The 56522-nt window shown below is 64.2% G+C and carries 44 protein-coding genes and 1 CRISPR repeat array (2 of these 45 cut by a window edge); of the genes, 22 read left to right on the forward strand and 22 right to left on the reverse strand.

What is annotated here, in order from left to right; genetic code table 11:
• Positions 1-459 carry the 5' portion of a DUF433 domain-containing protein gene (locus tag TCCBUS3UF1_RS00300; RefSeq protein ID WP_369791721.1) on the reverse strand. The gene continues 261 nt to the left of window position 1, outside the view, so only the first 459 of its 720 coding nucleotides appear in the window; its start codon is at positions 457-459; the stop codon falls past the left edge of the window.
• 1055 nt (positions 460-1514) lie between these two features.
• On the opposite strand from TCCBUS3UF1_RS00300, the gene TCCBUS3UF1_RS11730 reads away from it, so the two are divergent.
• Both TCCBUS3UF1_RS11730 and TCCBUS3UF1_RS00305 read left to right on the forward strand, forming a co-directional pair.
• Positions 1515-2330 (forward strand): hypothetical protein, encoded by an 816-nt coding sequence (locus tag TCCBUS3UF1_RS11730; RefSeq protein ID WP_155983226.1) that lies wholly within the window; start codon positions 1515-1517, stop codon positions 2328-2330.
• Positions 2327-3823, forward strand: a complete 1497-nt coding sequence (locus TCCBUS3UF1_RS00305; RefSeq protein ID WP_014514480.1) for a hypothetical protein — start codon at positions 2327-2329, stop codon at positions 3821-3823. The genes TCCBUS3UF1_RS11730 and TCCBUS3UF1_RS00305 overlap by 4 nt, the downstream gene beginning before the upstream one ends.
• A gap of 525 nt (positions 3824-4348) precedes the next feature.
• Here the strand turns inward: TCCBUS3UF1_RS00305 and TCCBUS3UF1_RS00310 are convergent.
• The 3 genes from TCCBUS3UF1_RS00310 to TCCBUS3UF1_RS11525 all read right to left on the reverse strand — a co-directional run bounded on the left by TCCBUS3UF1_RS00310 (position 4349) and on the right by TCCBUS3UF1_RS11525 (position 7706).
• Positions 4349-5521, reverse strand: coding sequence for a site-specific integrase (locus TCCBUS3UF1_RS00310; protein WP_014514481.1), 1173 nt, complete (start codon positions 5519-5521; stop codon positions 4349-4351).
• Between the two features lie 29 nt (positions 5522-5550).
• The gene (locus TCCBUS3UF1_RS11735; protein WP_155983227.1) at positions 5551-7092 is read right to left on the reverse strand and encodes a hypothetical protein; all 1542 of its coding nucleotides are present in this window, start codon (positions 7090-7092) and stop codon (positions 5551-5553) included.
• A 431-nt stretch (positions 7093-7523) separates the two neighbouring features.
• Positions 7524-7706 carry a hypothetical protein gene (locus tag TCCBUS3UF1_RS11525; protein ID WP_081477214.1) on the reverse strand — a complete coding sequence of 61 codons (183 nt, stop codon included), beginning with the start codon at positions 7704-7706 and terminating at the stop codon, positions 7524-7526.
• A 169-nt stretch (positions 7707-7875) separates the two neighbouring features.
• Between TCCBUS3UF1_RS11525 and TCCBUS3UF1_RS00320 the strand changes: the two genes are divergently transcribed.
• Both TCCBUS3UF1_RS00320 and TCCBUS3UF1_RS00325 read left to right on the forward strand, forming a co-directional pair.
• Positions 7876-9114 (forward strand): zinc finger MYND domain-containing protein, encoded by a 1239-nt coding sequence (locus tag TCCBUS3UF1_RS00320; protein ID WP_014514483.1) that lies wholly within the window; start codon positions 7876-7878, stop codon positions 9112-9114.
• Between the two features lie 816 nt (positions 9115-9930).
• On the forward strand, positions 9931-11022 hold the full coding sequence (locus TCCBUS3UF1_RS00325) for an IS4 family transposase (protein WP_014514485.1): 1092 nt from the start codon (positions 9931-9933) through the stop codon (positions 11020-11022).
• 16 nt (positions 11023-11038) lie between these two features.
• Here the strand turns inward: TCCBUS3UF1_RS00325 and TCCBUS3UF1_RS00330 are convergent, their stop codons facing one another.
• From TCCBUS3UF1_RS00330 to TCCBUS3UF1_RS12290, 8 genes are read right to left on the reverse strand one after another with little or no spacing between them, the layout of a single operon-like run.
• Complete coding sequence (locus TCCBUS3UF1_RS00330; protein WP_014514486.1) at positions 11039-16585, reverse strand: DEAD/DEAH box helicase; 5547 nt, start codon at positions 16583-16585, stop codon at positions 11039-11041.
• A gap of 52 nt (positions 16586-16637) precedes the next feature.
• Positions 16638-18635, reverse strand: a complete 1998-nt coding sequence (locus tag TCCBUS3UF1_RS00335; protein WP_014514487.1) for a hypothetical protein — start codon at positions 18633-18635, stop codon at positions 16638-16640.
• A 4-nt stretch (positions 18636-18639) separates the two neighbouring features.
• Positions 18640-22638, reverse strand: a complete 3999-nt coding sequence (locus TCCBUS3UF1_RS00340; protein WP_014514488.1) for an N-6 DNA methylase — start codon at positions 22636-22638, stop codon at positions 18640-18642.
• Between the two features lie 11 nt (positions 22639-22649).
• On the reverse strand, positions 22650-25406 hold the full coding sequence (locus TCCBUS3UF1_RS00345) for a helicase-related protein (RefSeq protein ID WP_014514489.1): 2757 nt from the start codon (positions 25404-25406) through the stop codon (positions 22650-22652).
• A 44-nt stretch (positions 25407-25450) separates the two neighbouring features.
• Positions 25451-26245, reverse strand: a complete 795-nt coding sequence (locus TCCBUS3UF1_RS11745; RefSeq protein WP_155983229.1) for a hypothetical protein — start codon at positions 26243-26245, stop codon at positions 25451-25453.
• Between the two features lie 25 nt (positions 26246-26270).
• On the reverse strand, positions 26271-26540 hold the full coding sequence (locus TCCBUS3UF1_RS00355; RefSeq protein ID WP_014514491.1) for a hypothetical protein: 270 nt from the start codon (positions 26538-26540) through the stop codon (positions 26271-26273).
• Positions 26541-26556: 16 nt separating this feature from the next.
• The gene (locus tag TCCBUS3UF1_RS00360) at positions 26557-27015 is read right to left on the reverse strand and encodes a YbjN domain-containing protein (protein WP_014514492.1); all 459 of its coding nucleotides are present in this window, start codon (positions 27013-27015) and stop codon (positions 26557-26559) included.
• A 3-nt stretch (positions 27016-27018) separates the two neighbouring features.
• Positions 27019-28509 carry a TROVE domain-containing protein gene (locus tag TCCBUS3UF1_RS12290; protein ID WP_014514493.1) on the reverse strand — a complete coding sequence of 497 codons (1491 nt, stop codon included), beginning with the start codon at positions 28507-28509 and terminating at the stop codon, positions 27019-27021.
• A gap of 429 nt (positions 28510-28938) precedes the next feature.
• On the opposite strand from TCCBUS3UF1_RS12290, the gene TCCBUS3UF1_RS00370 reads away from it, so the two are divergent.
• Positions 28939-30159 carry an IS256-like element ISTth4 family transposase gene (locus TCCBUS3UF1_RS00370; RefSeq protein ID WP_014514494.1) on the forward strand — a complete coding sequence of 407 codons (1221 nt, stop codon included), beginning with the start codon at positions 28939-28941 and terminating at the stop codon, positions 30157-30159.
• A 147-nt stretch (positions 30160-30306) separates the two neighbouring features.
• Positions 30307-30517: direct repeats of the CRISPR family, unit length 29 nt; unit sequence GTAGTCCCCACGCACGTGGGGATGGACCG.
• 361 nt (positions 30518-30878) lie between these two features.
• Here the strand turns inward: TCCBUS3UF1_RS00370 and TCCBUS3UF1_RS00375 are convergent.
• From TCCBUS3UF1_RS00375 to TCCBUS3UF1_RS00410, 8 genes are all read right to left on the reverse strand, one after another.
• Positions 30879-32744: a hypothetical protein gene (locus TCCBUS3UF1_RS00375; protein ID WP_014514496.1), complete on the reverse strand. Its 1866-nt coding sequence runs from the start codon at positions 32742-32744 to the stop codon at positions 30879-30881.
• 879 nt (positions 32745-33623) lie between these two features.
• Positions 33624-34310 carry an ABC transporter ATP-binding protein gene (locus tag TCCBUS3UF1_RS11920; protein WP_014514498.1) on the reverse strand — a complete coding sequence of 229 codons (687 nt, stop codon included), beginning with the start codon at positions 34308-34310 and terminating at the stop codon, positions 33624-33626.
• The gene (locus tag TCCBUS3UF1_RS11925) at positions 34307-34951 is read right to left on the reverse strand and encodes an ABC transporter ATP-binding protein (protein WP_231291398.1); all 645 of its coding nucleotides are present in this window, start codon (positions 34949-34951) and stop codon (positions 34307-34309) included. The genes TCCBUS3UF1_RS11920 and TCCBUS3UF1_RS11925 overlap by 4 nt, the downstream gene beginning before the upstream one ends.
• Before the next feature lie 82 nt (positions 34952-35033).
• Entirely contained in the window at positions 35034-35966 is a 933-nt protein-coding gene (locus TCCBUS3UF1_RS00390) for a branched-chain amino acid ABC transporter permease (protein WP_014514500.1), read from the reverse strand.
• Positions 35963-36844, reverse strand: a complete 882-nt coding sequence (locus TCCBUS3UF1_RS00395) for a branched-chain amino acid ABC transporter permease (RefSeq protein ID WP_014514501.1) — start codon at positions 36842-36844, stop codon at positions 35963-35965. Before TCCBUS3UF1_RS00395 ends, TCCBUS3UF1_RS00390 begins: the two co-directional genes overlap by 4 nt.
• 3 nt (positions 36845-36847) lie before the next feature.
• The gene (locus tag TCCBUS3UF1_RS00400) at positions 36848-38044 is read right to left on the reverse strand and encodes an ABC transporter substrate-binding protein (protein ID WP_014514502.1); all 1197 of its coding nucleotides are present in this window, start codon (positions 38042-38044) and stop codon (positions 36848-36850) included.
• A gap of 10 nt (positions 38045-38054) precedes the next feature.
• Positions 38055-38786 (reverse strand): SDR family NAD(P)-dependent oxidoreductase, encoded by a 732-nt coding sequence (locus tag TCCBUS3UF1_RS00405; RefSeq protein ID WP_041433606.1) that lies wholly within the window; start codon positions 38784-38786, stop codon positions 38055-38057.
• The gene (locus TCCBUS3UF1_RS00410) at positions 38773-40065 is read right to left on the reverse strand and encodes a phenylacetate--CoA ligase family protein (RefSeq protein WP_014514504.1); all 1293 of its coding nucleotides are present in this window, start codon (positions 40063-40065) and stop codon (positions 38773-38775) included. Before TCCBUS3UF1_RS00410 ends, TCCBUS3UF1_RS00405 begins: the two co-directional genes overlap by 14 nt.
• Positions 40066-40167: 102 nt before the next feature.
• Here TCCBUS3UF1_RS00410 and TCCBUS3UF1_RS00415 point away from each other — a divergent pair, with 102 nt between their 5' ends.
• Genes TCCBUS3UF1_RS00415 through TCCBUS3UF1_RS00435 form a run of 5 tightly spaced genes read left to right on the forward strand, consistent with a single transcriptional unit; the run spans position 40168 to position 43722 of the window.
• Positions 40168-40707 carry a MerR family transcriptional regulator gene (locus tag TCCBUS3UF1_RS00415; protein WP_014514505.1) on the forward strand — a complete coding sequence of 180 codons (540 nt, stop codon included), beginning with the start codon at positions 40168-40170 and terminating at the stop codon, positions 40705-40707.
• Positions 40598-41758, forward strand: a complete 1161-nt coding sequence (locus tag TCCBUS3UF1_RS00420; RefSeq protein ID WP_041433607.1) for an acyl-CoA dehydrogenase family protein — start codon at positions 40598-40600, stop codon at positions 41756-41758. Before TCCBUS3UF1_RS00415 ends, TCCBUS3UF1_RS00420 begins: the two co-directional genes overlap by 110 nt.
• On the forward strand, positions 41755-42735 hold the full coding sequence (locus tag TCCBUS3UF1_RS00425; RefSeq protein WP_014514507.1) for a phosphotransferase family protein: 981 nt from the start codon (positions 41755-41757) through the stop codon (positions 42733-42735). Before TCCBUS3UF1_RS00420 ends, TCCBUS3UF1_RS00425 begins: the two co-directional genes overlap by 4 nt.
• Positions 42728-43078, forward strand: a complete 351-nt coding sequence (locus tag TCCBUS3UF1_RS00430; RefSeq protein ID WP_014514508.1) for a DUF6285 domain-containing protein — start codon at positions 42728-42730, stop codon at positions 43076-43078. Before TCCBUS3UF1_RS00425 ends, TCCBUS3UF1_RS00430 begins: the two co-directional genes overlap by 8 nt.
• Positions 43075-43722 carry a histidine phosphatase family protein gene (locus TCCBUS3UF1_RS00435; RefSeq protein WP_014514509.1) on the forward strand — a complete coding sequence of 216 codons (648 nt, stop codon included), beginning with the start codon at positions 43075-43077 and terminating at the stop codon, positions 43720-43722. The genes TCCBUS3UF1_RS00430 and TCCBUS3UF1_RS00435 overlap by 4 nt, the downstream gene beginning before the upstream one ends.
• Here TCCBUS3UF1_RS00435 and TCCBUS3UF1_RS00440 read toward each other — a convergent pair.
• Positions 43719-44702, reverse strand: coding sequence for a TAXI family TRAP transporter solute-binding subunit (locus TCCBUS3UF1_RS00440; RefSeq protein WP_014514510.1), 984 nt, complete (start codon positions 44700-44702; stop codon positions 43719-43721). The genes TCCBUS3UF1_RS00435 and TCCBUS3UF1_RS00440 overlap by 4 nt on opposite strands.
• Positions 44703-44845: 143 nt before the next feature.
• On the opposite strand from TCCBUS3UF1_RS00440, the gene TCCBUS3UF1_RS00445 reads away from it, so the two are divergent.
• From TCCBUS3UF1_RS00445 to TCCBUS3UF1_RS00495, 12 genes are read left to right on the forward strand one after another with little or no spacing between them, the layout of a single operon-like run.
• A complete protein-coding gene (locus TCCBUS3UF1_RS00445; RefSeq protein ID WP_014514511.1) occupies positions 44846-45997 on the forward strand; it encodes a TAXI family TRAP transporter solute-binding subunit in 1152 nt (383 codons plus the stop codon).
• Between the two features lie 7 nt (positions 45998-46004).
• Positions 46005-47918, forward strand: a complete 1914-nt coding sequence (locus TCCBUS3UF1_RS00450) for a TRAP transporter fused permease subunit (protein ID WP_014514512.1) — start codon at positions 46005-46007, stop codon at positions 47916-47918.
• 4 nt (positions 47919-47922) lie between these two features.
• Complete coding sequence (locus TCCBUS3UF1_RS11930) at positions 47923-48606, forward strand: thiamine pyrophosphate-binding protein (RefSeq protein WP_014514513.1); 684 nt, start codon at positions 47923-47925, stop codon at positions 48604-48606.
• Complete coding sequence (locus TCCBUS3UF1_RS11455; protein WP_050802011.1) at positions 48510-49487, forward strand: thiamine pyrophosphate-dependent enzyme; 978 nt, start codon at positions 48510-48512, stop codon at positions 49485-49487. The genes TCCBUS3UF1_RS11930 and TCCBUS3UF1_RS11455 overlap by 97 nt, the downstream gene beginning before the upstream one ends.
• A gap of 58 nt (positions 49488-49545) precedes the next feature.
• Positions 49546-50127, forward strand: coding sequence for a TetR/AcrR family transcriptional regulator (locus tag TCCBUS3UF1_RS00460; protein ID WP_014514515.1), 582 nt, complete (start codon positions 49546-49548; stop codon positions 50125-50127).
• Positions 50108-51244 (forward strand): acyl-CoA dehydrogenase family protein, encoded by a 1137-nt coding sequence (locus TCCBUS3UF1_RS00465; protein WP_014514516.1) that lies wholly within the window; start codon positions 50108-50110, stop codon positions 51242-51244. The genes TCCBUS3UF1_RS00460 and TCCBUS3UF1_RS00465 overlap by 20 nt, the downstream gene beginning before the upstream one ends.
• A 10-nt stretch (positions 51245-51254) precedes the next feature.
• Positions 51255-52502 (forward strand): serine hydrolase, encoded by a 1248-nt coding sequence (locus TCCBUS3UF1_RS00470; protein WP_014514517.1) that lies wholly within the window; start codon positions 51255-51257, stop codon positions 52500-52502.
• The gene (locus TCCBUS3UF1_RS00475; RefSeq protein ID WP_014514518.1) at positions 52502-53272 is read left to right on the forward strand and encodes an SDR family NAD(P)-dependent oxidoreductase; all 771 of its coding nucleotides are present in this window, start codon (positions 52502-52504) and stop codon (positions 53270-53272) included. Before TCCBUS3UF1_RS00470 ends, TCCBUS3UF1_RS00475 begins: the two co-directional genes overlap by 1 nt.
• Positions 53272-53715, forward strand: coding sequence for a MaoC/PaaZ C-terminal domain-containing protein (locus TCCBUS3UF1_RS00480; protein WP_041433609.1), 444 nt, complete (start codon positions 53272-53274; stop codon positions 53713-53715). The genes TCCBUS3UF1_RS00475 and TCCBUS3UF1_RS00480 overlap by 1 nt, the downstream gene beginning before the upstream one ends.
• Positions 53712-54065, forward strand: a complete 354-nt coding sequence (locus TCCBUS3UF1_RS00485) for a PaaI family thioesterase (protein ID WP_014514520.1) — start codon at positions 53712-53714, stop codon at positions 54063-54065. The genes TCCBUS3UF1_RS00480 and TCCBUS3UF1_RS00485 overlap by 4 nt, the downstream gene beginning before the upstream one ends.
• A 29-nt stretch (positions 54066-54094) precedes the next feature.
• Positions 54095-55699 (forward strand): long-chain fatty acid--CoA ligase, encoded by a 1605-nt coding sequence (locus TCCBUS3UF1_RS00490; RefSeq protein ID WP_014514521.1) that lies wholly within the window; start codon positions 54095-54097, stop codon positions 55697-55699.
• Positions 55699-56460, forward strand: a complete 762-nt coding sequence (locus tag TCCBUS3UF1_RS00495; protein WP_014514522.1) for an SDR family oxidoreductase — start codon at positions 55699-55701, stop codon at positions 56458-56460. The genes TCCBUS3UF1_RS00490 and TCCBUS3UF1_RS00495 overlap by 1 nt, the downstream gene beginning before the upstream one ends.
• Here TCCBUS3UF1_RS00495 and TCCBUS3UF1_RS00500 read toward each other — a convergent pair.
• A protein-coding gene (locus TCCBUS3UF1_RS00500) for a hypothetical protein (RefSeq protein ID WP_155983230.1) crosses the window boundary here: on the reverse strand, positions 56457-56522 show its end. Its footprint extends 465 nt past the window's final position; the window shows 66 of its 531 coding nt (coding positions 466-531); its start codon lies beyond the right edge, outside the window; it ends in the stop codon at positions 56457-56459. The two genes, TCCBUS3UF1_RS00495 and TCCBUS3UF1_RS00500, sit on opposite strands and share 4 nt — an antisense overlap.

Here is a 56522-nt window from a genome sequence, read left to right on the forward strand (position 1 = left end):
ACGGGAAAGGTAGCTTTCCAACACCTCCTGCAAAGCCAACTGCCCAGCCCGGGTCAGGGCCAGAAGCTCTTTCCCTTGCCTCAAAAAAACGTCACCCAACCCTGCTTCCAGGTCCAGGAGGAGAGGCCTAGGTTTCCCCAAGGCTTCCTTAGCGTAGTCAATCATCCTGCGGATACGTTGCATGGGGATCCGGTGGATCTGGCGCAGGGCTGCCAAGACATTGGCCTCCACAAGGTTGAAGAAGGAGAGCTGCGACCCGTTGCCGGGTGTCTCTATTAGGGGCAGGGACCTTTCCTGCCCTCCCGCCTTCGGATAGGTCCGGCCCATGATCCAGGAGCGTAGGGTAGACTCCGATAGACCCAGGTACCGGGCTGCTTCTCGAAGAGAGTAGAGGGGGCGGTCCCTAGGGTCTGGGGCCAGGAGAGGGGAGTGGTTTTGGGCGGCCCTACTCGCCTTCATGAGGCTTAGTTTAACTCAGGAATAGGGTTGCCAAGGTTAGCTTCGCCCAGCACCCTATCATGGAGGATGGGTTTCAAGCCTCTCTGTGGGACTAGGTGCGCGGGACGATCCAAGAGCTTGGATAGCTCACGTGCTATCCGGGCCAGGGTCAGGAAGCCCACGGTGACCTCGGGTTCGAACTCTGCCAGGAATAAACCTACAAGGTCAGCCTTACAAGGTGGACCTTGAGGGCTGGGAAGTCTCAGCTCTTGGTGATCCGAGCCAGGTCTCGTAGCATGCTGGACAAGAACCAGCGCCTCAGCGTAAGGGGCCATATGGAGGTGGATGAACCATCTGCCAAACTCACCTTCACATTCACGACCAAGGTCACTTCCAAGAACCTCTTGTCGAAAGGCCAAGGTGCGCCTTTGGTTGTTAGGGGTCCTGTAACTCTTACCCCCTCACGCCCCAACAAGAGCAACCTGTCCCTAAGGTTGTCTGGGCACGTTTCTTCTAGCATATTTTTTTGACCAAAGTCAGAGAGCCTAATGGGCCTGCCCCCAATACAAATACCTATGCTCCAGAGATACGCTAGATGAAATCGCCTCAAGAGAGGGTCAGAAGGTTTAAGTTCGGTGTCGAGAACCTTGTCGGAGGTAGCCCACTTGATCCGGGGTGAGCCCCCCTGCCTGTACCAATTCCCTATGCGGAACCCCTCAAAGCTAGCCTCCCAGTAGGGTAGAGCATCCGTTTCCTTCACTTCAAGCTTCTCGCGACCTAGGGGTAGATGGACAATCGAAATCTCCCCCCCAGGTGCCCCCTCTATCCGAATGGCGGGCACAGACTCAAGGGGCGCCCAAGGTGCCCAGAGATTAGCCTCCCTGACGCCCTGGCCTTGGGTCCAGATTCTCATAAGGGACCCAGGGGTACTTGCTGGAGGTGGCTTTATACACACCACTTCAGCTATAGTTGTCCACAACTGCTGGGCCAGTTCTGGGACTTCACTTTGGCCTAGCCTCTTCTCCATCTTGCATCCATCCTACTAGAGGGAGTAATCTCTTCCCAAGAGGTGGACCATGCAACCTCCTTTGCAAGCTCCCAACTTGGGCTCTGCTGCGGAAGATGCCGTTTCGCTGGACAGGGGTGAGCTCTATAGGCGGATGGATGTGGAAACCCTATCCTTGGCCCTCAGGATTCCTCTTTTCTTAGCTAATCCCAAGCAAATGGACCTACTGGCGCCAGCTTGGAGGCGGGAATTAGAGCCCCCTCCTGTAGGCCTTTACGTCCGCCAAAAGCCAGAAGGTAATAACTTGGAAAACTTCCTTGCTTTAGGTGAAAACCACTTGGAGAAGAAAGCCCGTGAGTTTTTCTGCAACCTTCATCCTCATACCCCTTTCATCCTGATATGTCCGGAGCGAGCAATAGAATGGGCATGTAAAACCGGAGCTAGCTTTGAGCTGATTTTCGATAAGGTCTTCTACCACGAACTAGGGCATGGTCGAATGGACTCTGCCCCTGAGCCGAATGCTCTTTGGGCCCACACAATAGAGGAAAGTTTAGCGAATGGCTGGTCCCTCAGACTCTTTGAGGGTGCCGAAAAGGCCTGGGTTCTGAGGCTTATTCCAGGGCAACCCGAACCTTACCGGGGAGTCATGTACCTGGTGAAGCCCACTTTTTGGGAGGCGCTGGGGAGGGAAGGAAGGATTGAGGTCATAGAGGAATTCCTCCCCGGAAGTTGGTTCAATGGCTTCGACTATAAGGAACTCTTGCGCCGAATGGCTGAGGCTTGGTATAGAAGCAAGCCACTCTTAGATGCCGACTCGAGAATAACCGAGTTCTGGCAAGCCTTGGGGGAACGTTTGCTGGAGGCGGTCAGGGCAAATCTACCATGACCCCTCTTGCCCAATACGCTGTTACGCTATACGCCTCGTCCCTGTTTGCCCAAAAGGACGACTTTAAGCGGCTCGTAGAGGAGATTTTCACCACAAACTACAAGAACCCCGACGAGGCTTTCGAGCATTTGAAGGACTTCTGGTTTGGGAACAAATCCTTGGTAAATCTCTTCACCCTCTTCGTCTCCCGCTCCGATTACAACCGGATAGAGTACGAAGGTGCTCCGGGGACGGAGGACCCTGAGGAGAAAGCCTTCCTCGATGAGGAGGACAAGTGTAAGTACGAGCTGGTCTACCCCTACTTTGGGGACCTCCAGAAGACCCTGGACCAGTTCTCCATGGCTCGTCCTTCCATCGTCCGTCAAGTGGCCCAGAAGGTTAGGACTTCGTTAAACCAGCAGCGGGGAGGCGCTTCCTTCTACATCAGCCTCATGCAGGAGAGCTTTGACCTCCTGCTTCCTGCCGCGGTCCGCAGGAAGTACCTGGCAAGGCTCCGTCCTGTGTTAAACGTCCTCTCTTCTAACCCTAGAAGGATAACTGCCATCCCTGCCGGGCTTCTTTCCGCCACCCAAGAAATCGATGAGCTTAGCAGGGAGCTGAGCCAAGAGCTTGGTCTCAAGGAGTCTTACGAGGACGAGCATGCGGAAGGGAGCGCGCCTCTCCTTCCCCTCTACGAAGGCAAAGACGACACTGGCCTTTTCTCTGAGCTAGCTACCGCCTTGCGCCGTCAAAACCTGACCATCCTCTCCACCACGGCCAAGATGATTTCCAGCCAAGTCATCAGCTTGGCGAGGCAAGCCCTGGACTTCATGGCTTCTAGCTACAAGGGGGACCCCGAAGCCTTTACCAGGGCCGTCCACAACGTTGTGGACCACGCCTTCTACTCCGCCCTCGGGCTCAATGGTCTTTTCCCCGTGTATGTCTACGACTACAGGGTCACCGCCATTGACGAGCACGAGAGGGTCGTTCCCATCTTCTTCGGCTTCCTTGAGAGAGAGTTATTGGTAGGTGAGTCCACCCTTGCAGGCGCGTACTTGGCCCTCGTCCACAGCGGCATCGCTCGGGCTAAAGATGGGAAGTCCCTGCCCCTTCCTCAGATGATCCAAGGGCTTGCTAAGCAGTTTGCCAAATCCTTCACCGCAAAGAGAGTGGCTGAAAAGGTTTTCAAGGAGTCCGGGATGGGGGACTCCACAAGAGACCTATTTGAGGTTGACGAACCAGAAGCGGTCCCTGTCAACCTCACACCCAGGCAGGTCTTTGCTCAAGGGCTTGCCAACATGCTCTCTGAGAAGCTCGCTCCTCCAGAGGTTCAGAGGAGCGGCTACCGAACCTTCTATTCGATCCAAAACTTTATCCTGTTTAGACCAAAGTTTGCGAATGCCGTGGTCAAGGTCGCTTCCGAAAATCCTGGTTTCATGTTGGACCAGGCTACCCAAGATGTTCAGAGAGGATTTAGGACTGGATTTAATACCTACAGGGGAAGGAGCGTTTAGCCCACAGCAACCACACATGTTAGGTTTCCCCTACCCTCCCAATGGCTCAGCGGAAGGTAAAAGAGTCGAAAAATCCTATCCTGCAGGCTTTGGAGATGTCCTCCAGGTTGCAGGACCTCTACGAGTACGTGGCTCATCGCGATCTGGTCTTTGTAGAGATTCCCTCTTCAAGCTTTTTGGTCCCAAGGATGGAAGAGGAGGAAGTAGAGGACTTTGCCAAGACGCCCATTGTACGCTTCTACCGGGGCGTGCATCCGCTCGTGCTCTATATCGACAATCGGATAGCCGTCCCCGTAAACTCCTCCCTGCTCCAGCCTTACTACTCCTACCTCCGCTATCTGGTTTCCACGCAACCTGCGGTTTGGGCTCATACCGGCAGCGTTTCCTCGTTTCTCACTCCTTGCGGAGCTAGGAGAGCCCACTCACCCGTTGGCAGCGGTGGAAGGGAAGAAGCCCGGTCCAGTCTAGGACAGGGGAAGAGTTTGTTTGCTCCCGGAATGGCTCCCCTCTTGCAAGCCTCAGGACTCAAGCCTGTGGCCTGACGGCGGGCAGGCCAAGGAGGGTCTCCAGGTCCACCACATATCCCCTGCGCTCCTCTTCCAGGAGGTGGCGGTAGATCCCTAAGGTCACATGGGGACTGGCATGCCCCAACCGTTCGCTGACCACCTCCAGGGGGATACCCCGGGAAAGGGCCAGGCTAGCCCAGGTGTGCCTGAGGTCGTGGACCCGGACTTTCCCCAGTCCTGCCCTCTGGGCTAGACGGCGGAGGTAGTGGTTGAAGGCATCGGGGTCAAAGGGCTTGTTGCCCCCAAAGAGAAAGGCTTCCTCCAGGACTTCCTGAGGCAGGCGCTGAGCTAGCTCCTCCTTCCAGGCCCTGAGGCGGAGGAGAAGGCTTTGGGGCAAGGGGACAACCCTTCGGGCTGTTCGGGTTTTAGGCTGGGTGAAGTCTCCCTTGCCGTTCACCTTGGTCCAACTCCGCCAGACCCGGAGTTCCCCCCTTTCCAGGTCCACGTCCCGCCACTGCAGGGCCAGAGCCTCGCCCCGCCTTAGACCCGTCTCCAGGAGAAGGCGAAGGAGAAGAGCCATCTCCCGGCTCCTTGCCCCATCCGCAACTTCCAGGAGACGGAGCACCTCCTGGGGCTCCAAGGCCCGGGCTGCCCTTTCCCCTTGGGGCAACCGGAGCCGTATAGCCCCTGCGGGATTGCGGGGGAGGAGTTCCAGTTCGCAAGCCCTCTGGAAGAGGGCCCGGAGCCGGTTCAGGACCTTGCGCACCGTTCTAGGGGCATACCCCTGACGCAACTGGTCCACGACCCTCTGAACATGTAGGGGCCGCACCTCCTGGAGGCGCATCCTTCCCAAGGGATCATGGGCTGAAGGGTCCTTCAGGGAAGGCAGGGCGTAGACCAACTCCTGACGAGCCAGCCGGAGGGAGTTGGGTCTCAAGCCTTCCCCTTCCAGCCCCTGGAGGTACCTCTGGGCAAATTGGACCACGGTGACCTGGGAAGGCTCGGGAAGGAGACCCTGGGCCCTTTCCGCCACCATCTTGGCCAACAGCTCCTCCGCCTCCCGGCGCGTGCGGGCGTACCGGCAGAGCTTCTTCAGCTTCCCCGTAGCCTCGTCCACCCAACGGAGCTCGGCCACCCACTTTTGGGCTGCCTTGTGGTAGTACGTGGTTCCACCGCCTTTACCCCTGGCCATCCTCCAACCTCCTTCGGTCCCTAGCTTGCTCACAGCTTTGGAACCCCGCGATCGGATTCTAGCCCTGGCCCGTTTACAGACAGGGCTAAAGGCCTCAGCCTGTTTCCTCCGGCCAGACGTTCCCTTGCCACGACTGCCTTGGAGAGGGCACCCAACACCGCTTCAAGCAACCCTTGCTCCTTCCTGACCTGAAGGAGCTCCGGGAGAGGCAGATAAGCAGATCCCTTGGAGACCTTGTTGCCAGAGGCATCGGGGTGGAAAAAGCCTACCTCCACCCTCTGGATGACACCCGCCCGCTTGAGTAACCCTAGGGCCTCGGACACCGTTCGCTTGGATACCCTGTACCTCTTGGCCGTGGCATTGTACCCTATGCGGGCAACCCCAAAGAGGGAGGCTTTCTCCAGAACTTCCGCGCTGATCAAAAGGGCGAGCCGGACGGTGGAGGAGGAAAGGCCTAGGTCCCGAGCCCAAGCCCCTAGGCGGTCGGGGTTTGTCTCTAGAAAGCTCTGCACCTCTTGGAGCAGACCACCCCCTAAAACCCCCTCCAAAAAGTCGTGCCAACACACCTCTCTCCTGGTCCTGGCTCTCTGGTAGGTCCTGCGAATCCCATAGAGCCGCTTGCTCTTTTCCTCGTCCCCTTGCAGCAGGTGCTGGACCTCTTGGATGAACACTTCCTCGGGGATCCCCTGCCGGGCAGCAAAACCAGCTAGACCTAGGATCAGATTCTGCCGACTTCCCTTGACGTAACCCAAGGAAGCAGAAGAGATTAGCCGCCTTAAACCCTCCAGGGTTCCCTGCTCCAGCCAGCCTTCCTCCGGGAATACAGGGTTCACTTTATCTCCCCTGCGCAAGGCATAGTAATCTTCCGAAGAAAGGGGGTAGCTTCGATCCTGGGACCCTGGCGGAAGGGCGTCCGGGCTTTTAGCTCGAGCGGACTTGCTGGACGATTCCCCCAGCGGGGCTTTGTCCCTTTTCGCATGGGGGAGAACGGAGGCCCTTGCCCTGAACGGGGCCTTTGGCTGAGTCTTATTAGGGAATTCTAGCCTCTGGGAAACCTGGTCCCACGAGTTTAGTCTTTCCTCCAAGAACCGAACCATAGGGCCAAGGGGTGAGGGATACCCAAACTCGACATGCTTTAGACCATCCCCCAGACAGCGCAAGGGCAACAATAGGAACCTACCGGGGCCACTTTCCCTCGTAGGATAGGCCACCACTTCCTTAACCGAGTCCCTAGGGAAATGCCGCAGGGCTAACTTCCTGAGAAATTGACCGAGCTGATAGGCCCTTTTCAGGGGGACTGTCTTGCGAAAAAGAAAGTACAGGTGAACCTGTCCGCTGAAGGAAGAGCCGTAAAAACCCCAGAGCCCAAGGGAGTCCCGTACCTCAGCCAGGAACCCCACCACCTGCGCCCTGAAGGCTTCTAGGGGACAGTCCACGTCCAACGCCACCACGCGGGTCCCATATCTCGGCATCCACCAGGATCCGACCCGCTTCCCCCTACGAGAAACCGCATGATCTGTGCCCACCAGGAGGACCCCAAGCTCAAAGTGAAGGTAGAGCGCCAGGAGCACCTCAGTCCGACTGAGCCCCTCCAGGACAGAAAACACCCTCTTGTCCGGGGATGCCAAAAGCAAACAGCGTTGAGGTAGGCTAAACAACGCCCTAAGCCGAGCCAGTAACCGCCTAACCCTCTTCACCCTCAAGAGCTCAGCCCAAGCTTCCAGATGAGGACAGGGTTGGGAGAGTTTCTTGATGTAGTGGTAAAGGTAGCGATATTCACTGGGCAGATCCCCCGTGCACTGACCCCACTCGCCTTGCTGAATGTCCCCGCCCTTCTGCTGGTCATCCTGCAGAGCACCAGGGACACAGGAAGCATCACCCTGCAGACTGGATGCGACACCTGAGTCCGAGGAACGGCTTAGGCAACTGCAATTTATGCAACCTGCATAGTGTACCAATGACACCTCCTGCTCCACCTAAGGACATCGTTTCTTCCACTGGCTCAGAGCTTCTTGATCTGACCCCGCTTGATCTGTTCCAGGACCTCCCGGGGTACCAACCACCGACGTCCGAGCTTGATGCCAAGCTGCCGAGCAATCTTATAGGCCGTGTCACGTCCAATCAGGTCCTCACCTAGCTCTTCTCTTAGGTCCTTTACACTTAGTAGAACCTTCTCCCTACCCATACATGGTTAATTTAAGAGTTTTTGGGCGCTTTGTCAACATCTTATCCGTTCACTATCCGTTGCAAGCCCAACGGCCCCATATCACCCCTTGATGCAATGGGGGACCATTCTTCTGGGGAGGCTCTATAGGATACCCAAAACCTGCTTGCTTGTGTCTTCAGCTAGGGTTATGATTCCCCTTGTGCACTCCGAGTTAAAGATTGCGCTTACCGTTCTGCCCGTACCCGTCCTTCAGGACGTGGTCTGGGCAGAAAGGCCTGAGGACATACCCCCCTGGGACTGGACCCGTGGGTACTCGCCCGTACAGCCCCTTTCCAGGTTTGGGGAGGACTACGACCTGGACACCCCTGAGGAGGAGGTTGACCGGGATCATCCACTGCCCTCTTGGCTCAAGTTGACAAAGTTCTACCCCCGGCTGGTGCGGAAGTGGGCGTCCAGTGATATCTGGGAACCCAGCCCAGAGTCCAACCTGCCGCCCAAGGCTTCTGTATCCCCCCTAGAGGCCTTCCAGAGGGTGTACAGGGCCCTACAACAGGACCAAGACCCCTTGCAGCCCGATAGCCTCACCCGCAAGACGATAGGGGAGATGGCCCGGAAGGCGGGTATCCTGTCCTCGTTCGAACCGGACTGGAGGCTTTCGGGTGAGGGGGTCTGGGGGAGGTTTTCTGGGGCAAACAGCCTTCTCAGGGACGACAGCCTATGGGCTTGGGTTGAGGCCGCCTACTTCTTCCAGACCGTCCGTCTGGCTTTAAAGCTCCGTGAGGAGAGTAACCTGCCCCCGAAACCGATCCTGCAGAGAGTGATTCAAGAATTGGGCTTCCCACTTGAGGTCTTGGAGGAGAATGGCCAGGCAGGGGTGGAGCTTCGCGTCCGTCCAGCCGGTGATCCCTTGGAGGGCGCAAAGCGCAGGGGTCTAGACATCGCCCTAGAGTACTTGGGGAGAGGCAGAAGCCTGAGGGTTTCTGGCCTGGAGAATGTGCTACGTGAGGAAGCTACCCGACACGTGGTCCTAGAGCCCGTGTCCAAGTTCGAGACCCACACGCCTATAAGGGCTCCTCGGATACCTCTGGCTCTCCTCAAGAAGAGGTCCGAGCAGGTGAGGAAGCAGAGTCAGTTGGATGAGTCCTGGAAGGAGTGGGCCCAGGAACTCCGAGAGATTTGGGAGGAGTGGGTGCAGTCGGAGCAGGAGGGGCAGAACCGGCGTGCGCAGTCAGCTGCCCATTACTTTGGTTTTATGAGCCTCATTGACCTCGGCCTGCTCCAGCTGCTGAGACGGGACTATGTGGCCTGCGAGTGGTGCGGGAAGGTCTTCTCGCCCCGGCGGAGGGATACACGCTACTGTAGCGATGTCTGCAGGATGAAGGCTTGGAGGAACCAAAGGGCAAGCAGCAAACACAAAGTGGAGTGAGGAGAGCTGGCTAGGGCTTCCCTTGGAAAGAGAGCCCCTCGGTCCTGTTAATGGGGGTTGCAGTTGGCGGGACTCTCTATCCCTGACGGCAGCTACACCTCTTTGTAAAGCCTGTGGGTTCGCTATACCAAAGTCCCTTGAGACAAGGCTTCTGGGAACGGAGGTACATCAAAAGAGCTGACTCCAAATGCCCTGGATCCCTTGGTTCAGCCCGCCCCTGCTTTCGGGTTCAACCCTCTTCCCACATATCATGAGAGAATGGTGAGCGGATGGGTAGGCAAATGAAGAGGGGGGCCGGCTGAACCTTAGTTATAGGAGTAGTAAAAGGCTGAACCCAAATTCCTTTTCTCTTCAGGATGGGCTAGATAGGGTTTGGGTTCACCCAAGGAGTGATGCAAGCCTAGGTGTCCGCTTCGGGGTTGGCCAGGATGAGGACTTCTGGACTGCCCCTGCCCTTCAGGGTCGTCTTGGTCCTTACCATCCCCTCTTGCCTCAGGCTGGCCAGAACCCGCTTCACGGTGGATTGGGAGGCAATACTCTTCTCCACCACCTCCCTAACCAGTTCCCTGCGGGGAACTCCTTCTGTGCCCGCCTGGGCGGGCTGACGGAGGATGTAGGCTTTGGCTACGGTGGAAGCCCTATCCTCCCTCTAACTCTTAGGCATATGACGATCTTGTCTAACTAGTTTGCCAGATCCAGATTTAGCCGTGAGATAGCATATGCGGGCAGCTCAGTACACGTCAAAACGTGGGACCACCCCTTTAGGATGGACCTGCGCCCACGTGGATGGGCAGGTACCCATAGGAGGTGGTCCCCATGGAACAGCTTACCCCACTCATCAACGCCTTGAAGCGATACTGGAAGGCCGACCTCAGGCGCCTCACCTTCCTGGCCGCCCTGGTGATGGCTCTGGTCACCGCCCGCACCACAAGCGGCCCCAGACTCGCTCTTTCCCTCGGCTCCATAGCCAGCCCTGACCCCCGCTCCGCCTACCGAAGGTTCCAGCGGTTCTTGGCCTGGCCGGGGCTGGACGGGGAGGGCTATGCCCGCTTCATCTTCGCCCTCCTCCGACCCCAAGGGCTCCTCCTGGTCATGGACCGGACCGAGTGGGAGCTGGGGAAGAGCAAGGTCAACCTCCTGATGCTGGCCTTCCTGTACCAAGGCCTGGCCGTCCCCCTGTTCTGGAGCTTCCTTCCCCACGACGGCAACTCCTCCACCCCCGAACGCATCGCCCTGATGGAGAGGGCCTTGGCTTTCCTGAGGGCCCACTTCCCCCACCTCCGGGTGGAGGGGTTCCTGGCGGATCGGGAGTTCATAGGGGAGGCGTGGTTCCGGTACCTGGAGGAGAAGGGCATCCCCCGGTGCATCCGAATCAAGGCCAACACCCGGATGTGGCGGTTGGGCTCGGGCCCTCGGGCCTGGGAGCTCTTTGCCTCCCTGAAGGTGGGAGAGAGCCGGGTGCCCAGGCGGCGGTACTGGGTCTACGGGCGGCGCATGTGGGTGGTGGGGTTGCGCCTTGGGGTCCGGGAGTGGCTGATTGTGGCTACGGACCTGGACCCTCACCGGGTGCTGGAGGTGTACGGGCTCAGGTGGGGGATAGAGCGGCTCTTTGGGGCCCTGAAGGGGCGGGGATTTGACCTGGAGGCCACGCACGTGACGCGGGGGGAGAGGCTTTCGCGGCTTTTGGTCCCCTTGAGCCTGGCCTTCGTGTGGGCGTTTCGGACGGGGCTTGTGCTGCACCGGGTGCGTCCGGTGAGGCCCAAGAAGCACGGGAGGCTGGGACAGAGCCTCTTCCGGGCGGGGCTGGACCTGCTCACCCTTTGGGCGCTTGCCCTCTGGGGTGCAGGGGGAGGAAGGCGCGGAAGTCCCTTGGGGTTATGCCCTATGGAGGTTTTGACGTGTACATAGAGCCAGTGCTTTGAATTCAAGGGTGCTCTTTAGAGCTGGCTAGGCCCTCACCTCGCAAGTACCCCAGCACCTCATCAGGGGTTGTATAGGGGCGCACCACCAGCCCCAGGCCCTCGAGGCCCTCTGGGACCAGATGCTTTTCCCCCCAACGAGCTACGCTTTGCCCCACCACCCGACCTTCCACCACCAAATCCTCCCCCACCTCGTCGGGGGGAGGGAATCCGGCCTTCCGCAAGGCTTCCAGGAGGGGGCGGTACCCAGGAAGGACCAATGCCAAAGCCTCTTCCCAACTAAGGCCTCCGCCCCTTCTCCCCAGGTGGAGCCCTAACTCCTCAAAGCCCTTTTCCCAATCCTCCCCCTCGCGGAAAACCAAAAAGGGTACCCCAAGCAGGGTAAGACGCCTGCGGATCTCCCTATCCTGTTCCTGTCGCCTTGGGTCCAGGTGGGGCGGGCCGTCCACGTAAATCCCCAGTCCCCTCGCATAGAAGAAGTCAAAGCGGGTGTAGGTGTCCCCGAGGGCGTAGGTATACTGCACCTCATCGGGGAGGGGTAAGCCGCGCTCGTGGCAGGCTTGAAGCCAACGCCGCTCCAGTTCGCTTTGGCAGCGGGCCTGAAGCTCCTGCAGGCGGCTTGGGGCTGGTAGGTCCTCAAATACCGTGCTCTGGAGTTCCGTGAAGAAATCCTGGACCAACCGTCGGTCCAGCAGGGCATGATCCACCTGGTTGCTGTAGTCCATTAGGCAGTCGTAGCATGCCCGCTCGCAGGCCTTTTCCTCACCATGGTGCATGAGGCGCAAAGCGGTGCGGGCCAGTTCCTGCAGGGGGTGAGACTCCTCCCTCGAGGGCCACTCCGCCAAAGCGGCGAGGGCCCCAAGCCCCCCTTCCTGCCCCTCCACCAAGACCACCCGGTAAGGCACCTGGGGGTTTGAGATGGGTTGGAGAAAGCCGAAAAGCTCATCTTCCGCCAGCTCCAAGACCACCAAAGCCGCCTTGCGGAAAGCCGCCAGGAGGCTTTTGTAAAAGGAAAGCCTCTCCCCATCCCCTATCCCTAGGGGAGCAGGAACTTCCAGGGCGAGAACGTCGCTTTCGGCACGCGCCTCGAGGACAATCCCCCGCTTTAGGTCTTCCGGTTTGCCCCCCACGGGGCACCGCCCTTCCCTATCCTCCCTCCACGGATGCTCCTCCAGCTCCTTTCCGGTGAGCAGGAAACGGCGGCACCGTTGGCAGTAGACAAACCCTTCTTGCAGGGGGTTTTCCTCTTCCTCGTCCAGGAGCCAGGCCCGAAGGCCCTTGTTCATGGCCACCACTTCGGCGTTGTGCTCGTAAAGCAGGCGGAATGACCCACCCTGCAGCGCCCGGGGAGCCTTGGGGCGCCAGTCCCACTCCACCTCGTAGCCCATGCGGACCCGATCCTCTTCCTCGCTGGTGATGCGCCGCCGGGGAAGCCCGGTAAGGATGGGAGGGGCGAGGAGGCGGACGTTCGGAAGGGTGGCGCTCAGATCCTTACCGCAGGCGCGGCACCGGTCCCCCTGGGCTTCCACGTGCCCACAGGTGCAGCGTTTAGCGGTGCGGAAGGCTTCCTCCTTGGGCAAAACCGCAAGCCGGTCCAGCCGATAGCGGCGGGCACCGAAATAAACGCTGTTCCCCGGAGCGAACTCCGTAAGGGCGATGAAGCTGGGGCGCTCCAGGCGCTCCACTTCCCCACCCGGGGTGATGAGTTCAGCCCAGGTGGTTACCCGGCCAAAAGCATAGTTGGGGAGAAAGCCCCGGGCAGCCAGATAGCCCCGCAGGTCCAGATCCACCAGGTAGCGGCGTTGTTTGTCCGCCCGCGTGGCCTCGGCCTGAATCTCCTCTCGGTTGGGGTGCCTGGGCCCCATGTGCTGGAGGCGGGTCATGAACTCGGTGTAGCGGGCCTGGGCATCGTGGTACTCCTCCCGCCAGGAGTTGAGCTCGGCATCCAGCTCAGCCACAAAGCCTTCCACCGTGGAGCGGACCACCTCCTGGGTGAACCAGGGGAATGAGGCCATCTCCCGCCTGAAAGCCTCTCCCACCGCCTGCAGGATGGCGCCTTGATGGGTGGAGATTCCCTGCTCTAAAGCCGCCCTGAAACCAGCCCTTAGGGGGTAAAGGTGGGTATGGTCCTCATAGTCCACGGCCTCGCCCACCTTGCCAGGCAGGGAGAAGCCCCACTGGGCTAGGATTTCCAGGACCAGGGCCCGTAGATGGGCCTTGACCAGGCGGGGGTTATCCAGCAGGAAACGGGGAGCCTGGACCGAACCCCGAACCATGCGTTCAGGGAAGCGGTAGAAGTACTGATCGTGGCCCATGGCCCCAGCAAAAGCCTGGATGAGGGCGGGTTGGCCTTTCCGCCCTGCCCGGCCCGAGCGCTGGGCGTAGTTGGCAGGGGAAGGGGGGATATTGCGCAGGAATACCGAGGAAAGGGCGCCGATATCTATGCCCATCTCCAGGGTAGGGGTAGCCACCAAGACGCTCAAAGGGTCCTCGGGGTTGCGGAAGCGCTCCTCCAACCGGCGGCGCTCCTCCCCGGATACCTGGGCAGAGTGGGCGCGGGCCTCGAGGGGGAGGGGAAAACGTCGTTTCTCGTAAAGGGTTTCGTAGAAGGGGTGGACCCGCCGCTCTTCCAGGGCTTGGCTAGGGTACTCAGGGGAGATGCGCAGGGCGTAAAGGGGGCCGGTATAGCCGCTTCTTGGGCAAAGAAGGTAATCGCCCCCGGTCTTTTCCAGCAGGATGGCGCTGGGGTTCAGGGCCAGGCCCGAAACCTTGTTCCGCCCCCATGAGGGAAGCTCCCAGGCCACCAGGACCCGCCGATCCTTGAGCGCCCGCACCACCCGGCGTAGGCGAGCGGCGGCCTCTTCCCATGGCAGGTTTAGGGCCCCCATGGTCCACTGCTCAAAGAGGCTTGGCCGCCGCCGGTCGCCGTAAAGGCGCAAGGTTTGCCCGAAACGGGGTGCCTGGGAGGCACGGACCTCGAGGAGAATAGACCCCCCCATGGGCTCAGCAAAAACCTCGTGCACAAAAGCGAAAAGCTTTTCCTCCACCCTGAAGCGAAAACTGATTGGGTTAAGGAGCTCGTGGAAGATGGCCCCCCGGCGGCGCATGAGGTCCAAAAGCCCCGTGAGGTAATCCCTAAGGACTTCCTCGGGTACCGAAAGCCCTTCCCAGATGCCCCTATCCTGCAGGAGTTCTTCCAGGTGGCGGTAGCGGTAGCGGATAAGCCCCGCCGCCTCGAGGTTCTTGAGGTTGGGCTGGGTGTTGCGGCCCGCCTCCAAGACCGCCACCAGGGAAAGGAGGTCCCGAAAAGCCACTCCTTCGGGGGCGTGCTCCTCGTAGAGGGGACGCATCTCCGCCCGGGGATCGCTCCGGGCCCAGGCCTGGTACACCTGTCCCCCAAGCTCCGAGAGGTAGGCCGGGCCCTGGGCTAGGATCTCCATCACCGTTTGCCGGAAAAGCACTTTTCGGAAAAGGTCTTGGAAGTGTCCAGCTTGGAACTCAGCATCTTGGCGGTTATCGGTGAAAACGATGATCTTCTGCTCCTCACGCGGGAAGGTGCCCAGGGTGGAGAGCAAGAGAAGGTCGGTGGCGGTGGAGCGGCCCACCAGGCCGAAGGCGGCCAGCTTCCGGATCTCGTTACCCTGGCGGGTGTAGGACACCTGGCAGGTGGGGCAGAACTGGAATGGGAAAGGGAGAATGGCCACAGGCACGCCCTCTTCTGCAGGCGTGCCCGTGTAGGGATCCAGGACGCGGTTTTGGGGCAGGAGCCTGCGACGGTCCCGCTTTACCTCGCCGCTTTCGTCTAGCCAGGATTCCGGCAGGGGTTCCCGGTCGGGAACCCAAGCACCTGGCCGCAGATAGCGTATTTCGCCCCGGAATAACTCCAGGAAGGATGGACCTGGCAGAAACTGTCCCTTCTCCTCACGGGCTATCAGGTATTCCTGGCCGCAGTTGCGGCAGAAAACCACGGGATAAGCGGGCTTACCGTGGAGGTGTTTTTCCCCTTTGAGGGAAAGGCCCTCGAGGTCCAAAGTGGCGGTGAGGTCCGGAGCTTGGGCGTAGAAGGCGTGGATGCGGGGAACCAGGTACCCCGTGGCCGCCCCCACCCGCAGGGCCAAGGCCACCTCCGCCCGGGCCTGGTCTTGGGAAATGCCTTCTTCATGGGAAAGTTTTTTCGCTAGCTCGCTTAAGGTATGGGGTTCCTCCAGGGCTTTTTCCAAAAACACCAGGGCTCGCCGCACCCGGGTTTCCCCATCGGGCCGGGCGGAAAGGGCTTCACGCAGCTCCTCGGGAAGGTGGCTTAGGTCCAAGGGGGGCGGCTCTTCCAGGTGCTCGCCGATAACCCTGGCCACGGAGGTGCCAAAAAGGTTTTCTGCAAAGCGCCGAATGGCCTCTACTCCTCGGTCCACCGTGGCCGAGGTGCCGATGACCTGGAGGGTTTCTGTGGTGCCTGTGTGCTGCTTGAGGCGGCGGATGAGGAAGGCCACGTCCGCCCCCCTAAGGCCGGCATAGGTGTGAACCTCGTCCAGAACCAGGTAGCGGAGCACACCCCGGTGCTCCGGGGGGAAAAGGGTGCGGTCCTCGCCCCGGGTGAGGAGGAGCTCCAGCTGCACGTAGTTGGTCATGAGGATGTCCGGAGGGTCCTGCCGGATTTCCTCTCGGCTTAGTACCTCGGCGTCGCTTACGAACCTTTCCTGTAGGAGCCGCTCCCGCAAGGCCTGGCCGTCCTGCTTGGTATAAGGCGTTTCCCCATTATAAAGGGCGATACGCAGGCCAGACCCGTGAAGCCGCAGGGCGAAATCCCGGTACTGGGAGTTGGCCAAAGCGTTCATGGGGTAGACGATGACCGCCTTGATGCCGGGCCGCTTTGCCGTCAAGGCGTAGGCGAAGATGGGCATACCGAAAGCCAGGCTCTTGCCTGAACCTGTCCCCGTGGCCACCACGAAGCTTTCCCCAGCCAGGGCTGCCCGTAGGGCTTCCTCCTGGTGAAGGTAGGGGTGGAAGGGGGTGGGATCTTGGAGGTCCTCGGGGTTTTTACGGAGAAGGGGACGGATGCTCGGGGGCAAAAGCCCTTCTTGGATGAGGGCCTCCAGGCTTTTGCCCAGGCGGTAACGGCGTTTTTGCGCCACGAAGGGCTCACGCCAAAGCAGGTCCTCCTCCTCTATTCCCTGCCGCAGGAGGTCGGCGATGGCGGGATTTCTGGGGTTTACGAAACTTTCAGCGTATCCACGAAAGCTGTTTTGAATGGCCTCTAGCTGGCGGAAAGGGTCCCGCACGCTTCCGCGCTCGGCTAACCTCACCAGGGGAAGGCCCATCCGGGAGGCAACCCAGGAGCGTAAGGCCTCCGCCATGCTGGCAAGGCCCAGCCGGCGACTAAGCTCCTCGGGGGAAAGGTTTAGGTGAAAAAGGGGTTGGAGGAGGCCCTCGAGGTCCTGCGGATGGGCGTCGGGTACCGCAGACCAGTCCAAGCTTTCCCCCTGCACCACCCGGGGCAGTACCTGGCTAAACCAACGCTCAGGGCGGAGGTCTTCTGGCCGTAACGCTAAGCCCATAGCGCTAGTCTAAGCGACAAACCCGGTGAAGGAGGTGCAAATCCTTCATTGGTCATCTTTCAAGCGAGTATGTTTGTCCCATCTCCCGGGGAGGCTGCAGCCGATCCCAGGGCACTTTTTCTTCCACGCTTAAGGGGAGTTTTCCAGGATGGTATAAGCCCCCTGTGGGCTTGGTGAGCCAGTAAACCTGCTTTAGGGCTTCCTCTAGGGTAAGGTTTCCTTGGATTACCTCTACCCGCAAGGCGGTAGGCCAGCCAGGGTAGCCAGGGTGGGCCAAGAGGTAAGCCACTTCTGGAGTGGCGCGGAAAAAGGTACCAAGAGGCAGATTTTTCTGGGAGAAACGCAGGTCCGAGAGTTCCAGGCGAACCACGGGCTCATGTGTCCAGTCCATAACCTCTTCTAGTTGGCGGTCGTTGCCCATGAAGTGCACCACGAAGGCACGAGGGAGGATTTCCTCTGGCGGAAAACCTTTCCCCTTGCCCAACACGAAACCCTCTGGACCTATCAACCGCCAGAGGAACCCATCCTCTTGGGTAGCCCGAAGGCCTAGCACATGTTGCCCAAGGTCTTTCAGGGCATAGGGCACAGTGGTACGAAACTTGCCCACCAAGAGGTCATAGGCGAGAGATAGCACCTTGGTGGGACTTCCCAAGGTGTCGGGATTAACCACCTGATTCGCAGCTTTGGGGAAGTACTTCTTGAGTTGTTTCAACAGTCGTCCTAGGGCGTATCTCCCCACCTCAGGGGGGGCCAGGATAAAGTTGACCTCGTTCTCGCCGCTGGACCCAGGGTTTGGACTGCCCTGTATTTCTCCCGTGGTGGGGTCGTAGCGAAGGGAAGGTTGAGCAACCTGGATGCTGGTTCCGAATTGCTTGAGGGCCTGCACAAGAGAATAGCCATCCTTTGCGTGACCCTTTGCGTGGCCAAACCGCTGCAGGATCTCTAAGCCTTCCCGGGAGTTTTTCAAGCGATGGGGCTCCACCAGGTGGTAGAGCAACAGATGCCTTGGAGATATGCCCACGGTGACCTTATGCTCCAGGTGCCCTGACCGCTGAGGGGGCTTTCCCCGGCGCTTGGTTTCCACATGGAAGCTAGGTTTTTTCGTGACCTTTTGGGTAAATGCGACCTCGGGTGTATCGGGCAAGATGGGACGAAGGCTTATCTTGGAAGGAGCGTACAGGAAACCCTTAAAGCGCACCTCTTTAGGCTCCGCGGCTAGGCCCTTGGCCATACGTAGGCCTAGGCCCTCTATTCGGCCTAGGACTTCTTCAGAAAGGGCCAAGGGTTCGGGGACCAGGACCTCAGAGAAAAGGGTGATCTTTTCCAGCAAGTGGGCGAAGTTAAACTGGCTCCTTTCAAAGGCTTCTTGCGAGGTGCGGCGCATTTGGCCTTGCTCGCCCACCACCCCCAGCTCCTCCAGGTGGACTGGATGGAGAAGCAAGTGGCCTCGAGGGTCTGCCGTTTCCCAAAAGGTGCGTTTGCCGGTGTGTAAGTCCAGGGCGTGGAGAGGGTGTTTGGGAGCTTGGGCCTCGAGGTAGGTCACCAGTTCCACGCTAAGGGCTTCCAGGGGAGCGTCGCTCAAAAGCTGCTTGGAGAGGTCTACCAGGGCGTAAAAAGTACCCAAAAGGTTTACCACCTCCACCTTGTAAGCTTGGTGTTGCCGGACAGGGAAAGCCTTCCCTTGGAAGGGGCCGGAAAGGAAAACCCCTTCAATCCTTGTCCACTCCTCGGGGTCTATCCATCGGCTGCCTGTGCGGTAAAAGCCCTTTTGGCTTAAAAGGCGGTTGAGGTGGCTGTTGAAGGCCATGGCCCTCTCCTGAAGCGAGGTGGGCTCAGCCTCGCCCACGAAGGGGGCTCTTACCTCTGGGCGCTCCAGGGCGAATATCCAGACCTCATCTCCCCGTTTCTGGGCTATCCAGCCTATGGCTTGAAGGTATTTCAGGAAACTTTGTGGGTCCCTATGGGCAAAGCGAAATATACGGCCTTCCTGAGGGCTACGCTTCAAAGGGAAGAGGTTGACGTAAAGGGTGGACTTGGTAGATGGGTTCATGGCTCTATCCTTTCGTGTGAAGCTTGGTCCAGGCCTCTAGGACCAGCCTCCGGGTGCGGTACTCCCCGTAGCGCTTTTCCTCCTTGTCCCGAAGCACGCGGAAGGTTTCCCCAGGGAAAGAGCTTCTTTCCCGCCGCTTGCGGTATTCCCTCTCGTCCAGGGGGTCCGCCACCTCCTCAATGTCCGAAAGGATATCTGCAAGCTCCTTTGGGGTAAGGTCCTGGGGGTCCAGGATGTAGCGGAGCTGCTTGCGGTTTAGGCCATAGAGCCTAGCGTAATAGGCGTCCAGCTCGGCCCGGAGAAGGGCCCGGCGCCCCTCGTCAAAGCGGAAAGGGGGGAAGGGGTAGGGGCCCTGGACCCAGGGAGGGGGCGCGTCGGGGTGGCCCCCGTTGGCCTGGTGCTGGGCCAGGAGGGCCTGGCGCAGCTCCGGGCTGGCCTCCTGCCAGACCTCCTGGGCCAGGGGGGCCAGGTCCCAAGCGGTGTAGGTGAGCTCCAGGACCCGAGGGACGATGAAGAGGAGGTCCTGGGGTCCGTAGGTGGAGGGGGGGAGGACGGGGAACTGCTTCAGCAGGTGGAAGGTAAGGTGTGTCCCACCTACTTTTTGGCGAGCAAGGAAGTCCAGAACCAAGTTGTTGAAGGAACTAAGCAAGGCAAGTTGGAGGACAGCTGAATAGGTGCTTTGAATAAGGGGGACCGTATGGCCCACTGCTATTCTGGGTATAAACGAGAAAATAACGGTTCGTTCATTAGTAGCGTTGGTGACATCCCTAAACCCCAACAACCACCCCCTCCCCCACCGCCACGCCTCCTTGCCCCGCTGCCCCCGCCCCTCGAGGCGCCCCTCCACCTCCTCGGCCCGGACCCAGTAGCGGGGCAGGGGGAGGTAAGCAGGGTCCTGGTGCTCCCCAAGGGTGGTTTCCCGGGTGTCCTCCCCGTCGTAGGTGGCGAAGCGGTGGTCGTAGTGCCAGATGAGCTTGGCCTCGTAGAGGGGCAGGTAGATCTCCTTCCCCCGCAGGAAGCGGTTGCCCTCCAGGTGGAAGCCCTGGGCCTCGAGGTCGGCCCGGGTGTGGAAGAGGTGGGAGTCGCTGGTCATGTTGAAAAGCCCCTGGCGGAAGCGTACATTCCAGGGGTTCTCCTCCGGCTCCTCCCGCCAGAGTACGGGCACCTTCTCGTAGATGGCCCGGGTGAGCTCGGCGTCCTGGCGGGTGCGGAAGACGGGGCAGGTCCTGGTGTTGGGGTTGAGGAGGGCGAAGTCCCGGGGTGCAAGGCGGAACTGGCGCACAGGGTCCTGGGCCTGGTCGGGCTGGGTGAGGAAGAAGGCCAGGCGGGCGGGTTCCGGGGAAGGGGGGCGGAGGGCGAGGACGGCGAACTTGATGCGGCTGTCTATGCCCGGGAAGAGCCTCTCCCGATTCTCAAAGTCCAGGAGGGTGGATACCTCCCCCTTTTCCACCAGGTGGGCGAAGAACTCCTTGTTGGAGTCGTCGGTGGCGATGCCCGTGGGCACGATGAGCCCCACCCGCCCCCGTGGGGAACGGAGGCGGTAGGCCAGCTCGGCGAAATACCGGTAGGTGTTGGCGTCTCCTTTGCTCGTAAGGGGGAAGCGGTTGGAGTTACGTGCAAACTGGACGGTTGTGCTGATGGAGCGGATATGTTCTTTCCACTTTTCAAAGAGATCGGGGTCTGTTTGTGAAAGCTTTTCTATGGTCTCCTTACGCTTTTTTCCTGGGAGGGCGGCAATATGGGGAGCTCTTTCAGCAAAGAATTCCTCTTCTTTAGGCTCCATAACCTCCCACGGCGGGTTCCCAAGGACCACATCAAACCCACCCGCCCTGAAGACCTCGGGGAACTCCAGCCACCAGTGGAAGAAGCGGTGCCGGCGCTTGGCTACCTGGATGGCGGCCAGGGTAGGTGGGTTCAGGTAGGAACTTTGGCCAAGTTGCTCCAAAGAAGCCCGGCTTTGTTGCGCAAGCCAGTTGAGCCCTTCGGCGTCGGGAAGGCGCACCCCAGGAGCTGGGCGAAGGAAGAAGGCGGCTGTCCAGTAGTCGGCGAAAAGCTCCATCTTACGCACTTCCTCGCTTTCGCGCCACGCCTGGTAGCGGCGCCGCTTTTCCTCCACCTGCTCGGCGCTTTCCTCTTCAAAGTCCAGGAAGGGTGGGCTGGGGGGCGCGAAAAGCAGGGTGCCCCCTCCGGGTCCGAAGCGCAGGGACTTGCGCACCTCTTTGGGAATGTCCTCCCGGTCGTAAGCCTCTTTGGGTATACCCTTCTCCAGGAAGTCCTGGGGGGCGCCTACCAAGGAGTTGCCCACCTTTAGGTGGTGGTCTAGGAAGGAAAGGGGTTTGCTCCTATCCGCCGAGGCCACCCATAGGGAAAGTTTGGCCAGCTCCACGGCCATGGGGTTGAGGTCCACGCCATAAAGGCAACGGGTAGCCACCAGGTGGCGGGCGGCGTAAAGGGCTTCTGGGTCGCCCTTAGACTGACCCCTCACCTCCAGTAGCTTTTCCGCCAGGTACTCCAGGGCCGAGATGAGGAAAGCCCCGGAACCCATGGCCGGATCCACTACCTTGATGGACAGGATGGCCTCTTCCTGGCGCTCAGGGTCATCCCCCGCTGCTTTCAGCCTCTCTTCCACCACGGGGGCCAGGGCCTCCTGCACCACAAGCTGGACCAGCTCCCGGGGAGTGTAGTAACTTCCCGAAAGCTTTTTATCCAGAAGGTGGCTTTCCAGGGAGTACCGCCCTTCCACCAAACGGGGAGTTAGGGCAAGGATGCCCTCGTAGACGTGGCCGATTTCCTCCACCTCGAGGTCCCGGTAGTTGATGCGCTCCAGGGCTCCCTCCCGTTCCAAGTGGGTTAGGTGGCGGATGGCCCGCAGGAGCTGGCTGTTGGTGGGGCGCGGAAGCTCGGGAAAGCGCGCCCGCTCCCCCGGATTGGACACCCCACCCGTGAGGATGCGAAGGTTTTCCGGGGCAAAGAGCTCCCCGTTGAGGGCCGGCACCCCCAAGCGGGCGTCCCCCCGGTAGACCAAGTGGAAGGTGAGCAGGAGCTTTTCCCAAAGGTCCGTGTTCCGGTCTTCCCCGTAGGGGTTATCCCGGGCCGCCCGCTCCCTCAAGGCGGAGATGCTGTACTCCCGTTCGTAAACCCAAGAAAGCTCGCCCCCGGTGGGGATAAGGCCCCGGCTTTCGGCGTAAAGCAGGAAGAGGATGCGGTACACCAGGCGCAACAGCTCGGCATGGTAGGCCGCAAGCCTCTCCGGATCGTTTAGCTCTTGCCGCAGGGACTCGTTCAGGAAGGCGTTGCCCAGGATCTCCAGGGCCTCCACCACTCCCTTGCGCAAAGCGTCCCGGGCCCGGATACCCGTCTGCCGGGCCGTCTCATAGTAACGCTCCAGGGGAGTCTTCCCGTCCTTACCCTTCTGGAAGCGGCTTGGCGATAGGAGGAGCAAGAGGATTTGAAACTCCCGCAAAGCCTGCTCACGCGGCGCCTCAAAAAGCTCCACCAAGTTGAAGGCCACGTATCCAGGCAGGGATACATGGTAATACTTGCGAAGGAGCCGCACCTCCCAGGGGGCTGCCACCACACCCCAGTCCTGGTGGGGGTGGGCGTTTAGGTAGCCCTGGACCAAGCCTTGGGGGCTTTTTTCCCGGCGGTTGGGTCGTAGGTCCAGCTCCCCCGCCACCAGATGAAGGGGGGGGGCTTCTTCCCCATCCCATCCCCGGTGGCTTATGGGGAAGGCCTGCTCACCCACCACCAGATGGCTCCGGTTGTACACGGGCTGGAAGCCCAGGGCGCGGAAAAGGGGAAGGAGCCAGGATTCCCGGGCCCGGGAGGTATCCCTTAGTTCATAAAGGGGCTTGTGGCGCTCGTAAAGGTTAAGGAGGAGGTAGAAGCGGTTTCGCAGCTCCTCCGGGGTTAGGGAAAGTTCCTTTAGGGCCTCAGGATGGCCCAAGGTTTGCAAAAACTCCTCGGTGAAAATCCCACCGGAAAGGCGAATGGCATGGAACATGCGCCACCTCCTTAGCGCAAGGCTGCTGGGGCCAACAGGGTGATGGCCAAAAGCTCGTGCCCCAGAAGCTCCAACCGGTCTAGCTCGCGAAAGGCTTCGGGAAGCGTTCCGTAGGCGCGCTCCAAGTCTCGTTTGAGGGCTTCCCGTTCCGCTTTCAGACGGGCTAGGGCCTCCTCGGCTCCCCGGCGGCCTAGGGCCTCGAGGGGGGTTCGCAAGGCATCCGCCGCCAACAGTTGGGCCTGCTCCCGGCTAAGGGCCGGCGCTGCCTTTAGGCGGGCTCGCCAGAGGGCTTCGGCCTCCTTGGGTGGCACCTCGGCGCCATCCAAAAGGCGAAGGGCGCGCCGGTAGAGGGTTTCCAGTACCTCACCCCCGGGGCCCAAAAACCGGGCCCGGAAATGGTAAAAGGCTACAGGTGGCGTGCCCAAAGGCGCCCGCAAGGCCAGAAGAGCGGTCCGCGCCCCGTCCAAATCCCGGTAGGCCCGGTAGCGTAGGTAAGACACCAGGTGCTCCACCAAGGGGTGGGATAGGTCCAGCACCTCCACCCCTAGGGGAGCCTCCGGGTCAAAGCTAAAGGGTCCGAACCTAGCCGGAAGGCCAGGCACGGCCTCTCCTGCATCCCGCTCGGCGGTGTAGGGGTCCTCTCCCCAAACGCGCCAGCCCAGGTAGCGGAGGCCGTCCAGGACAAACCCTTCCAGGGCCTTGGGGTTTCCTGCCCGCTCCAAGGCTTGCTGCAGACGCTTTTCCACGTCCGGCAGGCTAAACTCACTATGCCCGTAAAAGCCTTCCTGGACTGCGCGCCTGGCCCCTTCCAGCTCCCGGTCCTCCACCTCGGCAAAGAGGGAGGCTTGTAGACGGCGCTCCTGCCGCCAGTCTTGCTTCCAGAGGGCCTCGAGGCGCTCCCTCAAGTAGGCTTCCTCTCCGAAGAAGGCCGGGACCACCCCAAGTTCCCGCCGAATCCGCTCGGCCTTCTCCAAAAGCAAGTGGAAAACCGCCACGTCAAAGGATTGCTCGTAGTAAAAAGTACGGATCCGCACCCTTGGTTCGGGCTGGCCGAAGCGGTCAATGCGGCCATTGCGCTGCTCAAGGCGGTTGGGGTTCCAAGGAAGGTCGTAATGGATGAGCTGGGCGGCGTAGTGTTGCAGGTTGAGCCCTTCGGAAAACACATCGGTGGCTATAAGAAGGGCAGGGCTTTCCTGAGCAAAGGCCTTTAGCACCTCATCCCGGTCCTCCTCGCTCATCTCCCCATGCACGGCAAAGACGGGATAGGGCAGGTTCGGGCCCAGCTTCTCCACCAGGTACTCCAGGGTATCGCGGTAGCGGGTAAAGAGTAAGGTCCGCCCTTTACCGAAAAGGAAAGGTTGGGTGAGCAGATCCCGAAGCCTTTCCAGCTTGCTATCCTTACGCCATCCTTTTAGGTATCGGAGAAGTGTCTCCAAATAGCCCTTTTCCGCTTGGGCGCGGGCCCGGTCGGCCAGGCTGAGCTCGAGGCCCACCTCTGCTTCCTCGGGCAAAAGTCGGTCTGGGGTTGTGTCAAAAAGGGCGGCCTCCTCTTCCCCTGTGATCCCTTGCCCTTCGGTAAGGAGATTTTCCAAAAGGCCCTTGCGGCGCTCCAGGCTTCTTTCCAGCGCCCGAGGGGAACTGGTGGCCCGGCGCATGAGGTGCATGGCCAGCCAGCGACCGAGCACCGGAACCTTGGCGGGGTCCGGATCGTACACCTCGGCCTGGTAGCGGCGCACCGCCTCAAAAAGCTCCAGTTCCGCCCGGTTTGGGTTCACGGCCTCTTCCTTGGTCTCCCGTTCGGGGAAGGGGCTTTTTTTCCCTTCTTTGCGGAACCACTCCTCCACATCCTTCCTGCGCCGCTGCACCACGTGCTTTTTGGCCACCTCTCGGTCCAACGTCCCGTTTTTAAAAAGCCCTAGGCCCAAGGCATCCAAGTGCTCTAGAAGGCTATAAAAGCTTTCGGTGTAACCATTGTGGGGCGTGGCCGTGAGGAGAAGCAGATGGGGTACCCGGCGGGCCAGTTCCCGCACCAAACGGTAGCGTTCCATCTGCTTACCCTTCTCCGTGGGCGGGCGGGCGGCCATGTGGGCCTCGTCCACCAAAAGCAGGTCAAAATCTTGCAAAAGCACCAGCTGCCGCACATCGCCCTGCTTGGCGTAGTCCACGCTGGCAATGATGCGGTCAAAGTGTGCCCAGGGATTGGCCCCCGGCGGAAGGGTTCGGGCCAGCCGTTTGAGATTGGGGCCGGAAAGCACCGCGAAGTCCAAGTGGAAGAAGCGCCGCAAGGCCTCCTGCCATTGGCCGAGCAAGTGGGCAGGGGCCAGGATCAACACCCGGCGCGCCTTGTTGCGCAAAAGGAGTTCCTTGATGATAAGGCCCGCTTCCACGGTCTTGCCAAGGCCCACGTCGTCGGCGATGAGGAGGCGCACCTTGGGCTGCCGCAAGGCCATGAGAAGCGGCACAAGCTGGTAGTTGGCAGGGACCACCCGGGAGCGTTGCAGGGCTAGGAAGGGCGCATCGGCGTGGAGCGTGGCCAGGTCCAGGGCCTGGAGGAGGAGATCGTGCAGCGCCGGGTCCCCTGGCCGCTCAGGGGGGAGGCCCAGGGTGGTCAGCTCCAAGGCCTCTCCCTCCAGGGGTAGATAGAAAAGGGTTTCCTCCTCGGAGTCCACCGTCCTGGCCACAAGCACATCTCCCTGCCGCCGCTCTAAGCGGAAATCACGGCCTCGGGCGCGAAAAAGGGCCCCGGGTTGGAGCATGTCCACGTTCATCCCAAGTCCTCCTTAGTCAAGCTACCCAGGACCTACCCAGTCCATCAATCCCGTTTTTTCAGAGGGAAAAGGTCTGCCTCTGCTTTGGGGGTGGGGTTACCCCATGTGGCCTCAAAGAAAAAGCCATGCTCTGCTCTGGCAAGCTCAGAGGGGGTCAACAAGGGTCTGATCAGATGCATCTCCAGCGCCCTTGCGGGGGTATAGGTGATGATTTTGTACCGGTTTCCCGGCTCCAGCTGGTCCTCCGATTCCTTTAGGAATCTTTGCACAAGTTTCACCACCGCTTCCAGAGAAGGAGCCGGCTCTAGAACCTTTGCATCGCTCAGTATCTCCCACGTGTAGTCCCAAAACCCAGAAGGGCGGTACACCCGAACTAGAGCAATCCCTAGTATATCGCCCTTCACGGCTACTATTTCGCCCTTAAGCCCCCACTTGTTCCCTCTGAGCTCTACGGGGACATAGGTCCTAACGGAATAGATCCTCACCTCACCAATGGCTTCAAACCCCTTCTCCTCCGGTTTTGGATGAAGGCAGTAAAGCTTGAGGTTTACCATGGGGGGGCGTTCAAAGGAGCAGTACTGTCCAATATTCTCAACGAATGGTAAGGCAGCTTCTAGGATATATTCCTCGTAGGTTTTGCTGTCTGCGATTTTTCTTGGCTCCCCTTTCGGCAAGCTATCAGAATGGCCCACGACAAGGGGAACTTCTCTCCCATAGCCGAGGGCTTCCGCCTTCTCCCTTACCTCTTGGTAATCCGGAGCTACTACAACCACCTCGAGGCCCTGATGGCTCACGAGGAGGCGCCCATCAGACAAGTTTTCTACCAGTTTCAAGCTCATGGTGCCCCCTACCGCTTGTCGTCCCTCATTCCTCAGGTCCCAGCTCATACTCCCCCGTGTAGGGGTTCTGCCGAGGCTCCCAGCCCTCGGGGACGGCCTCGTAGCGCCCCGTATAGGGGTTCCACCGGTCCACCAGCCCCTCCCCCCGCTTGCGGTAGCGGCGGGTAAAGGGGGTGTAGTCCGTCTCCCGCTGCCTCCCGAACTCGTACCCCCCCTCGTACTCGTTCTGCACCGGCTCCTGGTCCTTCTCGGCGTACTCGTACCTCCCCGTGTAGGGGTTGTACCGGATGGGCATCCCCCCCACCTCCTCCCTACCCCAAAAGGCCCAGCGTCCTAAACAGGTCTTCCAGATCGTCCCCGCCCTCTATCCAGAGGAGAAACTGGCCAATCCCCGAAAAGGCGGTGGCCAGGAAGTTGCGGAGCTGGGCCTCGGTAACCCCCTCTTCCAGGTCCACATGGTAGTCCAACAAGAGCTCCCCTCCCCTGACCAAGGCCCGGGGCCAGCGCCTGGTCCCGTTCCACTCGTTGGCCTTGGCCAGGAGCTCCTCGGGCTCCATGGGCGGATGCCCCTTCACCAGGGCGATGACGGCCAGGACCTGGTTCGCCGAACCCTGAGGGGCCACGTTCACCAGGGCCATGGGGTTGGCCGAGGGGTCCTTCTTGAAAAGGACCAGGAACTCACCGTCCTCGTTCACAAGCACCTTGAGCCCCATGGCCTTCAAAGCCCTGCCGATGCGCTCCGCCGTAAGGGGTTCCACGGGTTGGACCATGCCTCACCTCCCTTGTCCTTCCCCTTCTTCCTCTTCCTCCGCCAAGGAAGCCTCGGATACCCTGGCCCTGAGGTGGGCCTTAGGGTCCTGGGCCTCCAGAACCGCCAGGAGCTCCAAAAGCCGCCCTGAGAACCCCGCCACCCGGCTCACCCCGCCCTCGGGAAAGGCCAGGGGGCCGTAGCCCGCCACGTTCACCACGTGGGCCACCCGGGAAGGGTCCTCCCCCAGCCAGCGGCGCAAGGGGGTGTAGGCGTCGTCGGCCACCTGCTCGTCGGTGAGGATGACCACCCGTGGGCCTGGGAAGGCGGGGAGGGTCCTCCTGAGGGCCTCACCCAGGTAGGTTCCACCGCCGCCTGCTTCCAGGAGGTGGCGCACCATCTGGCCCAGGGGGGCATCCGGCCCGTAGGGGAGGGGGATGGTGTGGCGGTCAAAGCCGTAGAGCTGGCCCCCCGTGGCCCGGTAGAGCAGGGCCCCCAGGGAGGCCGCGGCCAGGGCGTAGGTGGCCTGGCTCCGGGCGCTTAGGGGTTGGTACATGGACCCGGAAACGTCCACCAGGACCAGGCTCTCCCCCTGGAAGGGCAGGGAGGGAAGGGAGGCTTCCAGGGCCCCTTCCAGGGCGGAAAGGACCGCCTGGGGATACCCCAGCTCCTCCCCCTGCAGGAGGGCCTGGAGCCACTGGTAGGGGAAGAGCCCCCAACGGGCCACCCTGGGGTCCCCCAGGCGCTGGGCCAACCACGCCTGGACCCCGGGGTCCTCCAGGAGGCCGTGGCGGTGGAGGTTGTTGAGGTTGCGCACCAGGGCCAGGCCCGAGAGGTGGGGCAGGGCCTCCCGCCAGGCCTCGGGGGTGCTCCCCTTCCGGGAGAGGATCCTCTCCCAGGTGGGGCGTTCCGCCAAAAGGGTTTCCACCAAGGCCCGGGCCTCGGGCTGGGCCTCCCGGCCCCGCACCAGCCACTCGTAGACCAGGGCGTGCTCCCGGTCAGGGGCCTTGGGGTGGCAGAGGATCAGGGCGTCCCGCTGGCGAAAGCCCCGCCCCTCCCAGCGGTACTTGAGGAGGGCCTGGGGACTCATGGCGTTGAGGCGCTGGGCCACGGCCCGCTTCAGGGCCTTGCGGATCCTCCACCCCTGGGCCCTGGTGTAGGCCAGGGTTTCCAGGTGCTCATCCCCGCGAAGCCATACCCTCTGGGCTGCCCCCTCGGCCACCTCCACCGGCCCCCACCAGAAAAGGTGGGCCACCAGGGCGCTGGGACCCGAGCGCAGGCCCAGGACCTGACGGGCATAGGTGGCCAACAGGGCCACGAACTCCGGGTCCTGCTGGGTGACCTCCGCGGCCAGGGCGGTGAAGCGGGCCTCCCGCTCCTCCGCCCCTTCGTAAAAGAGGTCGCCGGAAAAGAGGCTGCCGGCCACGAGGAGGAGGAGCTCCCCTTGGGGGCTTGCGGGGAACCCCCTGCCGCCCTGGTGGGTGGGGTGGACACGTGGCCCTGGGTTGAGGGGCATGGGTCACCTCCTGGGGCAAAAGCCCAGAGCCCACGACGGGGCTATAGGGTGGGCCTTTGCGGAACGCTCAGATTATCGGGGGATTTTCACCTTGGCCTGCCTGCCGCCGAACCTTCCGGGTGTTGAGGGTGCCCGGGGATGTTCGCGCCTCGGGTTTGGGTTTCCACCCTTGGCTCAGTCGGCCAGATGACTGAGAAGGAACCGACGCGCCGCGCCGCCGGGCAAGAAGAGAACCTACCACACCCCAAGCTTTCTTGCAAGAGGCCCTGGAAAGGCAAAGGGGAAAAGTGGCCTCCTACAGACATTTTTGCGAATGGGTATAGCGTGGACGTGCGTCCCCACTGGGGGCAGCAGTCCGTTCTTCCCCACAACTCGCCTTGGCCAAGACTTGGAACCTCCGGTCGTGTAAGGATTTATGTGTAAGGGTCCGTGTTTAATAGGGGGGCACACCTTAGCACGAGGAGGTGCCCCGTGGACCAGGATACCTTGCGGATCTTGCTGAGGGAAGCGGTGCGGGAGACAGTAGCCGAGGTTCTGCAGACGGTTCTGGAGCTGGACCGGACGGCCTTCTTGCAGGTGCACGGAGGCCGCAGGAACGGCTACTACCCCCGCAAGCTGGAGACCACCTTCGGCCAGGTGGACCTGAAGGTCCCTAGGGATCGGGAATCTCGGTATTACCCGGCTTTCCTTAAGCCCTACGTCCGCCGCCTGGTGGACGTGGGGGAAGTGGCGGTAGCCCTTTACGCCGCCGGGGTCAGTCAGCGCAAGGCGGCCGAGATACTGAGCCTGCTCTTAGGCCACCGCTACTCCCACGAGACCCTGAGCGCCCTGACGGACGAGGTCCTGGAGGCGGCAGGAGCCTTCCGCACCCGGCCTTTGCCCGAGGAGATGGCCTTCGTCTACCTGGACGGGCTTTCCCTAAAGGTCTTCAGGGAAGGAGAAGGGATCGTACGGGAAAGCGTGTATGTGGCCCTGGGCATCGCCCCTAATGGGGAGAGGCGGGTCCTGGGGTTTTGGCTGTTGCCCACGGAGAGCGCCCTGGGATGGGAGGGGGTCCTGGGGGAGCTTTGGCAGCGGGGCCTGCGGCGGGTATTGCTCTTCATCACCGACGGGCTGCCCGGGCTTCCTGAAGCGATCCGCAGGGTCTACCCTCAGGCGGAATGGCAGCGGTGCGTGGTGCACGGGGTGCGGTGGAGCCTGTCCCAGGTGCGGGCGCGGGACCGGGGCCTGCTGGCGGAGGACCTGAGGCGGGTGTACGGGGCGGAGAGCCGGGAAGAAGCTCTTGGGGCCTTGGAGGAGGTGAAGGCCGCCTGGGGTTCGCGGTACCCGGGGGTGGTGGGGCTTTGGGTACAGGATTCGGGGGCCTTCCTGCGGTTCTACGGGTACCCCAAGGTGCTTTGGCCGTACCTGCGGAGCACCAACCTGATGGAGCGGTTTATCCGGGAAGTGCGGCGGGGGACGAAGGTGCGGGACCACAAGTTTCCTAAGGAAGAGGCGGTGTACAAGCTTCTTTACCTGGAGTCGGAGAGGCAGGAAGGGAGGTGGGCAGAACGGAAACTAAAGGGGTTCTCGGAGGTGAAGGAGGTGCTGGAGAAGATGCTTCAGGAGCGGTATGCCCCCCGTACACAGACTCTTACACATAACTCTTGACACGACCCTGGGGGCGCGTCCGGCTAATGGCCGGAGGGGTTCTTGAAAAGGGTGCTCTTCGAAGCCCTGCCCTAGGGGACATGGCAATTTTGCCTTTCTCAAGGCTTAGCGGGGGTAAACCGAGGGTTTTTGCTGTGTAGATCATCTGTAGTCCCCACGCACGTGGGGATGGACCGTTCCGTGCCGCCTCCCATATCTCTCCCGCCTTGTAGTCCCCACGCACGTGGGGATGGACCGGCATCTTTCGCGAACATGGGCGGCGCCCCCCGTAGTCCCCACGCACGTGGGGATGGACCCGGGAGGGCCTCGTTCAAAACTTCCCTCCCCTCGTAGTCCCCACGCACGTGGGGATGGACCGCTATTCGGAAAGGCAAAAGGTTACCACAACCCTGGTCAACCCCTTTGAAGGGCCATCAACCCCGGACACTTTGGGAGCCGAAATAGAAACCCTACACCGTACCGAAAATCCCCATCAAGGGGGAAAGGACTATCCCTGATAGCTTGATGAGATCGTGTCTCCTCGTGCTCCGCCAAGCACCGGATGGCCTCCAGGTCCTTCTCGGTCAAGTTCATGCTGACCTGCTTCACCTTCCTTCATCCCCTTCCCCCCTCCAAGCCTGACGGGCGTGTCGCCGTGTGGATATTAGGCACATGCAGTATGTCCTAAAAGCACCCATCTGGCGAGGGGTGCCCCTGGGGGCATCTTGCCCCCACCGGGTCTAGCCCCAGACCCTACGCCACCAGGGCCTTCCTTCCCCAATGGCTTCCAGGAACTCCCGCTTTTTGAGAAGGAAAGCCTGCCCGTTCCCGCTGAAGCCGTTGTCGAAGGCCTGAAGAGGTACCAGGAAGCCAGCCTTCTCCTTATCCACCACGAAGCAGGGGATCGGCCTTCCCGTGGCGATGTCTGGGGCCTGGATTTCCCGGAAGATCTCCCTCTGTGTGTGGTACAGGTTCCGCCAGCGGGCGAGGAGGTGGGCCCGGTAGTCCCCCTTAGGACCCTCCGGAACGGAAAGCCCCATCCCCCGGAGGAAGCGCCGGGCAGGAGCCAAGGGGTCGTTCCCCTGCAAGAGGGAGGCCAGCTCGTCGGAGGTGGGAAAGGCCTCCTGCAGGAAGCGGAGGAAAAGGTCAGGGCGGATGGCCTTGAGGTGATCTTCTAGATCAGCGGAGCCCATCCCTTGGGGGAGGTGCTCGAAGGGGATGAACCAGGCCCGCCGCAGGATCTGCTCTTCGCTTCGGAAATGCTCCAGATTGGAGGTGAGGATCAGGGCCCGTCGTACCCCAGGGTCATCCCCTACCCCCTTTACCACCTGGGCCAGGCGGTTCTCCTCGGTGAGGTGCCGCGGCGGCACCTCGTCGATGGGCAAGGGGGCCCTCTCCTCTAGGTAGAGGTGGGCCTCCACGGTAGCCCCCTTGCTCCGGCCCGTCTCTTCTACCTGCCGATAGTGGCGAAAGGAAATGCCCCACGTAGCAGCGATGGCCCGGAGAATGGTGGTCTTGCCCGCTCCTGCCCGGCCCACCAAGAGGGCCACGATGGGGAAGCGGGTGGGGCTGCGCCCCTGCCGCCCTGCTTCCTCGCGCAGGAGGGGCAGGTAGGAGGAAGCGAAGCCGTACACTAGGGCTTCTCCTACGGCTTCGGCAAGGGAAGGGGAACCCCTCCTCGCTCCCTCCAGGAGGGCAGAAAGGGCCCGCAGGGTGGCCTCTACCCCCTGGGGGTCGGGGGAGAGGTCTTTGGCCAGGAGGCCTCGGTAGCGGGGTCCATCCGGAGCATACTCCAGCACGGGCACCTCCCTCAGGGCCCGCTCCACGAGACTTTGCAGGTAGGTCTCCTTGCCCCTCAAGCGGACGAGGTCCTCCGCTTTCCGCATCTCCCAGGTAAGCTCCTTCAGCGCCCTAAGCTCCGCTTCCTTTTCCCGCTCCGTCCGGTCCACCAGGGGCTTATGGGGGAGGAGGTTCACCACTACGATCCCCTTGGCCTCGGCCACCGCCCGCCTAACCTCCTCGGGGGGGAGGGCTGTGGGCATGAGGAGGAGGCTCTTCCCCTCCAAGCGTTTCCGCTCCCGCTCACCTAGGAGAGGCCTAGCCCGCTCCCTCTCCCCCTCGTACCAAGAAAGAAAGGCCTGGTAGACCTCGAGGCGGTCGGAAAAAGCGGCGATCTCCCCCTGGACCCCACTCCAAGCGCTCTGGGAAAGGTTGAGGCTACCGAGGATCGTCCGCACCCCCTTGGGGCCTTCCAGGAGATAGAGCTTGGCGTGGCTATTGGGGAGGAAGCGCACCTCGAGGCGCCGCTTGGTCCCCATGAGGACCAGGAGGCTTTGGGCCTCCTCCCACAGGGCGGCCAGAGCGCTTGCTGCAGCGTGCCCTTCCTCCAGGCCAAGGAGGAGTTCCACCTCCTCCAGGGGGGCAAGGAGCTCGGCCAGCCCCTTGAGGCTGGCGGAGAAGGAGATGGCCCGAAGCTTCGTGTACCCCAGGAGGAGCTCCATTGGGGAGCACTCCAGGGCACGCCCCTCGTCCAGGGAAAAGACAATCCCCAGCCGCTCCCTGAGGGGTTCGGAGAAAAGGGGGGTTGAGGGCATTTCCCGATCCACTTGGAACCATTATACTAAAAACGCCTCGAGCACCCCTTCAAGAGGGAATAAAGGGGAAGGTGGCCGACGGTGGTAGGCAAGGGAAAGGGCCACCGTCCTTCCGCCGGTAGATGGGGGGAAGCATCAAGGGCCCATTGCCCCTTTCGCAGATGCACGCTAGGCCAATTTCCTACTCCGAACAATTTGGATGCAGCCACACAGGATTTGCAGCAGGAATCTGTTCTTCCTTTTGGGTATTCCCTTACAATAAAGGCATGACCATAGACCCAGAGTTTGTTCGGGGCTTGGACTACTGGAAAAAATGGCTTTGGGTCATCTCCGTTACTCTTGGCTATGCCCTTGTGGTCTGGGGAGGAATGGAACTGAGCCGCTGGCTGGAAGAGCGAGGCCAGCCTTAGTCCCTGCGGACGGAACGCCCCCAGCACCCAAGGGATGGAGCCGGGGCAAAGGCGTTCTCCTTCGCATGGGGCTTGCTGAGGAAATGAGCAGGTGGGCTAGGGGTTTTCCCTCACCGGCTCAAGCCCCCTCGTATTCCTCACCCCCAACCCACAGCCTGCTGGCCCAGGCCATCCGTAGAGGTGAGGGTAATGTCCTGTGCCCCCATCGCCCGGCCTCTTCCGCTCCGCCATGGGCAACCCTGCCAAAGGGGGTGCCCATCCACCCTGTCCCGGGTAGGGAAGGGTTCTCATTCCAGAGCGCCCGCGGCTCCAAAGAGGCTCCGTGTCCCTTCGCCCTCCGCCTGGTCCCTAGGGGTGAGGCATGCTCAGAGGGGAGGAGCTGGCCGCCTGCCCTTAAGGCGAGGGTGCTCTGGTCCCTTAGAGCTGGCCTGGGCTGAAAGGGTGCGGACTAGGGGTTTCACCTGCACCCCAGGCCCGGCCCTTACAAGGAAAGCAGGGCTGCCACCTCCTCCCGGTGCATCAGCTCGCCCATGGGGCCCGAAAGCCGGATCTCTCCCGTCTCCAGAACATAAGCCCGATCGGCCACCCTGCCCGTGAAGCGTAGGTTCTGCTCGGCTAGGAGGATAGGCATCCCTTCCCGTTTCAGCTCCAAGAGCAGCCGGGCAATTTCTTCTACGATCAGGGGGGCCAGGCCCTCAGTGGGCTCATCCAAGAGCAGGAAACGGGGGTTGGTCATCAGGGTACGGGCGAGGGTGAGCATCTGTTGCTCCCCACCCGAAAGCAGGCCTCCCCGGCGGTTTTCTATCTCCTGAAGACGGGGGAGAAGCCCGTAGACGCGGTCCAAGGTCCATGGGCCAGGCCGATGGGCGATAAGGAGGTTCTCCCGCACGGTAAGCTCGGGGAAGATCCGCCGATCGTCAGGCACATAGCCAAGGCCAAGCTGCGCGCGAAGGAAGGGAGGCATTCGGGCCAGATCCTGGTCGCGGTAGACCACCCTACCCCCTTGGCTTCGCACCAAACCCATGATGCCCTTAAGGGTGGTGGTCTTCCCGGCCCCGTTGCGCCCTAGGAGGGCCACCACCTCCCCTTCCCGGACTTCCAGATCCAGACCGTGTAGAACGGGTATGCCCCCGTACCCCGCCCGGAATCCCTCCAGTCGGAGGCTCATGCCCCACCTCCCAGGAAGGCTTGGCGAACCTTCTGATCCTTCTGGATTTCCTCTGGGGTGCCTTCGGCTAGGACTTGGCCCTGATGCAGCACGGTGATCCTATCCGCCAGGGCCAAGACCGCCTCCGTATCGTGCTCTGTGAAGAGGAGGGTAATGCCTTCTTGGCGCAGGAGGCCCCGGATGAACTCCACCATCTGCTTGCGCTCGGCACGGGAAAGGCCTGCCAAGGGCTCATCCAAGAGAAGGAGCTTGGGACGGGCCACCAAGGCAATGGCCACATCCAGGCGCTTCAGGTCTCCGAGGGGGAGCTCTGAAACCGGGCGATGAGCATAACCCCCGAGGCCCACCTTGACCAGGGCCTCTCTAGCCTGTTCCCAAGCCCCAGGAAAAGCCTTCAGGGGTTGGAGGGTAAAGGTCCGGCCTTCGTACCCCAAACGGGCCAAGACCACGGCCTCCAAAACGGTAAACGAGGAAAAGGGCTGGGCCCTTTGGAAGGAGATGGCGATCCCCTTCCGGGCCACCCTAGAGGTGGGCCAACCGGTGATCTCCTCTCCCCGGAACCGGACGCGGCCCGCATCCGGCCGGATGCGCCCCGTGATCACGTTGAAGAGGGTGGTCTTCCCTGCCCCGTTGGGCCCCACCAGGGCATGAAAGGTACCCTCCGCCACCGAGAGGGAAACCGAAGCCAGGGCAAGAAAACCTCCAAAGGATTTATACACTCCCTCAACCTCGAGGAGCCCCACGCTCCACCCCCAGGGAAATCCCCCTCCCAAGCCTGGCCCAGACCCCTGCAAGGCCCCGGGGGAAAAAGAGGACCATCAGGAGGAGCAACAACCCCAAGAAGAAGGGCCAGTACTCCGTCTGGGCCTGGACCAAAACCCGAAGAAAAAGAAAGGCCGCAGCCCCTACCGCAGGCCCCAGGAAGACCCCACTTCCCCCCAGGATGGTGGAGATGATGGCCTCCGCCGAGCGCGTCCAGAAAAGGTAGTCAGGGAAAACGGAGCGCTGCAAGGCCCCCTGGAGGGCCCCAGCCACGCCGGAAATGGCACCCGCAAGGGCGAAGGCCAGGAGGAGGTGCCGGAACCCGTCCAAGCCCACCGCCTCGGCCCGCGCCCGGTTGTCCCGGAGGGCCCGAAGGGCGTAGCCGAAAGGGGAGCGCTCCAAGGAGGCCAAAAGGCCCACCAGGAGGCCAAAGAGCCCTAGGGTGAGGTAGTAAAAGGGCAGGCTCTCCCCCCAAGGCCCCGCCGGCCTCAGGTCGGTAATGCCGTTATCCCCACCCGTGAACGCGTACCACTTGTGGGCCACCGCATACAAAAGTTGGGCAAAGGCCAGGGTCAGCATGGTGAAGTAGATGCGGGTAAGGCGGAGGCTCAGGAAGCCCACCAGAAAAGCAGCCGCACCTCCAAGAAGGAAGGCCAGGGGTAAGGTGGCGAGAAAGGACCATCCCGAGCGGGCCATCAGAAGGGCCATGGCGTAGGCCCCTACCCCGAAAAAGGCCGCCTGGCCAAAGGAAAGGAGGCCAGCCTGGTGGAAGAGCAGGTTAAAGGCCATGGCGTAAAGCCCCAGGATAAGGGCCTCGCTGAGGAGTTTAAGCCCGTACTCCCCCAGGAAGGGACCGAGAAGGGCGAGGCATAGGACCAGGAGACCCAGCCTCATGTTCTCACCGCCGGAGGACGCCCTAGAAGGCCCCAAGGCCTAAGGAGGAGAACCAAGGCCATCAGGGCAAAGGGGAAAACCATGGCCATCTCGGGAAGGAGGAGGATGCCAAAGGCCTGGAGGAGACCGATAAGAACTGCCCCCAGCAGGGCTCCCCAGACGCTGCCCAAGCCGCCGATGACCACCACGATGAAGGCGTTTATCACAGCATCCACGGCCATGCCCGGGGTGGCCGCTTGGAGGGGCACCAAGGCCGCCCCACCCAGGGCAGCCAGGGCGATGCCCAGGGCGAAGATGGCCGTATAGAGCAGGGGGACATTGACCCCCAGGGCCTCGAGCATCTCCCGGTCCTGGGTGGCCGCCCGCACCCAGGTTCCCAAGCGTGTTCGGTACAAAAAGGCCCATAGGCCAAGGGCGGAAAGCCCCGCCAAGGCCAGGAGGAAAAGGTAGTAGCTGGGAAAGGGGGCACCCAGGAGGAAAAGGGGGCTGGAGAAAAGCGGGGGCAAGGGAAACGAGCGGTAACCCGCCCCGAAGGCCAGACGCACCAGGTCCTCCAGAATGAGGAGGAGGGCATAGGTCAGGAGGATCTGGTACTCCTCGGGCCTGGGATAAATCGGGCGGATAAGGAGGCGTTCCACCAAAGCCCCCACCACCAGCCCCGCGGCCAAGACCAGGAACAGGCCAGCCCAGAACCCCTCCGCTTGGCCCCGGGTGAAGGCGAAGAGCAGGTAAGCGCCCAGCATGTAGAAGGAGCCATGGGCGAAGTTCACGATGCCCATGGCCCCGAAGATAAGGGAAAGCCCTACGGAGAGGAGGAAGAGGGTGCTGGCGTAGGCCAGGCCTGTGAGGAGCTGTAGGAGGAGGAAACTCAGGTCCATGGCCTACCGCTTGCACTGGGTGGGGTAGACGGTATCGGAGGCAGGAACAATCCGCATTCGCTCTAGGATGGCGAAGGGGTACTCGGGGCTATGCTTGGTGTACCCCCAGACCAGGCTCTCGAAAACCTGGTGATCCTCAGGACGCATGCGTTTCCTGCCCTCCGGGGCCTCGTAGACCAGACCGCCATCGGCCTCAAAAGCCTTGCGAATGGCCTCGGCCTGGGTGGAGCGGGCCTTCTGGATGGCCAGGGCCAACATCTGCATCCCCGCGTAGGCCTCTTGGGCGTTGTAGCTGGGGTACTCGCCAAAGCGCTTCCGGTAGGCCTCCACAAAGGCCCTGTTCCGCTCCGCGTTGGGGTAGAGGAACCAGTAACGGGCAGAGACCAGTAGCCCCTCCGGGGTTTCCTTGCCCAGGGGGGCGAGAACCTCAAGGGCCGCCCCCACAGGGTTCACAAAGTACCGCACTTGGTTGAAGAAGCCGAAGGCCTTAGCCTGCCGGGCGAAGATCACCATGTCCCCCGCCCACAGGGTGGAGAAAACCCCTTCCGGACGGGCCCGCATCAGGGCGGTGATGAAGCTGGCGTAGTCGGTGGAGCCAAAGCGGGGCCACTGCTCGCTCACCACCTCCACGTCGGGGCGGAGCTGCCTGAGGCGGGCAATGAAGTCCTGCCAGGAAACCCGCCCGAACTCGTAATCCGGGCCGATGTTGGCCCAGCGCTTCACTGGAAGGGTCGCGGCCAGGGCCGCCGCGGCCCAGGCATCCATACGGGCATTGTTGGAGGTGCGGAAAACGTAAGGACGGCACTGCTCCGTGAGGGTAGGGGTGGCCGCGTGGGTCACCACCAAGGGGATCTTGTACTCGTCGGTCAGGGGGGCCACCGCCAGGGCCACGGAGCTGGAGTCGATGCCGAAGAGGAAGTCTACCTTCTCCTGGAGAACGAGGCGCCGGGCCTCCCGCACCCCCACCTCAGGGTTGCCCTGGTCGTCCACCACAAGGAGCTGCAGGGGTCGGCCCAGTACCCCCCCGCGGGCGTTGATCTCCTCCACGGCCAGCTGGGCCCCTTGGGAACCCGATTTGCCGTACCCGGCAAAGTTGCCGCTCAGGATAAACAGGGCTCCGATCTTGATGGGCTGTTGCCCCTGGGCCAGTACCAGGCCCGCCAGGAGGCCGAACGCCAGGATCCACCGCCAAGCCTTCATACTTCACCTCCTACCGTGCACCCACGCCGCCATCCACGGCGTAGAAGCCGCCCGTCAGGTAAGCGTTTTCCGGCTCCAACAGGAAGGCCACCATTCTGGCCACCTCCTCGGGCCGGGCCATGCGCCCCAAGGGGATCTCCCTCAGGAGGGCTGGACCCAGGTGGGGATGTTCCCTCAGGCCCTGGGTCATCTCTGTTTCCGTCCAGCCCGGGGCCACCAGGTTCACCCGGATACCCCGCTCCGCCCAGTCCAGGGCCAAGGCCCGGGTAAGCCCCCAAAGCCCCGCCTTGGAGGCGGTATAGGCGGCCAACCGCCCCCCGCCCCGGAAGCCCAGGACCGAACCCACTAGGACCACGCTGCCCTCCCCCACCAGGCGCTGGGCGAAGGCCTGGGCAGCCACAAAGGCCCCCGTAAGGTTCACCGCCAGCACCTCATCCCAGACCTCCAGGGAAAGGCGCTCAGCCCGGGTGAAGGCCGGGCTGGTACCCGCGTTGTAGACCAGGCCGTAAAGCCCCACATCCCGGGCGAAGCCCGCCACCGCCTCCACCAAGTCCTCCCGGCGGCGCACGTCCACCGCTTTGCCCCAAGCCCCAAGCTCCGTGGCCACGGCCCGCACCCGTTCCGGGTCCCGGCCGGTGAGACCCAGCCTGGCCCCTCGGCGGGCCAGCTCTTGGGCCACGGCCAGGCCGATGCCTCGGGTAGCCCCTATCACCAGGACGGGCCGACCTTCAAGCCTGGGCATGCCGCACCACCCGCTTGGCCTTGAAGGCCGTCCGTTCCAAGGTGCCGGGAGCCTCGAGGCGGACCTCCGGCGTGACCCCTAGGGCAGCCTTGAGGCTTTGCCGAAGGGCTTCCACCAGCCCCTCCCCTACCCCGGGGTGGGCCATCTCCACCACCACCGTGACCCCCTGCACCAGACCGCCCGCCTCCCAAACCTCTATGCGGTACTCGCCGGCTAGCTCGGGAAAGCGGCGCACCACCTCCTCCACCTGACCGGGATAGAACTTGGCCCCCCGGTAGACCACCAGGTCGTCCACCCGGCCCAGGATCCCCCCCACGGCCCGGAGGTGGGTCCGGCCGCAGGGGCAAGGTTCCTTGGTAAGACGGGCCAGATCCCCGGTATAGTAGCGCACCAGGGGTGTAGCCTCCCGGGTGAGGTGGGTGAGGACCAGCACCCCTACCTCCCCTTCGGGGAGGGGTTCTTGGCTTTCCGGGTCCACCACCTCCACCAGGTAATGGTCTTCGGCGAAGTGGAGCCCGGCCTTGGCCTGACACTCCCCGGCAAAGGTGGGGCCCATCTCCGCCAGGCCATAAAAGTCATAGGCCTGGAGACTGAGGGCTTCCTCCAGGCGGCGGCGGGTGGAAGGATTCTCCGTCCCCGCCTCCCCCCCAAAGGCCCCAATCCGCAAGGGGCTCTCCAAGCCTCGAGCCCGAAGGGCCTCCCCAAGGTAGAGGCCGAAGGAGGGGGTGGCGGTGAGGGCCCGGGGCCGGAACCGCTCCATGAGTTCCAGATGGCGTTCCGTCTGGCCCGCACCCACGGGGAGAACGAATAGGCCCATGGCCCTGGCCGCGTAGTGGACGGCCAAGCCCGCCACCCAAAGGCCGTAGCTGAATCCGTTCAGGAGGATATCCCCTGGGCGCAGCCCATATCCATAGAGCACCCGGGCAGTTACCTGGGTGATGTTTTCCACATCCCCCTCGCTCCAGACCGTGCCCACGGGGAAGCCCGTGGTACCGCTGCTAGGGTGGTATTCCCGCCAGCTTTGCGCCTCCACCCCCGTGTAGCGGCCTAGGGGGGGATGGGCCTGCTGCTCCGCCCGAAGTTCGGCCTTGGTGACCAGGGGCAAGCGGCTCAGGTCTTCCAGGTGGCGCAACTCCAGGTTCACGCCTGCCCACTTCTCGCGGAAAAAGGCGCTTGTCCGCCAGAGCCGCTCCACCTGCTGACGTAGGCGCTCCAACTGAAGACTTTCCAGCTGAGGACGGGGCAGGGTCTCCACCTCCGGTTCCCAAAAGGCCCGCATCGGTTTCCCCCTAAGCTTTGAGGCTACTATAGCCATTTGGACTATACCTGTCAAGAGCGCACACAAATGTACAGCTTGTCCCCTTTATGGTATAGTAGCCCCATGGCCCAGTCCACCATCCCCTCCCTCTACACCCTGAGCGACCTAGCCCGGGAAAGCGGGGTGTCCCGCCGCATCCTGCAGCACTACGCCCACCTGGGCCTTCTGGAACCTGGGGCCCTCACCCAAGGAGGACGCAAGCTCTATACGGGCTTTGCCCTATACCTCATCCAGGACATTCAGGACCTCAACCAGCTGGGCTTTACCCTGGAAGAAATCCGCAAAATCATGGCCCTGAAGAAGGTCATTTTCCACCCAGACGGCACCTACCGGGAAGACTGGAGGCGGGAGGAGATCCCCCTCACCCAGGAGGAGCTTTGGGCCATGTGGGCGAAAACGGGGGAGGTGCTTTCCAGCATGGAGCGCCAGGAGCGGATGATCCGGCGCTTCCACCGCTTCTTAACCAAGCACTTCGCCCCCAAGGAGGTGCGGGATGGACTTCGGTCTGGACCGGGAGACGGAGGCGCTCAAGGAGCGGGTGCGGGCCTTCCTGGAGGAGGCGGTGATCCCCAGGGAGGGGGAGGCGGCCAGGAACCTGGATAGCCTCGAGGCCATCGCCAAGGAGCTCCAGGGGGAGGCCAAAAGGCGGGGGCTCTTCCTGCCCCACATGCCCAAGGCCCTAGGGGGGCTTGGCCTCACCTGGACCCAGCTGGCCGTGGTCCTGGAGGAGGCAGGCCGGAGCCTTCTAGGCCCCAAGGCCCTGAACGCCTCGGCCCCCGACGAGGGGAACATGCACCTTCTGGAGAAGGTGGGAAGCGAAGCGCAGAAGCGGCGCTACCTCCACCCCCTCCTGGAGGGGGAGATCCGCAGCGCCTTCGCCATGACCGAGCCCATGGGGGCCGGGGCCGACCCTAGCCTCCTCAAGGCCACCGCCCGGCGCAAGGGGAGGGGGTTTGTCCTCGAGGGGCGGAAGTGGTTCATCACCGGGGCGGAGGGGGCGGCCTTTTTCATCGTCCTGGCCCGGGCCGAGGAAGGGCCCACCCTGTTCCTGGTGGACCGGGAAAACCCGGGGCTGAAGCTGGTCCGCACCATCCCCACCATGGACCACTGGTCCATCGGCGGGCACGGGGAGCTGGTCCTGGAAGGGTGCGAGGTGGGGGAAGAGGCCGTCTTGGGGGAGGTGGGCCAGGGCTTCGCCTACGCCGAGCTCCGCCTGGACCCGGCCCGGCTCACCCACTGCATGCGCTGGCTGGGGGTGGGGGTGAGGGCCACGGAGCTGGCCCAGGCCTACGCCCTACAGCGCGACTCCTTCGGCAAGAAGCTGGCCGAGCACCAGGGGGTGCAGTTCATGATCGCCGACAGCCACATGGAGCTCCACGCCGCCCGGCTCATGGTCTGGCACGCCGCCTGGAAGCTGGACCGGGGGGAAAGGATCCGCCACGAGGCCTCCATGGCCAAGGTCTTCGTGGCCGAGGCCGTGGGGCGGGCCGTGGACCGGGCGGTGCAGATCACGGGGGGCCTGGGGATCAGCGAGGACATCCCCCTCTCCATCTTCTACCGGGAGGTACGGCCCTTCCGCATCTACGATGGGCCTAGCGAGGTCCACCGGGCCTCCATCGGCAAGCGGGCCCTCTACAAGGGTTTGCGGCCATGAGGGAAGCCCTGGAAGCGGCCTTTCGGGAACTCTTTGGCCCTGGGGAGCTGGTGGCCCTCAGGCGGATCCCCGGCGGGGCCTCCAAGGAGGCCTGGGCCCTGGACTACCGCGCGGGAGGGCGGGTCTATCCCCTCTTCCTCCGCCGGGCGGGGGGCGGGGTGATCCAACGGCGCACCCTGGCCCTGGCCACAGAGTTCCGCCTCCTGGAACTAGCCCACGCCCACGGGGTCAAGGTGGCCCGCCCCCTCTGGTACTTCCCCGACCTCGAGGGTCGCGAGGCCTTCCTCATGGAAAGGCTAGAGGGGGAGTCCATCGGCACCCGGGTGGTCCGCCGCCCGGAGTACCAGCGGGCGCGGGAAACCCTCCCCAGGGCCATGGCCGAGGAGCTGGCCCGTATCCACCGGATCCCCCTAGAAGAACTGCCCCCCCTCCCCGGCCCCGGGGGGAAGCCCGCCCACCTCTGGATCCTGGAGGAGCTCTACGGAGACCTGGACGCCCTGGGGGAGGCCCACCCCGCCCTGGAATGGGGCCTCCGCTGGCTCCAGAACCACCCCCCAAGGCCCCTTCCCCCCGTCCTGGTCCACGGGGACTTCCGGGTGGGCAACCTCATGGTGGACGGGGAGGGGCTGGTGGCCGTCCTGGACTGGGAGTTCGCCCACCTGGGGGACCCCCGGGAGGACCTGGCCTGGCCCCTGGTGCGGGCCTGGCGCTTCGGGGAGGACCAGAGGCGGCTAGGGGGCCTGGGGGAGGTGGGGCCCTTCCTGGAGCGGTACAACGCCCTCACCGGCGGGGAGATCGCCGAGGAGGAGCTCTTCTGGTGGGAGGTTCTGGGCAACGTGCGCTGGGGCCTGGGGGCGCTGAACCAGGCCCGGCGGCACCTCAAGGGGGAGGAGAGGAGCGTGGAGCTGGCCGTCCTGGGCCGGCTGGCGGCGGAGATGGAGTACGAGGTCCTCTACCTTTTGGAGAAACATGGATAGGCCCAACCTGGACGAGCTTCTGGAGGCGGTGGCGGAGTTTTTGAAGGGGGAGGTTCTCCCCACCCTCGAGGACCCCAGGCTCCACTTCCAGGCCCTGGTGGCCCTCAACGCCCTGGGGATCGCCCGCCGGGAGGTGGCCCTGGGGAAGGCCCTGGAGGCGGAGGACCTCGGGGAGCTGGGGCGGCTTCTGGGCCGGGAAGGGGATCGGGAAGGGCTTCTTAGGGAGCTTGCCCAAAGGATCCGGCAGGGGGAGGCCCCCGAGGGGACCTTTTCCTTCCTGAAAGCCCACGTGGCCCGGAAGCTCCGGATCGCCAGCCCCAAGCACCTGGAGCGCTACCCGTGAGGCGCAGGCTCCTCCTCCTGCGGCACGGGGAGGTGGACTACTTCCCTGGGGGGCGGCCCATACCCCCGGAAGGGGCCGGCCTCACCCCCAGGGGCCGGGCCCAGGCCGAGGCCGTGGGCCAGCTCCTTAGGGAGGTGCCCTTGGACCTGGCGGTGCACACCGGCCTGCCCCGCACGGAGGAGACCCTGCGGATCGTCCTGGGGGGGCGGGAGGTGCCCGTGGAGGCCTGGCCCGAGTTCCAGGAGATCCGCCCCGGCCGGCTCAGGGACCTCCCCGACCCCGAACGGGCCTTCCGGGAGGCCTTCCACCCCCAGGACCTCTCCGAGCGCTTCCTGGGCGGGGAGGGCTACGGGGAGTTCCTGGACCGGGTCCTGCCCGCCTACGGGCGGCTTTTGGCCCGGCCCTGGGACACCCTCCTCCTGGTGGCCCACGGCGGGGTGATCCGGGCCCTCCTCTCCTATGCCCTCACGGGCCAGCGGGGGTTCTTGCCCCTCGAGGTCCACCCCTGCGGCCTTTCCGTCCTGGACCTGGGGGACAGGCCCCTCCTGCGCCTGCACAACCTCACCCCCTACGAGCTCCTGCCCCAGACCCGCCTCTCCACCATGGAGGCCCTCTGGCGGGCTTACCTGGGGGAGGGGGGCTAGCGCCAGACCCCCCTTTCGCGGAAGTAGCGCACCGCCCCCTCGTGGTAGGGGATCCGGCCGCCGCGGGAGCGGACGGCGTTCTCCAGGGTGGTGTCCCGGGCCGGGGCCACGGCGGCGTGGAGGGTGGGAAGGTTTTCAAACACGGTCTTCACCATGGTGTAGGCCACCTCCTCGGGCAGGCTGGCAGGGCACACAAAGACGTTCCAGAAGGTGAGGGTAGGGGTATCGTACCGGGTGTTGTACACCCCCTTGGGGACCACCCCGGTGTCCACCACCCCGGGGAAGCGGCGCTGGAGCATCTGCACCGCGGTGCTCTGGGGTACCAGGGGAACGAGGAAAAGGCGCTTCCCCCTACGGGCGAGACTCCCGGAAAGCTCCAGGATGCTCCCCGTAGGGAGGCCTCCGGACCAGAAAAAGGCGTCCAGGGTGCCCTCCGCCAGCATCTGGGCACTTTCGGCTACCCGGGTCCGCTCCCACTTGGCGAAGTGGGTCCGGGGGTCAAACCCCGGAAGGGCGGCCGACATGAGGATTCGGGCCTCGTACTCGATGATCCCTCCCGCCACCTCCGTGGAAACCCGCTTCCCCTTCAGGTCCTGGAGGACGCGGATCCCGCTGTCCTCGGTGGTGACCACGTGGAAATAGTTGGGGTACATGGTGAAGAGGATTCGCACCGGGGCGGGCTTGCCCTGGAAGCGCTCCTCGCCCTGGTAGGCCAAAAGGGCGGCGTCGGGCAGGGCGGTCCCACAGTAGTACACCCCCCGGGCAGGGTCGGTGCGGTCGCGCAGGAGCATGAGGTTCTCCATGGAACCACCCGACTGCATGGCCTGGGCCTGTACGGCCCCGCCCTTGTTGAGGAGCTCGGCCACGGCGGTGCCGTAGTAGAAGTACACGCCCCCCACGCCTCCAGTACCGATGAGCACCTGGGGCTTCTGGGCCAAGGCTAGGCCGAGGAACAGCCACAACCAGACCGTCCGGCGCATGCTTGTCCTCCGGTTGGAGCCAAGCTTACCGCAAGCCCAGGACCCGGGCAAGGGGTCCTTGCGGCAAACCTATCCGGGTGTTGACGGCAGCGGGGAGGAGGGGCTAACATGGGGCTAACCGAACGGTCGGTTAGGAGGTCCCTATGGTCCGTTGGGGAGTCGGGTTCCTGGCCCTTTTGGCCCTAGGCGCCTGGGCCCAGGAGGGGTTCCGCTGGCCCAGGCAGATCCTCTTCGCTTCCACAGAGGTGGGTACCGCCGGTTATTCCCTGCTGGTGGCCTGGTCGGCGGAGTTCACGGCGGCCACCGGGGTGCAGCTGCGCGTATCCCCCGGAGCCACCCCCACCCTCACCGGGTGGTTGCTGGACGGGCGGGTGGAGTTCGCCTCTGCCCCCTTGACCGTATTGGTGGAGGCCTTGGACGGGGAGGCGGGTTACCGCCCAGGGCCCTTGCGCGTGGTCTACCCCGCCATCCTGACGCCCTGGGGCCTCATGACCCGGGGGGATAGCCCCTACCGCCGCATCCAGGACATCGGGCCCGGGGTCAGGCTCGCCTGGCCCCCCTTCTCCTATTTCCACCGCATCCTGGACGGCCTCCTGGCCTGCCGCGGCCTCACCCGGGAACAGGCTCGGCTCGTACCCGTGGCCAACTACAGCGCCAACTCCCGGGTGATCGCCGAGGGGGGGGCCGATATCGCCTTCACCTCCCCTGTTTCCGACGTGAACCTCGAGGTGGAGGGCAACCCCCGGGGCATCCGCTGGCTTCCCGTACCCACAGCCCAGGAGGACCGCCTCTGCCTGCAGCGCTGGCAGCGGGCTTACCCCCTCCTGGCCCTGGTGCGCCCCGCGGATGTAGGGGCACAATCCGCCCGTGGGGTACGGATGTTTGTCATCCCCAGCGTGTACTATAGCCGGGCCGACGTGAGCGAGGATTTGGTCTACCACCTGGTGAAGTGGCTGGACGAGAACCACACCCTCTACCGGGACAAGCACGCCATGGCCCGTTTCCAGACCTTAGACAGTCTCCGTTTCCTGGTGGAGAGCATGGGCGTACCCCTTCACCCCGGAACCGTCCGGTATCTAAAGGAAAAAGGGCTTTGGACGGCGGAAATGGAGCGCAAACAGGGAGCAGCGGTCCGGCTCGTGGACCAGTACGCGACCCTGTACGAGCGGGCGGCCAGCCTGGCCAAGTCCCGGCGCATCCCCACCGACCCCGCCAACGAAGCCTGGCAGCGCTTCTGGCGGGAGTTCTTGGCGCAGAACAAGGTTCCCCGCTTCTCCGAAGCCTGGAGGCCTTGAGCCGGCCATGGAAGGCCGCTGGCGCCACCTCCCTCCCTGGGCCCAGGCCTGGGTAGCCCTCGCCTCCCTCCTGGGTCTAGGCCTGGTCCTCTACTACCTTTTGGGGAGCCCCCTCACGGGAAAGGCCCTTTTGGATTTCAGCTACTACTGGCTCCTGGTGGCCCTGTTCCTCCCCCTCACCTACCTCCTCTTCCCGGCGAGGGCTGGCGAGGAACGGCCCAGGGGGTATGACTACGCCCTGGGTCTGGGAACCCTGGGAACGGGGCTTTTCCTGGCTTGGCATGGCCCCAGCATGGTGGTCAGGCCCTGGACCAACCCAGAGGCCCCCTGGCAGATCGCCCTGGCCCTCTTCCTCCTGGTGGCGGTTCTGGAAGGGGCAAGGCGGGCGGGAGGCCTAGGCTTTGCCCTCGTAGCCCTCCTCCTGGCCGCCTATCCCCTCATAGCCCCTTCCCTGCCCGGCCTCTTCTGGGGCCCTCCCCTCCCTTGGACAGAGGTTTTGGGCTACGCCATCTACTCCACCCAGGGTCTACTCGGCCTGCCCATGCGCACGGTGGGGGAGCTCCTGGTGGGGTTCCTGATCCTAGCGGCCTTCCTGGTGGCCACGGGAGCGGGGGAGGTCTTCCTCAAGGTGGCCTCTGCCCTCTTCGGCTGGACCCGGGGCGGAGCGGCCAAGGTGAGCGTGGTGGCCAGCGCCTTTTTCGGTAGCCTAAGCGGCAGCATCCTCTCCAACGTGGCCGGCACGGGAAGCCTCACCATCCCCGCCATGATCCGCTCGGGGTTCGGCCGGACCTACGCCGCTGGGGTGGAGGCTTGCGCCTCCACGGGCGGGGTGCTCATGCCCCCGGTGATGGGGGCTGTGGCCTTCGTGATGGCCAGCCTGCTGGGCATCCCCTATGGCCAGGTGGTGGCCGCGGCGGTCATCCCTTCGGCCCTGTACTACCTTTCCCTTTTCGCCCACGTGGACCTTTACGCGGCCAAGCACGGTCTCAAGGGGCTCCATCGCACCGAACTCCCCCCTTTGGGACCGAGCCTTCGGGAAGGCCTTCCCTTCCTCCTGGTCCTGGCCCTTTTGGTCTTCGCCTTGCTCTACCTGCGCCTGGAGCGCCTGGCGCCTTTCTACGCCTTGGGGGTCCTCCTCCTCTTCCTTCTCCTGCAAGGAAAGCTCACCTGGGCCAGCCTCCACCGGGGCCTGGTGGCGGCGGGGGCCTTGATCGGACAGACCCTCGCCCTCATCCTCCCCGTGGGCCTGATCCTGGCGGGGCTTCTGGGCACGGGGGTAGCCCCAGCCCTGACGGGGGCCCTGGTCCAGATGGGGCAGGCCAACCTCTACCTGGTGCTCTTCCTGGGTGTGGCCATCGCCTTCCTCCTGGGGATGGCGGGGGTGATGGTGGCGGCCTACATCCTCCTGGCGGTCACCCTGGCCCCCGCCTTGGCGCGCCTGGGGGAGTTCGTTCCCCTGGCCGTCCACCTCTTCATCGCCTACTGGTCCATGCTTTCGGCCATCACCCCTCCCGTGGCGGTGGCCGCCTTCCTGGCCGCCCGGCTGGCCGGGGCTCCGCCCATGGCCGTGGCCTTGGAAGCGGTGAAGCTGGGGCTGGCCATCTACTTTCTCCCCTTCTTCTTCCTCTTTGAGCCGGCCCTTATCCTCCAAGGGGAGTGGAGCAGCATCCTCTACCACACGGCCTTGGCGGCCCTAGGCCTCCTCCTCCTGGTGGGGGGCCTCGAGGGCCAGCTGTGGGGCCTAGGCCCCCTCCCCCTTTGGGCGCGGGCCCTCTACGTGGTGGGAGGGATCCTCGTGGCCATTCCCGAGACCCTCTCCAGCCTGCTGGCCATCCCGGTCCTGCTGGGCAGCGGCTTGTGGCTTTGGGGACGGGGCAAGGGAAAGAGAACCCCTCCCAGGGGGTTTGAAGAGCGGAGGTGAGGCCATGAAGGCCAGGGAAAGCGCCCACCTGTGGCTCCGGGAGCGGGGAATCCGCTTCGTCTTCGGCAACCCGGGCTCCACCGAGCTCCCCTTCCTCCTGGGCCTGGAGGGAGCGGCCCGGTACATCCTGGGCCTCCACGAAGGGGTAGCCGTGGCCATGGCCGATGGCTACGCCCAGGCCAGCGGGGAGGTGGCCTTCCTCAATCTCCACGCGGCCCCCGGCCTGGGCAACGCCCTCGGGGCCCTGTACACGGCCCTCAAGAACCGCTCCCCCTTGGTGGTCACCGTGGGGGACCAGGACCGCCGGCACCGCTTCCGGGCCCCCCTGCTCTCCGGGCCTCTGGTGGAGATGGCCAAACCGGTGAGCAAGGCCGCCTGGGAGGTATCCCGGGCCGAGGACCTGCCCGAGGCCCTGGAGAGGGCCTTCCACCTGGCCCTGACCCCTCCCCGGGGCCCGGTGGTGGTGGCCGTGCCCATGGACGTGTGGGAGGAGGAGGCCCCCCCTCCCCCCCTCAAGGGCCCTCTCCCCCCGGACCCCCCCAGGGCCTCGAGGGGCTGGCCGAGGCCCTCTCCCAGGCGGAAAACCCCGCCTTGGTCCTGGGGGCCGGGGCCCACGCCCCTGCGGCCCGCAGGGCCTCCCTCCAGCTGGCCGAGCGCTTGGGCGCCCCCGTTTTCTCCGACCCCATAAGCCCCCGGCACGCCTTCCCCACAAACCACCCCCTCTACCGGGGGGTGCTTCCCCCCTTGGCGGCCTCCTTGCGGGAACGCCTGGCCCCCTTCGACCTGGTCCTGGTGGCCGGGGCCCCGTGCTTCCTCCTCTACCCCTATTCCCCCGGCCCCTCCTTTCCCCCTTCCACCCGGGTGGTCCTCCTCACCGAGGACCCCGAGGAGGCAGCCCGGGCCGAGGCCCAAGAGGTCTACCTGGGGGACGTGGCCCTGGGGCTGCGCTTCCTGGCGGAGGCCGTGCCCCCAGGGGGGCGCCCCTGGCCCGAGCCCCCTCCCTCCCCTCCCCCACCCCCACCCCGGGGCCCAGGAGGGCTCAACCCCCTTTACGCCGCAGCCCGCCTGGCCCAGGCCCTCCAGGACCGCTTCCTGGTGGACGAGGCCATCTCCCTAAGCCCTCCCCTCCGCCGGGCCCTGCCCGCCGAGGGGGCAAGGTACCTCCACGGGGCCAGCGGCGGCCTCGGCTTTGCCCCGGGGGCCGCGGTGGGGGCGGCCCTGGCGGGGGAAAAGGCGGCGGCGGTGGTGGGGGATGGGGCCTTCCTCTTCGCCCCCCAGGCCCTCCACGCCGCCCGGACCTACGGCCTGGACGTGGTCTTCGTGGTCCTCAACAACGGGGGTTACGGGATCCTCAAGGGCTTCGGGGAAGCCCTCTACCCTGGGGAGGCCTCGAGGCTCCCCGGCCTTTCCTTCCCAGGGGTGGACTTTCCCCTTCTGGCCCAGGCCTTTGGGGTGGGGGCGCGGAGGGTGGAAACGCCCGAGGCCCTGGAGGAGGCCCTGGAAAACCTCCCCCAGGGGCCCTTTCTCCTGGAGGTGGCCCTGGACCCCACGCCCTTAAGGGTGTTTTAGAGGCTTGACGGGGGCAGGGGCTCGGGATAAGGTGGACTTACCGACCGGTCGGTGAGCCATGGTCGTCCCCACCAAAGACCGCATCCTCGAGGAGGCCGCCAAGCTCTTCACCGAGAAGGGCTACGAGGCCACCAGCGTGCAGGACATCGCCCAGGCGGTGGGCCTGTCCAAGGCCGCCCTTTACCACCACTTCGCGGGCAAGGAGGAGGTCCTCTACGCCATCAGCCTGCAGGCCCTGGAGGGGCTGGTGCGGGAGGGGGAAAAGGCCCTAGCCCTCCCCGACCCCGCCCAGGCCCTCCTCCGCTTCATGGAGGGGCATGCCCGCTTCTTTGAGGAAAACTACCCCTTTTTCGTCACCATGCTCCAGGGCATCAAAAGCCTCTCCCCGGAGCGGCGGGCCCGGACCGTGGCCCTAAGGGACCGGCACGAGGCCAACCTGCGGGCCATCCTCCGCCGGGGGGTGGCGATGGGGGTCTTCCGTCCCCTGGACGTGGCCCTCACGGGCCGGGCCATCTTCTCCCTCCTCAACTGGATGATCCGCTGGTTCCGTCCCGGGGGGCCCCTGCGGGCGGAGGAGGTGGCCCGGGGGTACTTTGACCTGATCCTGAGGGGGATAAAGCATGGAGATCCCGGAGCATAAGGAGATCCGCACCCTGGCCCGGCGCTTCCTGGAGGAGGCGGGGCCGGAACTGAAGGCCTACGAGGAGAAGGAGGCCTTCCCCTGGCCCCTGGTGGAGCGGATGGGGGCCCTGGGCTTCCTCGGGGTCTTTGTGCCCGAGGAGCTTGGGGGGGCAGGGCTGGACTTCTTCGCTTACCTGGCCCTTTTGGAGGAGATGGGGGGGTACGCCTCCTTGCGCTCCATCCTTTCCGTGCAGCAGAGCCTGGTCCTCACCCCCCTCCTCGCCTACGGCACCGAGGCGCAGAAGCGCCGCTACGTCCCCCGGCTGGCCCGGGGAGAGGTCCTGGGGGCGTTTGGCCTCACGGAACCGGGGGCGGGCTCGGATGCGGCGAGCCTCTCCACCCGGGCCCACTGGGACGGGGAAGCGTACGTTCTGGAGGGGCAGAAGACCTTTATCTCCCATGGGAACGTGGCCCAGGTCTTCCTGATCTTCGCCAAGACCGACCCCGAGGCCGGGGCCAAGGGGATCACCAGCTTCCTGGTGGAGCGGGAAGACGGGGTGAAGACCGCCCCCCTCAAGGGAAAGCTGGGCCTCCGGGCCGCGGACACGGGGGTGGTCTTCCTGGACGGGGTGCGGGTGCCCAAGGAGCGGATCCTGGGGCGGGAAGGGGAAGGGTTCAGGATCGCCCTCGCCACCTTGGACACCGGGCGGATCTCCCTGGCCGCCGGGGCGGTGGGGCTGATGCAGAGGGCCTTGGACCTCTCCCTGGCCTACGTGCGGGAAAGGCGGCAGTTCGGCAAGCCCCTTGCCGGCTTCCAGCTCATCCAGGCCCACCTGGCCGAGATGAAGCTGGACCTGGAGGCATCCCGCCTCCTCACCTACCAGGCGGCCTGGAAGAAGGTCAGGGGGGAGCGGTACACCCTGGAGGCCAGCCTGGCCAAGCTCTACGCCTCCGAGGCCGCCAACCGGGTGGCCTACCGGGCCATCCAGGTCCACGGGGGCTACGGTTTCTTCGAGGAGTACGAGGTGGCCCGGCTCTACCGGGACGCCCGGATCCTCACCCTCTACGAGGGGACCAGCGAGGTGCAAAAGCTCCTCATCGGGGCACACCTCACGGGCATGCGGGCCTTTGCGTAGGAGGTGGTGTATGCGGTGGGTGCGGTTTTGGGTTTTAGGGTTTCTCCTCCTTGGCCTGGCCTGGGCCCAGGTGCGGGAGGGGGTGGACCTGGGGGCCCTTGGGGCCTTCAAGGCCCGCCTCGAGGCGGAGGTGGCCCAGGGGAGGCTTCCTGGGGCGGTGTTCCTGGTGGCCCGCAACGGCCAGGTGGTCTTCCACGAGGCCGTGGGCTATCTGGACCCCCAGGCCAGGACCCCCATGCCCCGGGAGGCCATCTTCCGCATCTACTCCATGACCAAACCCCTCACCTCGGTCCTGGCCCTAAGGCTGGTGGAGGAGGGAAGGCTTTTCCTCACCGACCCCATCGCCCTCTACCTGCCCGAGTTCCGGGAGGTCCGGGTGGGGGTGGAAAGGACGGGGCCCGAGGGGCGGCCCACCCTGGAGCTGGTGGCCGCCCAAAGGCCCATCACCGTCTACGACCTCCTGCGCCACACCTCGGGGATCACCTACGGCATCTTCTTCGACTCCCTGGTGAAGCAGGAGTACCGCCGGGTGGGAGCGGACGCCGTGGACCAAACAGCGGAGGAGTTTGTGCGCAAGCTGGCCCAGCTCCCCTTGCAGTTCCAGCCGGGGACGGTCTGGGAGTACAGCAACTCCACGGACCTCCTGGGCCACCTCCTGGAGCGCCTCACGGGCCGGAGCCTGGCGGAACTCATGGAGGAAAAGCTCTTCCGGCCCCTGGGCATGGCGGACGCGGGCTTCTCCGTTCCCGAGGCCAAGGCTTCCCGCATCGCCGAGCCCTTCCTCCAGGACCCCTTCACCCGCCAGCCCACCCCGCCTGCCCTGGAGGTGCGCCGCCCGCCCCGGCGCTTCTCGGGAGGGGCGGGGGCGGTGGCCACGGCCCTGGACTACTACCGCTTCCTCCAGGCCCTGCTGAACGGGGGGGAGCTGGGCGGCCAGAGGATCCTCTCCCGCAAGGGGGTGGAGCTCCTGACCCAGGACCACCTGGGCCCCCTCTACCTCCCCTCCCTAGGGCGGGGAGCGGCCTACCTCCCGGGGCCGGGGTACGGCTTCGGCCTGGGGGTGGCGGTGCGGCTGGCGGACGGGGGTAGCCCCCTTCCGGGGAGCGCGGGGGACTACAACTGGGGCGGTCTCTTCGGCACCTCCTTCTTCGTGGACCCCAAGGAGCGGCTCATCGGCATCTGGATGATGCAAAACCCAGGGGGGCGGGCCTACTACGCCCAGCTTTTCCGGCATGCGGTCTACGCTAGCCTGCGCTGATGGGAAGGCTTGAGGGCAAGGTCATCCTGGTCACGGGAGCGGCCCACGGCATCGGCCGGGCCGCCCTGGAGCGGTTTGCGGCGGAAGGGGCCCACCTGGTGGCCGTGGACCGGGAGGAGGAGGCCCTTTTGGAGGCGGTAGCGGCCCTCGAGGCCGAGGCCCTGGCCGTGCCCGCGGACCTGGCCGACCCCCAGGGGGTGGAGGGGGCCTTCGCCGAGGCCCTGGAGGAGTTTGGCCGCCTGGACGGGGTGGCCCACTTCGCCGGGGTGGCCCACGCCGCCCTCTCCTGGAAGCTCTCCCTGGCGGACTGGGAGCGGGTCCTAGGGGTCAACCTCACGGGAAGCTTCCTGGTGGCGAGGAAGGCCGGGGAGGTCATGCAGGGGGGAAGCCTGGTGCTCACGGGCTCCGTGGCCGCCCTGGGGGCCTTGGGCCTCGCCCACTACGCCGCCAGCAAGGCCGCCCTTTTGGGCCTGGTCCGCACCCTGGCCCTGGAGCTGGCCCCCAAGGGGATCCGGGTCAACCTCCTGGTGCCGGGCCTCATCGAGACCCGGATGACCGCGGGGCTTCCCGAGTGGTCCCGGGCGCAGGAGGTGGAGGCCTCCCCCCTGAAGCGCCCAGGGCGGCCAGAGGAGGTGGCCCAGGCCGCCCTCTTCCTCCTCTCGGAGGAAAGCGGCTTCATCACCGGCCAGGCCCTCTTCGTGGACGGGGGGCGGTCGGTCCTGGGCCCCCCCGGCCTTCCCCCAGGGTTCGGCCCCAAGGAGGTGGGATGATGCCCATGTACTTTGAGGACTTTGAGGTAGGCCAGCGGTTCACCACGGCGGGCAGGACGGTCACCGAGGCGGATGTGGTCAACTTCGCCGGGGTTTCCGGGGACTACAACCCCATCCACACCGACGCCGAGTTCGCCAAGGATACCCCCTTCGGCCAGCGCATCGCCCACGGGCTCCTGGCCCTGGCCATGCTCACGGGCCTGCGCCAGCGCACGGGGGTCACGGACGGCACCCTCATCGCCTGGCTGGAGATCCGCAACTACCGCTTCCTCAAGCCCGTCCTCATCGGGGACACCATCCGCGGGGAGACGGAGATCGTGGAGAAGCGGGAGACCAGCAAGCCCGACCGGGGGATCCTGGTCCAGCGGGTGCGGGTCCTGAACCAGCGGGGCGAGGTGGTTCAGGAAGGAGAGTTCGTGACCATGGTCCGGAGGCGGCCTTGAGCCCCTTCGCCCGCTGGTTCCAGGCCGAGGTGGGGCGGCGGGAAGGGGGGGAGGCGGAGCTCCTCCTTGCCGTGCGGGAGGAGTTCCTGCAGGGCCAGGGCCTGGTCCACGGGGGGATCCTGGCCGCCCTTCTGGATAGCGCCCTGGGCCAGGCGGTGGAGAGCCTGGGGGTGAGGGTGGTCACGGCGGAGCTTTCCGTGAACTACCTAAGGCCGGTACGGGAAGGGGTCCTGCTGGCCCGGGGCCGGGTGCTCCATGCGGGCAGGAGGCTCTTCCACGCCGTGGGGGAGGTCTTCTCCGAAGGGGAGCGGGTGGCCTTCGCCAAGGGCACCTTCTACCGGGTGGGCTAGGGGTAAGCTGGCCCCAAAAGGAGGCGTAGATGTTCCCGAGCACCATGATGGACGAGGAGCTGAACCTCTGGGACTTCCTGGAGCGGGCGGCGGAGCTTTTCCCCAGGAAGGAGGTGGTCTCCCGCCTGCCCACGGGGGAGGTCCACCGTACGGACTACGCCGGGATCCACCGGAGGGCGCGGCGGCTCATGGGGGGGCTCAAGGCCCTGGGGGTGGGGGTGGGGGACCGGGTGGCCACCCTGGCCTTCAACGGCTTCCGCCACCTCGAGGCCTACTTCGCCGTCCCCGGGATGGGGGCGGTGCTCCACACCGCCAACCCCCGCCTGGCCCCCAAGGAGATCGCCTACATCCTGAACCACGCCGAGGACAAGGTCCTCCTCTTTGACCCCCACCTCCTCCCCCTGGTGGAGGCCCTGCGGCCCGAGCTCAAGACCGTGGCCCACTTCGTGGTCCTGGACAGGGAGGCCCCCGAGGGGTACCTGGCCTACGAGGCCCTGCTGGGGGAGGAGGTGGACCCCGTGCGGGTGCCGGAGCGGGCCGCCTGCGGCATGGCCTACACCACGGGCACCACCGGCCTCCCCAAGGGGGTGGTCTACAGCCACCGGGCCCTGGTCCTCCACAGCCTCTCGGCCAGCCTGGCCGACGGCACCGCCCTTTCGGAACGGGACGTGGTCCTCCCCGTGGTGCCCATGTTTCACGTGAACGCCTGGTGCCTGCCCTACGCCGCCACCCTGGTGGGGGCCAAGCAGGTCCTGCCGGGGCCCCGGCTGGACCCCGCCTCCCTGGTGGAGCTCTTTGACGGGGAGGGGGTCACCTTCACCGCGGGGGTGCCCACGGTCTGGCTGGCCCTGGCCGACCACCTGGAGGCCACGGGCCACCGCCTCAAAACCCTGAAGCGCCTGGTGGTGGGGGGAAGCGCCGCCCCCAAGAGCCTCATCGCCCGCCTGGAGCGGATGGGAATCGAGGTGCGCCAGGGTTACGGCCTCACGGAAACCTCCCCCGTGGTGGTGCAGAACTTCACCAAAAGCCACCTGGAGGGCCTTTCCGAAGAGGAGAAGCTTTCCCTCAAGGCCAAGACCGGCCTCCCCATCCCCCTGGTCCGCCTTCGGGTGGCCGACGAAGGGGGAAAGCCCGTGCCCAAGGACGGGAAGACCCTGGGGGAGGTCCAGCTCAGGGGCCCCTGGATCACCCGGGGGTACTACGGGAACGAGGCGGCAAGCCAGCAGGCCCTCACCCCGGACGGCTGGTTCCGCACCGGGGACGTGGCCGTCTGGGACGAGGAGGGGTACCTGGAGATCAAGGACCGCCTCAAGGACCTGATCAAGTCGGGGGGGGAGTGGATCTCCAGCGTGGACCTGGAGAACGCCCTCATGGGCCACCCGGGGGTGAAGGAGGCGGCGGTGGTGGCCATCCCCCACCCCAGGTGGCAGGAGCGCCCCCTGGCGGTGGTGGTGCCCCGGGGGGAGAGGCCCAAGGAGGAGGAACTCCGGGAACACCTCCTCCGGGCGGGCTTTGCCCGCTGGCAGCTTCCCGACGCCTTCGTCTTTGTGGAGGAGATCCCCAGGACCAGCGCGGGCAAGTTCCTGAAGCGGGCCCTGAGAGAGCGGTACAAGGACCTTTTTGGAGGTGGCTGATGTTCCTGGAAAGGTTTCGCTTGGACGGCAAGGCGGCCCTGGTCACCGGGGGGAGCCGGGGCCTGGGCCTCGAGGCCGCCCTGGCCCTGAAGGAGGCCGGGGCCCGGGTGGCGGTGATGGCCCGGCGGGCGGCCTTCTTTGAGGAGGCGCGGAAGCACCTGGGGGAGGAGGCCCTTTACCTGGAGGGGGACGTGCGGGACGAGGCCCGCCTCGAGGCCATCGTGGCCGAGGTGGAGGCCCGGCTTGGCCCCCTCACCGTCTTGGTCAACGCTGCCGGGATCAGCTGGGGCGCCCCCTCCCTGGAGATGCCGGTGGAGAAGGTGCGGGAGGTCCTGGAGGTGAACCTGGTGGGGGCCTTCCTCGCCAGCCGGGCCGCGGCCCGGCCCATGCGGGAAAGGGGGTACGGCAAGATCATCCACATCGCCTCCGTGGCCGGGCTCAAGGGGGAACCCCCGGAGGTGCTGGACGCGGTGGGCTACTCGGCCTCCAAGGGGGGGCTCATCGCCCTCACCCGGGACCTGGCGGTGAAGTGGGGGCGGTGGGGCATCCGGGTGAACGCCCTGGCTCCCGGGTTCTTCCCCACCCGGATGACGGAAAAGGTCCTGCCCAAGGCCGAGGCCTACCTCCGGGCCAGCCTGCCCCTGGGCCGCCCGGGGCAGCCGGGGGAGCTCGGGGGGGCGGTCCTCTTCCTGGCCAGCCCGGCCTCGGACTACGTCACCGGGGCCGTCCTGCCCGTGGACGGGGGGGCCACGGCCCTCTAGTGCAGGAGGGTCTTCCTCTGCCGCTCCTCGCCCTCACCGGACCTCAGGGGGGTGGCGAGCAG

The sequence above is a fragment of the Thermus sp. CCB_US3_UF1 genome (genome assembly GCF_000236585.1).
Taxonomy (GTDB): domain Bacteria; phylum Deinococcota; class Deinococci; order Deinococcales; family Thermaceae; genus Thermus.

Excerpts from the sequence above, each read along its gene's own strand:
- TCCBUS3UF1_RS11730 (WP_155983226.1), top strand. The coding sequence starts at position 1,515 with ATGCAACCTCCTTTGCAAGCTCCCAACTTGGGCTCTGCTGCGGAAGAT.
- TCCBUS3UF1_RS00305 (WP_014514480.1), top strand. The coding sequence starts at position 2,327 with ATGACCCCTCTTGCCCAATACGCTGTTACGCTATACGCCTCGTCCCTG.
- TCCBUS3UF1_RS00310 (WP_014514481.1), bottom strand. The coding sequence starts at position 5,521 with ATGGCCAGGGGTAAAGGCGGTGGAACCACGTACTACCACAAGGCAGCC.
- TCCBUS3UF1_RS11525 (WP_081477214.1), bottom strand. The coding sequence starts at position 7,706 with ATGGGTAGGGAGAAGGTTCTACTAAGTGTAAAGGACCTAAGAGAAGAG.
- TCCBUS3UF1_RS00320 (WP_014514483.1), top strand. The coding sequence starts at position 7,876 with ATGATTCCCCTTGTGCACTCCGAGTTAAAGATTGCGCTTACCGTTCTG.
- TCCBUS3UF1_RS00325 (WP_014514485.1), top strand. The coding sequence starts at position 9,931 with ATGGAACAGCTTACCCCACTCATCAACGCCTTGAAGCGATACTGGAAG.
- TCCBUS3UF1_RS00330 (WP_014514486.1), bottom strand. The coding sequence starts at position 16,585 with ATGGGCTTAGCGTTACGGCCAGAAGACCTCCGCCCTGAGCGTTGGTTT.
- TCCBUS3UF1_RS00335 (WP_014514487.1), bottom strand. The coding sequence starts at position 18,635 with ATGAACCCATCTACCAAGTCCACCCTTTACGTCAACCTCTTCCCTTTG.
- TCCBUS3UF1_RS00340 (WP_014514488.1), bottom strand. The coding sequence starts at position 22,638 with ATGTTCCATGCCATTCGCCTTTCCGGTGGGATTTTCACCGAGGAGTTT.
- TCCBUS3UF1_RS00345 (WP_014514489.1), bottom strand. The coding sequence starts at position 25,406 with ATGAACGTGGACATGCTCCAACCCGGGGCCCTTTTTCGCGCCCGAGGC.
- TCCBUS3UF1_RS11745 (WP_155983229.1), bottom strand. The coding sequence starts at position 26,245 with ATGAGCTTGAAACTGGTAGAAAACTTGTCTGATGGGCGCCTCCTCGTG.
- TCCBUS3UF1_RS00355 (WP_014514491.1), bottom strand. The coding sequence starts at position 26,540 with ATGCCCATCCGGTACAACCCCTACACGGGGAGGTACGAGTACGCCGAG.
- TCCBUS3UF1_RS00360 (WP_014514492.1), bottom strand. The coding sequence starts at position 27,015 with ATGGTCCAACCCGTGGAACCCCTTACGGCGGAGCGCATCGGCAGGGCT.
- TCCBUS3UF1_RS12290 (WP_014514493.1), bottom strand. The coding sequence starts at position 28,509 with ATGCCCCTCAACCCAGGGCCACGTGTCCACCCCACCCACCAGGGCGGC.
- TCCBUS3UF1_RS11920 (WP_014514498.1), bottom strand. The coding sequence starts at position 34,310 with ATGAGCCTCCGACTGGAGGGATTCCGGGCGGGGTACGGGGGCATACCC.
- TCCBUS3UF1_RS00390 (WP_014514500.1), bottom strand. The coding sequence starts at position 35,966 with ATGAGGCTGGGTCTCCTGGTCCTATGCCTCGCCCTTCTCGGTCCCTTC.
- TCCBUS3UF1_RS00395 (WP_014514501.1), bottom strand. The coding sequence starts at position 36,844 with ATGGACCTGAGTTTCCTCCTCCTACAGCTCCTCACAGGCCTGGCCTAC.
- TCCBUS3UF1_RS00400 (WP_014514502.1), bottom strand. The coding sequence starts at position 38,044 with ATGAAGGCTTGGCGGTGGATCCTGGCGTTCGGCCTCCTGGCGGGCCTG.
- TCCBUS3UF1_RS00405 (WP_041433606.1), bottom strand. The coding sequence starts at position 38,786 with ATGCCCAGGCTTGAAGGTCGGCCCGTCCTGGTGATAGGGGCTACCCGA.
- TCCBUS3UF1_RS00410 (WP_014514504.1), bottom strand. The coding sequence starts at position 40,065 with ATGCGGGCCTTTTGGGAACCGGAGGTGGAGACCCTGCCCCGTCCTCAG.
- TCCBUS3UF1_RS00415 (WP_014514505.1), top strand. The coding sequence starts at position 40,168 with ATGGCCCAGTCCACCATCCCCTCCCTCTACACCCTGAGCGACCTAGCC.
- TCCBUS3UF1_RS00420 (WP_041433607.1), top strand. The coding sequence starts at position 40,598 with ATGGACTTCGGTCTGGACCGGGAGACGGAGGCGCTCAAGGAGCGGGTG.
- TCCBUS3UF1_RS00425 (WP_014514507.1), top strand. The coding sequence starts at position 41,755 with ATGAGGGAAGCCCTGGAAGCGGCCTTTCGGGAACTCTTTGGCCCTGGG.
- TCCBUS3UF1_RS00430 (WP_014514508.1), top strand. The coding sequence starts at position 42,728 with ATGGATAGGCCCAACCTGGACGAGCTTCTGGAGGCGGTGGCGGAGTTT.
- TCCBUS3UF1_RS00440 (WP_014514510.1), bottom strand. The coding sequence starts at position 44,702 with ATGCGCCGGACGGTCTGGTTGTGGCTGTTCCTCGGCCTAGCCTTGGCC.
- TCCBUS3UF1_RS00445 (WP_014514511.1), top strand. The coding sequence starts at position 44,846 with ATGGTCCGTTGGGGAGTCGGGTTCCTGGCCCTTTTGGCCCTAGGCGCC.
- TCCBUS3UF1_RS00450 (WP_014514512.1), top strand. The coding sequence starts at position 46,005 with ATGGAAGGCCGCTGGCGCCACCTCCCTCCCTGGGCCCAGGCCTGGGTA.
- TCCBUS3UF1_RS11930 (WP_014514513.1), top strand. The coding sequence starts at position 47,923 with ATGAAGGCCAGGGAAAGCGCCCACCTGTGGCTCCGGGAGCGGGGAATC.
- TCCBUS3UF1_RS00460 (WP_014514515.1), top strand. The coding sequence starts at position 49,546 with ATGGTCGTCCCCACCAAAGACCGCATCCTCGAGGAGGCCGCCAAGCTC.
- TCCBUS3UF1_RS00465 (WP_014514516.1), top strand. The coding sequence starts at position 50,108 with ATGGAGATCCCGGAGCATAAGGAGATCCGCACCCTGGCCCGGCGCTTC.
- TCCBUS3UF1_RS00470 (WP_014514517.1), top strand. The coding sequence starts at position 51,255 with ATGCGGTGGGTGCGGTTTTGGGTTTTAGGGTTTCTCCTCCTTGGCCTG.
- TCCBUS3UF1_RS00475 (WP_014514518.1), top strand. The coding sequence starts at position 52,502 with ATGGGAAGGCTTGAGGGCAAGGTCATCCTGGTCACGGGAGCGGCCCAC.
- TCCBUS3UF1_RS00480 (WP_041433609.1), top strand. The coding sequence starts at position 53,272 with ATGCCCATGTACTTTGAGGACTTTGAGGTAGGCCAGCGGTTCACCACG.
- TCCBUS3UF1_RS00490 (WP_014514521.1), top strand. The coding sequence starts at position 54,095 with ATGTTCCCGAGCACCATGATGGACGAGGAGCTGAACCTCTGGGACTTC.
- TCCBUS3UF1_RS00495 (WP_014514522.1), top strand. The coding sequence starts at position 55,699 with ATGTTCCTGGAAAGGTTTCGCTTGGACGGCAAGGCGGCCCTGGTCACC.